53 protein-coding genes and 1 tRNA gene (1 of these 54 only partly in view) are annotated in these 57,276 nt (G+C 65.8%); 29 read left to right on the top strand and 25 right to left on the bottom strand.

What is annotated here, in order from left to right:
* The 3 genes from AB0J29_RS29525 to AB0J29_RS29515 all read right to left on the bottom strand — a co-directional run.
* Positions 1-983, bottom strand: the 5' end (the start) of a protein-coding gene (locus AB0J29_RS29525) for a hypothetical protein (RefSeq protein ID WP_364793371.1). The gene continues 1,015 nt to the left of window position 1, outside the view; the window shows 983 of its 1,998 coding nt (coding positions 1-983); the start codon lies at positions 981-983; its stop codon lies off the left edge, out of view.
* A gap of 157 nt (positions 984-1,140) precedes the next feature.
* On the bottom strand, positions 1,141-1,608 hold the full coding sequence (locus tag AB0J29_RS29520; RefSeq protein ID WP_364793346.1) for a MarR family transcriptional regulator: 468 nt from the start codon (positions 1,606-1,608) through the stop codon (positions 1,141-1,143).
* Positions 1,609-1,665: 57 nt separating this feature from the next.
* The gene (locus AB0J29_RS29515; RefSeq protein ID WP_364793344.1) at positions 1,666-2,433 is read right to left on the bottom strand and encodes an alpha/beta hydrolase; all 768 of its coding nucleotides are present in this window, start codon (positions 2,431-2,433) and stop codon (positions 1,666-1,668) included.
* A gap of 174 nt (positions 2,434-2,607) precedes the next feature.
* On the opposite strand from AB0J29_RS29515, the gene AB0J29_RS29510 reads away from it, so the two are divergent.
* Complete coding sequence (locus AB0J29_RS29510; RefSeq protein ID WP_364793370.1) at positions 2,608-3,831, top strand: polysaccharide biosynthesis protein; 1,224 nt, start codon at positions 2,608-2,610, stop codon at positions 3,829-3,831.
* Between the two features lie 87 nt (positions 3,832-3,918).
* Positions 3,919-4,284 carry a VOC family protein gene (locus AB0J29_RS29505; protein ID WP_364793342.1) on the top strand — a complete coding sequence of 122 codons (366 nt, stop codon included), beginning with the start codon at positions 3,919-3,921 and terminating at the stop codon, positions 4,282-4,284.
* A 90-nt stretch (positions 4,285-4,374) separates the two neighbouring features.
* On the opposite strand, the gene AB0J29_RS29500 is transcribed toward AB0J29_RS29505, so the two are convergent.
* Positions 4,375-5,490: a DUF3068 domain-containing protein gene (locus AB0J29_RS29500; protein ID WP_364793340.1), complete on the bottom strand. Its 1,116-nt coding sequence runs from the start codon at positions 5,488-5,490 to the stop codon at positions 4,375-4,377.
* Positions 5,491-5,727: 237 nt separating this feature from the next.
* Between AB0J29_RS29500 and AB0J29_RS29495 the strand changes: the two genes are divergently transcribed.
* Complete coding sequence (locus AB0J29_RS29495; protein ID WP_364793338.1) at positions 5,728-6,933, top strand: acyltransferase; 1,206 nt, start codon at positions 5,728-5,730, stop codon at positions 6,931-6,933.
* A gap of 224 nt (positions 6,934-7,157) precedes the next feature.
* Here the strand turns inward: AB0J29_RS29495 and AB0J29_RS29490 are convergent, their stop codons facing one another.
* The 5 genes from AB0J29_RS29490 to AB0J29_RS29470 all read right to left on the bottom strand — a co-directional run bounded on the left by AB0J29_RS29490 (position 7,158) and on the right by AB0J29_RS29470 (position 14,002).
* Positions 7,158-7,619: a DinB family protein gene (locus AB0J29_RS29490; RefSeq protein WP_364793369.1), complete on the bottom strand. Its 462-nt coding sequence runs from the start codon at positions 7,617-7,619 to the stop codon at positions 7,158-7,160.
* A 72-nt stretch (positions 7,620-7,691) separates the two neighbouring features.
* Complete coding sequence (locus AB0J29_RS29485; protein WP_364793368.1) at positions 7,692-11,957, bottom strand: DUF3367 domain-containing protein; 4,266 nt, start codon at positions 11,955-11,957, stop codon at positions 7,692-7,694.
* A gap of 133 nt (positions 11,958-12,090) precedes the next feature.
* Positions 12,091-12,258, bottom strand: coding sequence for a DUF2613 domain-containing protein (locus tag AB0J29_RS29480; RefSeq protein ID WP_364506637.1), 168 nt, complete (start codon positions 12,256-12,258; stop codon positions 12,091-12,093).
* Between the two features lie 115 nt (positions 12,259-12,373).
* Positions 12,374-13,465, bottom strand: coding sequence for an isochorismate synthase (locus AB0J29_RS29475; RefSeq protein WP_364793336.1), 1,092 nt, complete (start codon positions 13,463-13,465; stop codon positions 12,374-12,376).
* A 57-nt stretch (positions 13,466-13,522) separates the two neighbouring features.
* A complete protein-coding gene (locus tag AB0J29_RS29470; protein WP_364793366.1) occupies positions 13,523-14,002 on the bottom strand; it encodes a universal stress protein in 480 nt (159 codons plus the stop codon).
* 146 nt (positions 14,003-14,148) lie between these two features.
* Between AB0J29_RS29470 and AB0J29_RS29465 the strand changes: the two genes are divergently transcribed.
* The 4 genes from AB0J29_RS29465 (at position 14,149) to AB0J29_RS29450 (ending at position 18,965) form a co-directional block, all read left to right on the top strand.
* On the top strand, positions 14,149-15,477 hold the full coding sequence (locus tag AB0J29_RS29465) for an ADP-ribosylglycohydrolase family protein (RefSeq protein ID WP_364793334.1): 1,329 nt from the start codon (positions 14,149-14,151) through the stop codon (positions 15,475-15,477).
* Positions 15,478-15,516: 39 nt separating this feature from the next.
* On the top strand, positions 15,517-16,698 hold the full coding sequence (locus AB0J29_RS29460; protein WP_364793332.1) for a glycoside hydrolase family 3 N-terminal domain-containing protein: 1,182 nt from the start codon (positions 15,517-15,519) through the stop codon (positions 16,696-16,698).
* A gap of 251 nt (positions 16,699-16,949) precedes the next feature.
* The gene (locus AB0J29_RS29455) at positions 16,950-17,549 is read left to right on the top strand and encodes a TetR/AcrR family transcriptional regulator (RefSeq protein ID WP_364793330.1); all 600 of its coding nucleotides are present in this window, start codon (positions 16,950-16,952) and stop codon (positions 17,547-17,549) included.
* 141 nt (positions 17,550-17,690) lie between these two features.
* On the top strand, positions 17,691-18,965 hold the full coding sequence (locus AB0J29_RS29450; protein WP_364793328.1) for a DUF5685 family protein: 1,275 nt from the start codon (positions 17,691-17,693) through the stop codon (positions 18,963-18,965).
* A gap of 257 nt (positions 18,966-19,222) precedes the next feature.
* On the opposite strand, the gene AB0J29_RS29445 is transcribed toward AB0J29_RS29450, so the two are convergent.
* On the bottom strand, positions 19,223-20,092 hold the full coding sequence (locus tag AB0J29_RS29445) for a MaoC/PaaZ C-terminal domain-containing protein (protein WP_364793326.1): 870 nt from the start codon (positions 20,090-20,092) through the stop codon (positions 19,223-19,225).
* Positions 20,089-21,447, bottom strand: a complete 1,359-nt coding sequence (locus tag AB0J29_RS29440; RefSeq protein WP_364793324.1) for a 3-oxoacyl-ACP reductase — start codon at positions 21,445-21,447, stop codon at positions 20,089-20,091. Before AB0J29_RS29440 ends, AB0J29_RS29445 begins: the two co-directional genes overlap by 4 nt.
* A gap of 314 nt (positions 21,448-21,761) precedes the next feature.
* Here AB0J29_RS29440 and AB0J29_RS29435 point away from each other — a divergent pair, with 314 nt between their 5' ends.
* Positions 21,762-23,078 (top strand): acetyl-CoA C-acetyltransferase, encoded by a 1,317-nt coding sequence (locus tag AB0J29_RS29435; RefSeq protein WP_364793322.1) that lies wholly within the window; start codon positions 21,762-21,764, stop codon positions 23,076-23,078.
* A gap of 212 nt (positions 23,079-23,290) precedes the next feature.
* On the opposite strand, the gene prcB is transcribed toward AB0J29_RS29435, so the two are convergent.
* Both prcB and gnd read right to left on the bottom strand, forming a co-directional pair.
* Positions 23,291-24,091, bottom strand: coding sequence for a proteasome subunit beta (prcB, locus tag AB0J29_RS29430; RefSeq protein WP_364793320.1), 801 nt, complete (start codon positions 24,089-24,091; stop codon positions 23,291-23,293).
* 113 nt (positions 24,092-24,204) lie between these two features.
* Complete coding sequence (gene gnd / locus AB0J29_RS29425; RefSeq protein ID WP_364793319.1) at positions 24,205-25,236, bottom strand: phosphogluconate dehydrogenase (NAD(+)-dependent, decarboxylating); 1,032 nt, start codon at positions 25,234-25,236, stop codon at positions 24,205-24,207.
* Positions 25,237-25,662: 426 nt separating this feature from the next.
* On the opposite strand from gnd, the gene AB0J29_RS29420 reads away from it, so the two are divergent.
* The gene (locus AB0J29_RS29420; protein WP_364793317.1) at positions 25,663-27,540 is read left to right on the top strand and encodes a VanW family protein; all 1,878 of its coding nucleotides are present in this window, start codon (positions 25,663-25,665) and stop codon (positions 27,538-27,540) included.
* 7 nt (positions 27,541-27,547) lie between these two features.
* Here the strand turns inward: AB0J29_RS29420 and AB0J29_RS29415 are convergent, their stop codons facing one another.
* Complete coding sequence (locus AB0J29_RS29415; RefSeq protein ID WP_364793315.1) at positions 27,548-28,651, bottom strand: DUF4185 domain-containing protein; 1,104 nt, start codon at positions 28,649-28,651, stop codon at positions 27,548-27,550.
* A 276-nt stretch (positions 28,652-28,927) separates the two neighbouring features.
* Here AB0J29_RS29415 and AB0J29_RS29410 point away from each other — a divergent pair, with 276 nt between their 5' ends.
* The gene (locus tag AB0J29_RS29410; protein WP_364793313.1) at positions 28,928-30,046 is read left to right on the top strand and encodes a diguanylate cyclase; all 1,119 of its coding nucleotides are present in this window, start codon (positions 28,928-28,930) and stop codon (positions 30,044-30,046) included.
* Between the two features lie 49 nt (positions 30,047-30,095).
* On the opposite strand, the gene AB0J29_RS29405 is transcribed toward AB0J29_RS29410, so the two are convergent.
* Positions 30,096-31,931, bottom strand: a complete 1,836-nt coding sequence (locus AB0J29_RS29405) for an acyl-CoA dehydrogenase (protein WP_364793311.1) — start codon at positions 31,929-31,931, stop codon at positions 30,096-30,098.
* A 364-nt stretch (positions 31,932-32,295) separates the two neighbouring features.
* Between AB0J29_RS29405 and AB0J29_RS29400 the strand changes: the two genes are divergently transcribed.
* Positions 32,296-32,892, top strand: coding sequence for an alpha/beta family hydrolase (locus tag AB0J29_RS29400; RefSeq protein WP_364793309.1), 597 nt, complete (start codon positions 32,296-32,298; stop codon positions 32,890-32,892).
* A 216-nt stretch (positions 32,893-33,108) separates the two neighbouring features.
* On the opposite strand, the gene AB0J29_RS29395 is transcribed toward AB0J29_RS29400, so the two are convergent.
* The 4 genes from AB0J29_RS29395 to AB0J29_RS29380 form a co-directional block, all read right to left on the bottom strand.
* Positions 33,109-33,810, bottom strand: a complete 702-nt coding sequence (locus AB0J29_RS29395) for a class I SAM-dependent methyltransferase (protein WP_364793307.1) — start codon at positions 33,808-33,810, stop codon at positions 33,109-33,111.
* A gap of 98 nt (positions 33,811-33,908) precedes the next feature.
* Positions 33,909-35,156: an erythromycin esterase family protein gene (locus AB0J29_RS29390; protein ID WP_364793305.1), complete on the bottom strand. Its 1,248-nt coding sequence runs from the start codon at positions 35,154-35,156 to the stop codon at positions 33,909-33,911.
* A 119-nt stretch (positions 35,157-35,275) separates the two neighbouring features.
* Positions 35,276-36,385 carry a DUF4185 domain-containing protein gene (locus tag AB0J29_RS29385; RefSeq protein WP_364793303.1) on the bottom strand — a complete coding sequence of 370 codons (1,110 nt, stop codon included), beginning with the start codon at positions 36,383-36,385 and terminating at the stop codon, positions 35,276-35,278.
* Between the two features lie 179 nt (positions 36,386-36,564).
* Positions 36,565-37,314, bottom strand: a complete 750-nt coding sequence (locus AB0J29_RS29380; protein ID WP_364793301.1) for a crotonase/enoyl-CoA hydratase family protein — start codon at positions 37,312-37,314, stop codon at positions 36,565-36,567.
* A 15-nt stretch (positions 37,315-37,329) separates the two neighbouring features.
* Between AB0J29_RS29380 and AB0J29_RS29375 the strand changes: the two genes are divergently transcribed.
* Positions 37,330-37,467 (top strand): hypothetical protein, encoded by a 138-nt coding sequence (locus AB0J29_RS29375; protein WP_364793299.1) that lies wholly within the window; start codon positions 37,330-37,332, stop codon positions 37,465-37,467.
* Positions 37,468-37,608: 141 nt separating this feature from the next.
* Positions 37,609-38,118, top strand: coding sequence for a TetR/AcrR family transcriptional regulator (locus AB0J29_RS29370; protein ID WP_364793297.1), 510 nt, complete (start codon positions 37,609-37,611; stop codon positions 38,116-38,118).
* Here the strand turns inward: AB0J29_RS29370 and AB0J29_RS29365 are convergent.
* A complete protein-coding gene (locus AB0J29_RS29365; RefSeq protein WP_364793295.1) occupies positions 38,102-38,890 on the bottom strand; it encodes an alpha/beta fold hydrolase in 789 nt (262 codons plus the stop codon). The two genes, AB0J29_RS29370 and AB0J29_RS29365, sit on opposite strands and share 17 nt — an antisense overlap.
* 106 nt (positions 38,891-38,996) lie before the next feature.
* On the opposite strand from AB0J29_RS29365, the gene AB0J29_RS29360 reads away from it, so the two are divergent.
* The 3 genes from AB0J29_RS29360 to AB0J29_RS29350 all read left to right on the top strand — a co-directional run bounded on the left by AB0J29_RS29360 (position 38,997) and on the right by AB0J29_RS29350 (position 39,948).
* Positions 38,997-39,221 carry a hypothetical protein gene (locus AB0J29_RS29360; RefSeq protein ID WP_040695579.1) on the top strand — a complete coding sequence of 75 codons (225 nt, stop codon included), beginning with the start codon at positions 38,997-38,999 and terminating at the stop codon, positions 39,219-39,221.
* Positions 39,208-39,504: a hypothetical protein gene (locus AB0J29_RS29355; RefSeq protein WP_364793293.1), complete on the top strand. Its 297-nt coding sequence runs from the start codon at positions 39,208-39,210 to the stop codon at positions 39,502-39,504. Before AB0J29_RS29360 ends, AB0J29_RS29355 begins: the two co-directional genes overlap by 14 nt.
* Positions 39,505-39,618: 114 nt before the next feature.
* The gene (locus tag AB0J29_RS29350; RefSeq protein ID WP_364793291.1) at positions 39,619-39,948 is read left to right on the top strand and encodes a hypothetical protein; all 330 of its coding nucleotides are present in this window, start codon (positions 39,619-39,621) and stop codon (positions 39,946-39,948) included.
* A gap of 267 nt (positions 39,949-40,215) precedes the next feature.
* Here AB0J29_RS29350 and AB0J29_RS29345 read toward each other — a convergent pair.
* A tRNA-Gly gene (locus tag AB0J29_RS29345) sits at positions 40,216-40,289 on the bottom strand.
* A 328-nt stretch (positions 40,290-40,617) separates the two neighbouring features.
* Here AB0J29_RS29345 and AB0J29_RS29340 point away from each other — a divergent pair.
* On the top strand, positions 40,618-40,806 hold the full coding sequence (locus AB0J29_RS29340; RefSeq protein WP_364793289.1) for a hypothetical protein: 189 nt from the start codon (positions 40,618-40,620) through the stop codon (positions 40,804-40,806).
* Positions 40,807-41,096: 290 nt separating this feature from the next.
* On the opposite strand, the gene AB0J29_RS29335 is transcribed toward AB0J29_RS29340, so the two are convergent.
* Positions 41,097-41,324 carry a hypothetical protein gene (locus tag AB0J29_RS29335; protein ID WP_364793287.1) on the bottom strand — a complete coding sequence of 76 codons (228 nt, stop codon included), beginning with the start codon at positions 41,322-41,324 and terminating at the stop codon, positions 41,097-41,099.
* 224 nt (positions 41,325-41,548) lie between these two features.
* Here AB0J29_RS29335 and AB0J29_RS29330 point away from each other — a divergent pair, with 224 nt between their 5' ends.
* The 8 genes from AB0J29_RS29330 (at position 41,549) to AB0J29_RS29295 (ending at position 49,557) form a co-directional block, all read left to right on the top strand.
* The gene (locus AB0J29_RS29330) at positions 41,549-41,986 is read left to right on the top strand and encodes an AAA family ATPase (RefSeq protein ID WP_364793285.1); all 438 of its coding nucleotides are present in this window, start codon (positions 41,549-41,551) and stop codon (positions 41,984-41,986) included.
* Complete coding sequence (locus AB0J29_RS29325; protein ID WP_364793283.1) at positions 41,947-42,456, top strand: polynucleotide kinase; 510 nt, start codon at positions 41,947-41,949, stop codon at positions 42,454-42,456. Before AB0J29_RS29330 ends, AB0J29_RS29325 begins: the two co-directional genes overlap by 40 nt.
* Positions 42,457-42,605: 149 nt before the next feature.
* Positions 42,606-42,893 carry a hypothetical protein gene (locus tag AB0J29_RS29320; RefSeq protein WP_364793281.1) on the top strand — a complete coding sequence of 96 codons (288 nt, stop codon included), beginning with the start codon at positions 42,606-42,608 and terminating at the stop codon, positions 42,891-42,893.
* Positions 42,894-43,212: 319 nt separating this feature from the next.
* The gene (locus AB0J29_RS29315; RefSeq protein WP_364793279.1) at positions 43,213-43,872 is read left to right on the top strand and encodes a hypothetical protein; all 660 of its coding nucleotides are present in this window, start codon (positions 43,213-43,215) and stop codon (positions 43,870-43,872) included.
* A 67-nt stretch (positions 43,873-43,939) separates the two neighbouring features.
* A complete protein-coding gene (locus AB0J29_RS29310; RefSeq protein ID WP_364793277.1) occupies positions 43,940-46,645 on the top strand; it encodes an AAA family ATPase in 2,706 nt (901 codons plus the stop codon).
* 251 nt (positions 46,646-46,896) lie between these two features.
* The gene (locus AB0J29_RS29305) at positions 46,897-47,052 is read left to right on the top strand and encodes a hypothetical protein (protein WP_364793275.1); all 156 of its coding nucleotides are present in this window, start codon (positions 46,897-46,899) and stop codon (positions 47,050-47,052) included.
* 70 nt (positions 47,053-47,122) lie between these two features.
* The gene (locus AB0J29_RS29300) at positions 47,123-48,334 is read left to right on the top strand and encodes an FxsB family cyclophane-forming radical SAM/SPASM peptide maturase (protein WP_364793273.1); all 1,212 of its coding nucleotides are present in this window, start codon (positions 47,123-47,125) and stop codon (positions 48,332-48,334) included.
* Entirely contained in the window at positions 48,331-49,557 is a 1,227-nt protein-coding gene (locus AB0J29_RS29295; protein ID WP_364793271.1) for an MFS transporter, read from the top strand. Before AB0J29_RS29300 ends, AB0J29_RS29295 begins: the two co-directional genes overlap by 4 nt.
* Positions 49,558-49,665: 108 nt before the next feature.
* On the opposite strand, the gene AB0J29_RS29290 is transcribed toward AB0J29_RS29295, so the two are convergent.
* Positions 49,666-50,631, bottom strand: a complete 966-nt coding sequence (locus tag AB0J29_RS29290; protein WP_364793269.1) for a TIGR03564 family F420-dependent LLM class oxidoreductase — start codon at positions 50,629-50,631, stop codon at positions 49,666-49,668.
* 62 nt (positions 50,632-50,693) lie between these two features.
* Between AB0J29_RS29290 and AB0J29_RS29285 the strand changes: the two genes are divergently transcribed.
* The 3 genes from AB0J29_RS29285 to AB0J29_RS29275 all read left to right on the top strand — a co-directional run bounded on the left by AB0J29_RS29285 (position 50,694) and on the right by AB0J29_RS29275 (position 53,488).
* A complete protein-coding gene (locus AB0J29_RS29285) occupies positions 50,694-51,317 on the top strand; it encodes a TetR family transcriptional regulator (protein ID WP_364793267.1) in 624 nt (207 codons plus the stop codon).
* Positions 51,318-52,563: 1,246 nt separating this feature from the next.
* A complete protein-coding gene (dcd, locus tag AB0J29_RS29280; protein WP_364793265.1) occupies positions 52,564-53,136 on the top strand; it encodes a dCTP deaminase in 573 nt (190 codons plus the stop codon).
* 100 nt (positions 53,137-53,236) lie between these two features.
* Positions 53,237-53,488 (top strand): hypothetical protein, encoded by a 252-nt coding sequence (locus AB0J29_RS29275; RefSeq protein WP_364793364.1) that lies wholly within the window; start codon positions 53,237-53,239, stop codon positions 53,486-53,488.
* 19 nt (positions 53,489-53,507) lie between these two features.
* Here the strand turns inward: AB0J29_RS29275 and AB0J29_RS29270 are convergent, their stop codons facing one another.
* The gene (locus AB0J29_RS29270) at positions 53,508-54,329 is read right to left on the bottom strand and encodes an alpha/beta hydrolase (RefSeq protein ID WP_364793263.1); all 822 of its coding nucleotides are present in this window, start codon (positions 54,327-54,329) and stop codon (positions 53,508-53,510) included.
* Between the two features lie 394 nt (positions 54,330-54,723).
* Entirely contained in the window at positions 54,724-55,173 is a 450-nt protein-coding gene (locus tag AB0J29_RS29265) for a hypothetical protein (protein ID WP_364793261.1), read from the bottom strand.
* Between the two features lie 234 nt (positions 55,174-55,407).
* Here AB0J29_RS29265 and AB0J29_RS29260 point away from each other — a divergent pair, with 234 nt between their 5' ends.
* Positions 55,408-56,748: an XRE family transcriptional regulator gene (locus AB0J29_RS29260; protein WP_364793259.1), complete on the top strand. Its 1,341-nt coding sequence runs from the start codon at positions 55,408-55,410 to the stop codon at positions 56,746-56,748.
* Positions 56,749-57,276: the final 528 nt, after the last annotated feature.

Below are 57,276 nucleotides of genomic sequence, written 5' to 3'. Positions count from 1 at the left end.
GTAGCGCGCGTCTTGATCCCGGCGGTGGTGCGGATGCCGGTGGCCACCAGGGCGAGGAGTAGCGCGGTGGCGATCAGGGCGAGCGGGGTGGTGCGAGAGCCGGGGACGGCGTCGGCGTTCCAGATTCCGCCGAGTCCGGCCAGCGATCCGAGGGTGCCGAGGGCGGGTTCGGCGCGGGCGGCGAAGGCGGCGATTCCGGCCGGGTCGGAGGGTTCGGAGCCCGCGCCGGACAGTGCCGTCGCGGTCAGCCATGGCGCGGAGCTGGCCAGCAGCAACGCCAGCGTGCCGAGTAGGTTGCGGCGTCCGACCAGAACCAGAGCGGTGCTGCCCGCCAGCAGTGCCCCCGTCGGCGTCAGTCCCGCAGCCGCGAAGCATCCGGCCAGAGCCGCCCACGAACCCACCGCACCGCCATGGAAAGCGGACTTCTTTCCGTAGTCCGTGCCGATGATCGTGCCGTGGTCTCCCTCGGCCGCGCTGGGTGCACGCATCTTGTGCGCGGTATTCGTGGCGCGGCCCGTGGTCGCGGCGGCGGTCGGCGGTGTCCTTCGGAATGCGGCATCCGAGGTGCTCGCGCGACGGGCGCGGATTCGGTAGGCGGCCAGTGCGGTCCACGGCAGGGCCGCATATCCGGTCAGCAGACTCCAGTGACCTTGTAGCAGGCGTTCGGCGACATAGGGGTTCCACATGGCCACGGTGACGGCAACCAGTTGCGGACCGGTCGACACCCGGAGCAATTCCCGGGATAGCACTGCGGCGCCGAATCCGGCCGCCCACAGTGCGACGAGCAGGATCGCCTTGACGATCACCCCGCCGTCGACGAGTGGTGTGAGGGCGGCGAGCAGCGCGTCCTGCGGGACTGCGCGCGGAGCTGCATCGCCGAGACCCAGTGCCGAGTCCGTCATATAGGAGCGCGGTGTGCTGACCGCATCGCGCAGCAGGAGATAGCCCGGCCCCAACAGTGGCCCGGCGATCAACACCGCCATCGCTCCGCTGTAACCGGCGGGGACGAACCTCGTCCACCGGTCGCGTCGAGCCGGGTCGCTGCCACTCACGCCTGTGCACCTTACGTACCGACGAGCACACCGCCACCGTCCGGTGCTGGGCCCGGTTACCTGGGCGACCGGCAGCGCACGGGCCGACTCAGTGCCGCGCTTGCAGCGCCGCCCGGCGTTCGACCACCCGCACGGCGGGGAAGTCGGCGGCGAAGCCGCGCAACAGTCGCAGCGTCTCGTCGACGGGTTGATCCGTGGTCGCAGTGTCGATCGCGCCGTATAGGCGCTCCTCCACCCGCGCCACCTCCGCGGCGAGGCGGCGTCCCGCGGGGGTGAGGACAAGGGTGATCTGGCGTCGGTCGGTGGTGCCGGTCTGCTTATCGATCAGGTCCATGGCGACGAGCCGGTCGACGAGTCGGCTAGGACTGCCACCGGTCTCGCAAACCAGCAGGTCGCCGAGTCCGGCCAGCGTCAGCGGCTGATGGTCGGCCAGGACGCGCAGGACCTCGGCCTGGGATGGCGTCAGTCCGAACGGTCGTAACTCCGAGGAGAGTTTTCGGTTTCCCTCGCGCTGAATGGCGAGGATGAGATAGCGCAGTTCCTCAGCAGGCCGCACGGGTGTGCACCTGCCGAGCGCCGTCGAATGAGCGGATGGACGTCATAGTCGGCCATTTTAGATGTCGTGTAACGCGCTGAGGTCCGGCACGGACGGCTGGCTGCTGAGTCCCTCGGCACGGAGGAACTCGGCGATGGCGTTGCCGTAGGTGTGCGGGTGCGAGAAGCGGAACATGTGGCCGGTGCGTTCCAGGATGACTTCCCTGGCGTCGGGGATGCCCTCCCGCAGCACAGCTGCCGCGGCTTTGCCGATCAAGACGTCATGTGAGGGCGTGAGAATGAGCGTGGGCACCGCCACCTGCCCGAGTTGGCCGGTGTAGTCGGCACGCAGCGCCGCGATCGCTCGGGCGCCGAAGGATTCGGCGGGGGTGTTGTCCAGGAACAGTTTCCGGCTTTCGGCCCCGCTCCACGGAATCTGCCCTTCGTGATCATGCGGTGAGGCCAGATTGTGGGCGTGTGCGCGCAGGGCCACCTGACGGTAGAGAGATCCGCGCATCCGCCCCATGGCGCGCATCGCGGTTTTCCGAACCGGCGAGGAAATCGGATTGGCGGCGAATCCGCCCGAGAGCACCAGGGCTTTCAACCCGCGCGGGCGGCGGATGGCCAGCGCCAGCGCGATATTCGCGCCGAAGGAATCGCCGACCAGCACGAACTCCGGCAGCTCCGCGACCACTTCGGCCAGGGCATCGGCGTAGGTCTCCATATCGGCAACGGCTTCGGGGAGTCGCATTGTGCGCATGGGGTGGGCGGCCAGTGGTGAGAGTTGCTCGATATCCCACGGGGCGCCGGAGAAGCAGGGGACAAGGACGAGAGTTGGTTCGGTCATGCAATTAGATTACACGACATATGTGTCGTGTAATCTAATTGGTGACGCAGGTCACCACAATGTGGAGCGCGGTCGCGTGCGGGCCGCGGGGTGGTGAGGTGGGACGATTGCCGCGTGCCTGCTGTCCGTCGTCTCCCCGTCGTGGCGGATCTGACCCTGGTCACGGCTGGGGCGATGACGGCCAATGTGGCGGGATATCTGCTGCAGATGCTGGCCAGCCGGTGGTTGGGCGTCGCCGGGTACAGCGAATTCGCCAGCCTGCTCGCGGTGCAGCTACTGTGCGCGGTCCCCGCGCTGGCATTGCAGAACGTGGTGGCCAGGGAACTGGTGCGCGGTGCGAGTGTCGCGACGCTGCGCCGGTTGCAGTGGCAGTGCGCGGTGATCGTCGCGGTGGTCGCCGCGGTGCTGGTGCCGGTCGTGACGGCGGTACTGAACGTCGACGTACTCGCCTGCTCGGCCGCGCTCGGCGCGGCCCCCGCTCTGGTCCTGGTCTCCGGTGAACAGGGAATCCTGCAGGGCAGCCGGCGCTTCCGTGCCCTGGCCGTAGTCCTGGGCGCGGCCGGAGTAGCGCGTGTGGTCCCGGCATTGGTGGTTCTCGCGGCGGGGGGTGGCACGGCTCCGGCACTGTGGGCCGCCGCCGCGGGAATCGTCGCTGCCGCCGCGTTCGCCCGCGCCGCCGCGGGCTCGCCCCCAGCACGCATTCGACCCGTCCTCGGCCCGGCGATGGAACGGTTGTCCGACGAAGGGCCGTCGGTTGGCGGGGCCGCAGCGCAGGGAGTGCGTTCGGTCGGCGTGCTGCCGGTGCTGCGCGCGGCGCAGGTGCAGGCGGCGTTGATGGCATTGTCCTCGGCGGATCTGATCATCGCGCGAATAGTCTTGGATGAGGCGGATGCGAGCCGGTACGCGCTCGGGGCGATCGCGGCGAAGATCGCCTTCTGGCTGCCGCAGGCCGTGGGTGTGGTGCTGTATCCGCGAATGGCGCAGCCGACGCATTCGGCGCGGGCGATCCGGGACGCGCTGGCCGTGCTGTCCGGGGTCGGCATCGTGGCAGTAATGGGCGCGGCATTGCTGGCCCCGATCGCACCATTGTTCGCGGGACAGGATTACGCGCCGATCCAAGGCTTGCTGTGGTTGTTCGCACTGCAAGGAGCGATACTCGCGGTGCTGCAGGGTGCGCTGCTTTCGGCGATCGCGGTGGACCGCACCGCCCTCGCCGCGGTGACCTGGCTCGGTCTGGCGGTCGAGGTGGTCCTCATGATCGGCTTCGCCCGCTCGGTACCGACGCTGATCACCATCGCGGTCTCGGTCGCGGCGGCCACCACCACGCTTGTAGCAGTGATCGTAGTGCGTACCCCCGACCGCCCAAGCACTGCCGAATCGCCGAGCGCGGCTGGCTGAGCACGCATTATCGAGGCACAACCCGCGACCCGCCGGGGCCGGGCGGACATCTGTTGCAGCGCGGTCGGCTCACCTAGCATCACCAGCATGATCACCGCCGTGCACACGCTGGTCTACGCGGAGGATCCGGACGCGGCCCGCGCCTTCTTCCGTGACGTTCTCGGCTGGCCGAATGTCGACGCCCACGGCGGCTGGCTCATTTTCGGGACGGGGCCGAGTGAGCTCGGCGTGCATCCCGCTGACGGGCCGTCGCGCCACGAGATCTCGTTGAATTGTGATGACATCGAGCAGACGATGACGGAATTGGGCGGGCGTGGGGCGCAATTCGTGGGTGAGATCGCCGAGCGGAGTTTCGGGCGCTGCATCGATATGAGGATTCCGGGCGCGGGGGTGATGCTGCTGTATCAGCCGTCGCATCCCGTTGCCTACCCGCTGGGTTCGTCCGTGCCCTGAGCATCGCATGTGATCCGAACCAACCTGCGCCGAAAACGAACTCGGCTCCCCGGCGCAATGCCGGGGAGCCGAGTATCGGACCAACAACCGTCAGAGATTCTTCTGGATCCTGATCTGCTCGGTCGGAGCGTCATCCCCACCACGATCCGGCCCACCCGGCCCACGCCGACCCGCACCGGCCGGAGCGGCTCCGCCGCGGATCCCGAGGAACACACCGCCGACCACCGCGATGACACCGAGCACACCGAGCACGATCGGCATGATCCGGCCGTACAGCGACAGCTTGTCGATGTTCTCCTTGGCCACCGAGATCTGCGATTCGATGGTGTTCTCGTCGAAGACGAGGTGCGACTTCAGTGCGGTGACATCCGGGTGGTCGCCGCTGCGCGCGTAGTACAGGTTGAGCTGCTCGCCGCCCTTGATGATGGTGCCGGTCTGTGGCTCGACCCACAGGTCCCGGATGTTGGTGTAGAAGCGGCTCATGGTGACCGGCTCGTCGCCCTCCAGGCCCCACTTGGCGGCGGGCAGGCTCAGCTGGTTGGACGGCGCCTTGACCACGTCCCACAAGTTGGTCGGCGGGATGCTCATCTGGAAGTGGTAGACCTTCATGTTGTTGATCTCGGTCTCTTCCATGAAGTTGGCATCGTAGGACTTACGCGTATTGGTATCGAAGTACGGGTAGGTCTTCTTCTCGGTGCCGATCGGGAAGCGGTACTGCAGACCGGTGTGCTGGACCGGGTCGGCAATGCTCTGCAGGTCCTTGGTCACCGTGACGGCGATGGAGCCGTTGGGGTCCTTGGCCACCGGATCGCCGGACGTGCGGTCGATGGTGACCCGGTCCACCGTCGCGGTGAGTAGGCCGGTGTCGCCCTGCTTATCGATGCGACGCAGCGTCTGACCGGCCTGCACGGTCATTTGGGTGGCGTCGGAGGGCTCCTCGACGGTGAGGAACCGCTGCGAGATCATCGGTACATTGGTATCGACCTTGGCCGCGCCTTCCGGTGCGGTGAGCGACTTGGCGTCCAGGACCAGGCTGTCCGCGCCCGGCTGGTTCGTCGCGATGGTGGTGATCTCGAGGTCGAGTGGAGTTTTCGCCAGTTTGCTGACGGTGTAGGTCGGGATCATCACGGTGGCGACGATCAGCAGCGCGCCCAGACCCACGAGCAGGCAGGCCACCGTCCTTCTGGTTCCGGCACTCAGTGCCATACAACTCTCCTCGTCGTAGAACATGGGTCTGTACGGCGAGCACTGCGGGCGCGCCGCGGCACTCGTGAGCCCCGACACTAACAGCCTTATGTCGTACTATGCGGTGCCGAGGCCGGATTCGACGCAGAAATCGCCCGAGTCCAGCGCGAAATCTGAAACGTCGGGTTACCGGCTGGTAGGCGATATTCGTAGCGATTGCTTGCAGGTCGCTCGAAAAGGCTTGCAGACTGGAACTCGATGACCGCCACCCTGCCCGCGCCGACCACCGGCGCACCCCCGCGCACACGGGGTTTCGTGCCCGCCTTGGAAGGTATGCGTGGCATGGCCGCACTCGGTGTGCTGCTGACCCACGTCGCATTCCAGACCGGCGCCGCGAATACGCCGGTGCTGGGTCGGGTGTGGGAACGGTTCGATATGGCGGTCGCGGTGTTCTTCGCGCTGTCCGGATTCCTGCTGTGGCGTCCACACGCGGCGGTGGCGCGCGGACTGGGGACCGCACCGTCGGTCGGCCATTACTTCCGGCATCGGGCGGCGCGCATTCTGCCCGCGTATTGGGTCGTGGTCGCCGCGGTGCTGATCCTGGTGCCGAGCGCGGCCGATACCGCGGGCCTGCGGGTCTGGGTGTCGAATCTGGCGTTGACGCAGGTATTCGTGCCGCTCACGTTGACCGACGGGCTCACCCAGATGTGGAGTCTGTCCGTCGAGGTGGCCTTCTATATCGCGCTGCCGCTGCTGGCATTCGCCGCGGTGCGGCTGCGTGGCGATGCCGCGCGCTGGCGTATCCCTGCGATCCTCGCGCTCGCGGTGGTGAGCCTCGGCTGGAGCTTCGTTCCGGTGCCGACGCCGGACGCCATTCACGCCGACAATTGGTTGCCCGGATATCTGCCGTGGTTCGTGGGCGGCATGTTGCTCGCCGAACTAGTCGTCGATAGGGATCGGCTATCACCCCGCCTTCGGGTGCTCGCCAATCAGCCGGTGATGTGGAGCATTGCGCTGCTCGCCTTCCTGTTCTCCGCGACCGATCTGGCCGGCCCCGCCGGGCTGACCCGGGCCGAGCCATGGCAGTACGCGGCGAAGATGGGTTTCGGCGCGATCATCGGTTTCGCGCTGCTCGCTCCGCTGGTGCTGCGCCCGCCCGGTGCCCGTCCGCATCGCTGGTTGGAATCCGGGGTCGCCGCGATGATCGGCCGCTGGTCCTACGGCATCTTCCTCTGGCATCTCGCGGTGCTTTCGGTGGTGTTCCCGATTTTCGGAATCCTGCCGTTCGGTGGCAATTTCGGCAAGGTACTCATCCTGACCACCGCGATCACCCTTCCGATCGCGGCGGCCAGCTATGCCCTGATCGAGGAACCGGCGCGCCGGTTCGCGCGTGATCGGGATCGCGCCAAGGCCGCGCGCTCGGCTGTGATCGTGATGGAAGCGCGCGACGAGACGGTTGGCTGACCGGATTCGGGCCTGCGGCAAGTGAATTGCGCACGCCTGGTGACTGTGCGCGGGTGGCCGCAGGACTTGGCGTCTGGTCGAGCGTTCCGAACAGCCGGGCGAGATCGAAGGGGTAGGTGCTGGTCACAGTGGCGATCAAGCCCGATGTGCGAGGTCGCCGCGCGCTCGATGCGGACAGCGAGATCAGCGGCTCCCGCGCGATATCGGGCGGGTCGCGGCAGTAGTCAGCTGTCGAGCTGGCGGCGGATGTCGAGCAGATGGTGCCGGAGCTCATGCAGTGTGTGCAGGGCGAGCCAATGCAGGGGACGTTCCTGGTGCTGCGGGAAGTTATAGCTGACGGTGCGGTCCCAGTCCGGGCGTGCCAACCGATCGAGGACGTTGGCGAAGAGCAGGGCCGCATCGTCGAGTTGTCGGGCGACATCCGAGGGCCGCTGCTCGTTGTACCCGTCGTGTTCGACGCGTTCGTCGCGACCCATCGGCTCCAGCGCCGGTGCATCGACCCGGCGCGCGAGCAACACCCGTTCCCGTTGTGCGAGTAGGACATCCCGCACATGGCAGGCATACTCCAACGGCGACCACACCTCCGGCGCGGTGCGCTGCCGAAGTACTCGGTCGACACCGCCGGTGAGCAGTGCCGCGTACTCCGCCGCATGCACTCTGGTCAGCGCCGAAACCTCGGGAACCAGGGCCGGGTCGTACTCGAATCCGCACTCCGCGCAGTCCGTCACCTGTTCGAGGCTAGCAATCGGCGGAATGACTCAACGATGTCCGCGTCGGGCGGGTAGCGCCGCGATGCCGACGGCAATCACGGCGAGTAGTGCGGGCAGTTGGACCCAGAGCGAGCCACCCATATATCCGGTCGCCGCGCGCCACGGTCCGGTGGAGAGGGCAGCGGCGGCGATGGCGGTACCGAGACCGGCAACGGCCGCAAGGACTTTCGATGTCATGGGTGCGGCGAATCGGCTCGCGGCGAGAGCGACCACGGTAAGGGCTGTGCCGACCGGCCCGGCGATGACCGTTGCGACGGCAGCGATGCCGAGCGCACCGAGCATGCGATTGTCCCAGGTGGTCGGCGGCGACCCGGTTGTCGGGATCCGGCGGCGCGGGATGGCGAGCAGGACCAGCGGGATGAGCAGTAGCAGACCGCCGAAGATGCTGAGGCGATACCAGCGGTCGATGGGGAAGGAGACGGTGATGGGATTCGATCCGGCGGTGTAGTTGTCCGGGAGTAGCCAGCCTTGCTGCCAGCCGTTGACCACGACCGGCTGGAGTTCTTTACCGTCGGCGGTGTGCGCCCGCCAACCCGCATTGGTACTGAGTGGCAGGACGAGGAGCTGCCCCGATCTCGTCGTGGCTTGCGGCGCGGCGGCGGAATCGAAATCGGTACGGTTCAGGCGAAGTCGGTCGACGAAGAACAGATCCGTTGGTGCGACCGTCACATCCGCTCGCCCTGCGGCCACCGCGATCGCGTCGGTCGATTCGAAGCCGGTATCGGCCGGGGTGCGAGCTGCACTCGGGCCATTACCGGGGGCTGGGCCTATGGCGTCGGCCGAACCGGTGTGGCCCGCATACCCGGTGTCGGTCGACTCCGGCGGAAGTTCCGAATCGGCACATACGCGAGCGGGAACCGGTGCACCAGTGCGCAATTCATCGGCGGTCGCGGTGACAGACGTATGCACGAAACGGCCACCGAGCGCAATCTTCGGCCCCTGCGAACACGGGACGGTGATCAGCCGGTCCGGTGCGGCGGGCGCGGGGTAATCGGGGCCGAGCACCGACACTTCGGCGAGGCCGGGCGGTTGCGTCTGGGCGAAGCCGAGGGCGGTGCGGTCGAGTACCGGCTTCCAGGTGTGGATGCTCAGTTCGATGCGATCGGTCACGGTGGGCTGCAAGGAGATTCGGGTCGATTCGCCCGATTCGAGCTCGCGGACCTGTGGGCCGTTGCCGAGATTCACCGCCAGCGACAGGGGCGCGGCGGGCAGCTCGCCGAGCGACGGTGTCACGTCGAGACCCGTCACCAGCGCCGGTTCGGGCAATTCCAGTGTCAGTGTCGGTTTGCCGCCCGCCAGATTTCGTACCGAATCCTCCGGCGCGGTCCAACTCGTCCGCGGATCCCCGTCGGTCGCCGCGAAGGCAGAGCCGCGGAGGTCACCGACGTCTGCCTTACCTCGGGCGACGGGACGCCTATGGTCGGTGAGCAGCGCCTCGAGCGCCGGACCCTGCCGCGTCCGCACGGTCAACTGCGGTGTCACACTTACCGGTTCCGGCACCGACAGCGTGCGTTCGAATGTGCCGGGTTCCTCCGGTGCCAGGGCGATTCCCTTACTGCATCGGACTCGGTCCGGCGCATCGAAACACGCACTACGCCCGGGGAATTCCTGACCGAGATCCCAGGCCCGCACCTGCGCGCCCGCCGGCGTGGGCGGCAGTACTGCCCGATGCCGGATATCGACCCGCACCGGCGTGCTGCGGTCGGTGTAGTCGTCCAGGATCAGCTCGCTGATGCCGAATTGTCCACCGCGCGTACCGCCCTCGGTGCGAATGGCGGTAATGGTGAGCCAGTCCGTCTTGCCCGGCGGCAACGAAATCGATACCGGCGTACCAGGTTCGGGAATCCGTGCGGACACACTTCCGTTCACCGTTCGCACCTCGACCCATTTCACCGGATCGCCGATCGCGGCCGCGCTGGTGGTCAACTGCAGCAGCCCGGAGCCGATCGGATGGTCGAGATCGAGCCGAAGCCATTGTCCCAGTGCGTGTTCGGCGCCATTGCTGATCCACGCGGTCGACCGATCGCCGTCCACGACCGCGGCGGTCGAACTGCCGGGCGCGGATCCGCCCAACTGCGTGGCATCGGCTGCCGAACTCGATGCGGTGACCGTCGCCCCCGACCATTCCCCGCGCACCAGTTCCGCGCCGGGCGCCGGATAGTCGGGCACCAGATTGTGCGTGCGGCGCGCATCGTCGGGAGCACGCAGCGCCGAATTGTGATTGTCCACCCGACCGAAGTCGGCCTCCCGGTCCATCGGCGTATCCGTCACGGTCAACGGCCCGATCGGCAGTCCGGCCGCTGCCGCATCGGAGGCGAGCAGTATCGGCGTGGTTCTGGCATCGCGGCGCAGCCGTTCGAGCACCTCGGGCCCGCCCTGAACTGTCCCGACCGAGGCCATGGGCACCGTATAGGCACCGGGGAATGATGTCGGCGCACCGGTGCCGCTGTGAATTTCGATAGGGGTCCCGGCGGAGCTCGCCTCGACCCGGTAGATCTCGACCGCCGGATACGCGGGCCGCAGATCACCATCGACGACCAGATCATCGGATCTGACGGCCGTCCCGATCGGGTTGCCGAATTCGGCCACCTTGTGCAATCCCGGCGACCCGTTGATCGCCTGATGCGCCAGTATCGGCCGGGTCGAACGCGAGGTCTCCGGATCGAGATCGTTGCGCAACACCAGAATTCCGATGCCCTGTTCGGCCAGCGTCGCGGCGAGGCCGGTCGACGGTCTACCGTCGGCGATCAACCGCTGCACCGAATCCATGGCCCGGATGGTGCCCGGCGGATTCAGCGGCACGGCATCGCGAATCGCCCACGGCGTACTCGCCAGCGCCTGCAGCGGCTCGTCGCGGGTGAGCCCCCATACCTGACTGCCGAAGGGGGCGCCGGGCACCACGAGCGCTCGGGTGTCGGAGGCATTGTCGGACAACCACTGCGCCGTCTGCTTCCAGTATTCGGGCACCTCGTCGTAGGCGCCGCGCGGTGCGAGTTTCCCGGTCCAGGCCAGCGAGGTGGACAGCGCCAGCGCGGTGAGGATCAAGGCCGCGACGGCGACCGACTTATCGCGTTCGGGATGTGCGAAGGCCCTGCGCCATACCGGCATCGGGACGGACGCGGGCAGCGGCACTCTGCACAACAGATGAGCGAGGCCGAGTACCAGCGGAATTCGGATCAGCGGTTCCAGCTTGTGCACATTGCGCAGTGGCGCACCCCCGGCATCCAGGAACATCCGCACCGAATCCGCGAACGGTCCGCTCAGTTCACCGACGAATCCTGCACAGATCCCGACCAGCCCGACCAGCAGGATCAGCGCGAGTCGCCCGCGATACGGCATGGACCGCATCGCCAAACCGGCCATACCGGCCGCCGCGAGCAGTCCGGTGGCCAGCACCGCGGCGGGTTGGGTCACCAGCACCGCACCCGCGATCCGCTCCGGCGAGACGAACGGCGTCCAACTGCTGGTGCCGCGTAGTACTTCACCCAGCGACGCCCACTGGGTGGTCACCCCCGAGGATTCGATGTAGTCCAGGAACGGCGGACTCACCGTGCCGAGCAGCAGCAATGGCACCGCCCACCAGAAGGTGGCCAGCACCAGCAGCGGAATCCAGGCCCGGGTGAATCGCCACCAGCTGCGATTCGGCCGATATGACGCCCACCACAGCAGCGCGGGCAGAAATGCGGCGACCGTCGCCACCGCATTGACCGCACCCATCAGCGCCACTGCCAGCGCACTACCGGCGGGCGAGGCCGCGCCGCCGCGTCGATGGCGATAGACGGTGCCCAGCGCGGCGGGCGCGAGCAGCACCCACGGCGCGAGCATCATCGGCAGCGTCTCCGACGAGATCGAACCGAGGGTGGTCAGCACCCGCGGTGCCAGCGCGAAGGTGACCGCCGCGACGATCCTGGACCCGCGCGAGCCGATGCCGAGCGTTTCGCAGAGCCGGACGATGCCCCAGAACCCCGCGAGCAGCAGCAACGCCCACCAGATCCGCTGCGTGGCCCACGCGGGCAGACCGAGCAGATGTCCGACCGTGAAGAACGTGCCGTGCGGAAAGAAATACCCGTAGGCCTGGTTCTGCACCTGCCCCATCGGGGCCTGACTGCTCCACAGATGGGCGGCGCGTTCGAGGAAACCCAGCGGATTCTGCGCCAGGTCGTATTTGGTGTCGGCGACCGTCAGACCGGGCGCCTGGAGGAAGGTGAGCAGGAATGCCGCGATCACGGTCCCGAAGAACCAGCCGCGGCCCAGCCGGGCGCGGTCATGCCGTGCCGCGTCGGAGGAGGTGGGTGAAGCGGGCTGCGGTGGACGGGCGGTTCTCCCGGGCCGCTCCGTGGTCACGCTGGGCTACCGCCTCCGCGGCGGTCGCTCGCCCTGCGGCGGATCAGCGGCTGCCGTACTCAACGTTGTTGAGTAGCGAGGAGGAGGAGTCGCCGCGCTCGATATTCGGCCGCGTATTCTGCTGCACTGCCATCGTGATGACGAACACCGCGATCGCGCCCAACACGGAGCCGGCGACCGCACTCGCAACACCAGGGACAGCAAACTTCATCGCGGCACTCCAATACATCGATGCAGGCACATTCTGGGCCAACCTAGCAGGGCCGCGCGCGATCACCTACGTTCAGGCCACCGATTGCGGAACAGAATTTCGGGGCGTAGGTCGGTCAGCTCGGGATGGCGCACTGCAAACTGCCGAGCAGGGTGCGCAGCTTGGCGGTGGTCTCGTCCAACTCGGCCTGCGGATCCGAAGCGGCCACGATACCCCCGCCCGCGAAGGCGCGGATCGAGCGCCCGTCGGCGGCGATTTCCGCACTGCGAATCGCGACCACCCATTCGCCATCGCCGTCCGCATCGCACCAGCCGACAGCGCCGCCGTAGAAGCCGCGTTCCTCTTCGATACGCGCGATCGTGTCGAGCGCGAGGTCGGTCGGCGTGCCACAGACGGCCGGGGTGGGGTGCAGCCGAATCGCCAGGTCGAGCGCGGTAGTCGCTGGATCGCGCAGGCGGCCGGTGATCGGGGTGGCCAGATGCCAGACCTCATGGGTATTGATCAGCTGCGGGCTGTCCGGAACGGTGAGGTCCGCGCACACCGGCGTGAGCACCTCCCGGATCCAGTCGATGACGAATGCATGCTCATCGCGATTCTTGGCGCTGGCCAACAGTTCTCGCGCCTGCGCGGCATCGGCGTCCGGATCGGCAAGCCGCGGCAGCGTCCCCGCGAGCGGATGCAGCGTGACGATCGCGCCGTGCCGCGCGACCAGTACCTCCGGGGTGGCGCCGACCAGCGTCGCACCCGGCCGACCCGCGGCAGTCAGGTCGACCGCGAAAACATTCGCATGCGGATGTCTGGTCAGCAGATGTCCCGCGACCAGCTCCGGCTCCAGCGCGCTATCGGCTTCGGCCAGCACCGATCGAGCGGCCACGACCTTGCGCAACGGCTGCGCCGGATCGTTCAGCTGCTCGACCAACTTCGTCACCCGCGCGACATGCTCTGCCGGACTCGGTGATTCGGTAATCACCCGAACGGCGGGCAAATCCGGCAGCGCCGCCGGCCGCCACGGTCCGACCGTGCGTTCTGCCTGCTCGGGCACGCTCAGCGCGGCCGAATTCCGGGGATCGAACGGCAGGGCACCGACGATCAACTCGGCGGTCCCGTCCCGCAGCGCCGCGACCGCCCGCGCCGCCTCGTCGAAGGTGACCCGGGTCCCCGACGCACGGACTACCCCACCGGGCTGGGCGAGCAAGAAACCGTTCATGATCCCTCGACCCTAGCCCCGCAAGCCCGGAGCAGAGCCACCCGAGCGATCCACATCTCAGCGGCGCGGTTCCCTACCCGGCGGCACCATGAGCACCGGACGGTGGCAATGTTTGAGTACGGCGTCGGCGACGCTGCTGTGTATCAGCGCTCGAATACCGGTGGCGCCGCGCGTACCTGCCACGATGATGTCGACGTCCAGATCGTTGGCGGTTTCGACGATGGCATTCCAGATCGTCGTCGTGCATTCCGCGGTGCGCGCCTCGGCATTCAGACCGACGAGTTTGGCCAGGCGGACGCCCTCGATATTGATATTGCGGGCGTCGACATAGGCGACGTCCTCGATCTCTTCGTCGGGCACCCATTCCGGCTGCATCACCCCGGATAGTCCGGACAGCCGAGCGGCCTGGCGCACCATCGGTTCCCAGGCGGTGAGCACCACCGCCCTGTTCGCCGCGAGGAACCGGCCGGCGTATTCGATGGCCCGCTTGGCATTTTCAGAACCGTCATAGGCGATGAGCATGAGATCGCACGGCACGATGACCTCCAGTCGGGAGTCATTTGAGTATGCCATGAGATTACTCCGGACAACCCCGACCCGAGGTATTGCCGCGCGCGGATAATTTGCCGTGGGAAGGATTGAACAGCGGAAAACCGACATGGCGACACGGACCGGGAGCGGATATGCCCGATGTGAACGAACCGATGTTATTCGGCGGGCGCGAGATCGACCCGCGGACCCTGCTGTTCTATGAATGGCGACAGCGGCTCGAATCGGGCTATCCGGTAGCCGAGTTCGAGTCGCAGGTGCGCGCGTTGGTTGCCGCCGAACCTGGCGAACCGGCCGAATGCTGGGCGGTTTTCGATCGACTCGAAAGCGTCGAACGCGATCCCGACTGGGGTTATGACGAATCCGAAACCGTGGCACCGCCGTCGGTAATGCGGCCGGTCGCGCCGCTACCCGAGCTGTTCGAGCGTATCCATGGTGGTTGGCTCGGCCGCTGCGTCGGCTGCACGCTCGGTAAGCCCCTGGAAAACGGATTCGTCTGGGCGCCCGCGCGAATCCGTGCGTATCTCGAGCGGGCCAACGCCTATCCGCTGACCGACTATGTGCCCGCATTATTGCCGCCGTCACCGGAATATCCATTGAATCCGTCCTGGCCGGTGTCGGCGAAGGGCCGCATCGACGGTGTACCGCGCGATGACGATGTCGATTACACCGTACTAGGACTGCATCTATTGGAAACGTGCGGAACGAATTTCACGCAATCCGATGTCGCGGCCGCCTGGTTGCGGCATCTGCCATTTCTGCGGACTTACACGGCGGAGCGGGTCGCTTACCGCAATCTGATCGCCGGTCGGAAACCGCCGGAGGTCGCCAGGTATCGAAATCCGTATCGCGAGTGGATTGGCGCGATGATCCGCGCGGATATCTACGGTTACGTCAACCCGGGTAATCCGGTACGCGCCGCCGAACTCGCCGCCCGCGATGCCGGACTCTCACATATCGGCAACGGCATATATGCGGCGATGTGGGCTGCCGCGCTGATTGCCGCGGCCTTCACCGCCGACGGCATCTCGGATGCGCTTTCGGTTGCCCAACAATGCATTCCGGAACATTCGAGGTTGTATGCCGCGGTCGCCGAAGTGATCGCCGACCATAACAGCGGCATGCCGTGGGAGCGTGCCCTCGCGGCGATCCATCGCCGCCACGACCACTACAACTGGGTGCACGCCATTCCGAACGCCTGCCTCGTCACCGCCGGTTTACTCTGGGGCGCAGGCGATTTCACTCGTTCCATCGCGCTCACCGTACAGGGCGGTTGCGATACCGACTCCAATGGCGCGACCGCTGGTTCGGTCGCCGGAATCCGGGTCGGCGATAGCGGAATCCCGACCCACTGGACCGACCCGTTCCACGACAGACTGCACAGTGCGGTCTTCGGCCAGGACGGCAGCCGAATCTCCGATCTGGCCCGCCGGACGCAGCGACTGGCCGCTAGCCGGACCTGAGTCGAACCGGCCGGAGCGTGCCGATTACCCTGAAGTGTTATGCGGAAGACGCCTATCGTCCTGCTCGCAATCCTGGCCGCCGTCGCGACGGCGTGCTCGAACGGTGACTCCGGCTCCGCGCCGGCGCGCTCCGTGACGCACGACCCGACGACCGGTTCCTCGGCCCCCGCCACCACCCCCGCCAAGGCTCCCGCCACCACGGCCAAGGGCGACTGCGGTGCCGATTTTCTCGCGAAGCTCACCACCCGCGAGAAACTGGCCCAGCTGCTGACCGTCGGTGTCACCGGTGCCGACGACGCCACGAATGTGGTGCGCAATTCGCAGGTCGGCGGCATCTTCGTCGGCGGCTGGACCGATCGGTCGCTGCTGGCCGATGGCCTGATCACGCAGGTCAAGGCCGCGGCCAAGGTACCGCTGATGGTGACCATCGATGAGGAGGGCGGCCGGGTCTCCCGGGCCAAGGATCTGATCGGCGCGGCCCCGTCGGCCCGGGTGACCGCCCAGACCATGACGTCGCAGCAGTTCCACGACGCCACCGTGACCCGTGGCCGCGCGCTGAAGGATCTGGGCGTCACGGTGGACTTCGCCCCGGACGTCGATGTGAGCAGTCAGCCCGACGATTCCGTCATCGGCGACCGTTCCTTCTCCGACGATCCCGCGGTGGTCACCGAGTACGCCGACGCCTACATCCGCGCGATGAACGAGGTCGGTGTCGGCACGGTGATGAAGCACTTCCCGGGCCACGGCTCCGGAACGGGCGATTCGCACACCGGTGCCGTCCGCACCCCGCCGCTGTCGCAGTTGCAGACGGTGGACCTGGTGCCGTTCCGCAATCTGATCAACTCCGGTGCCGCGGTCATGGTCGGCCACCTCGACGTACCCGACCTGACCACCCCCAATGTGCCCGCCAGCATCAGCCCGCAGGCCATGTCGCTGCTGCGTGATGGGACCGGCTACGGCGCGGCCCCGTTCCAGGGTCCGATCTTCACCGACGACCTCGGTGGTATGGCCGCCATCACCAGCCGGATGAACATCGAGGACGCGGTCGAGGCCGCGCTGGTCGCCGGTGCCGACAATGCGCTGTGGATCACCACCGATGCCGTGCCGCAGGTGCTGGATCGCCTCGAGCAGGCGGTATCGAGTGGCCGGCTGCCCGCCGACCGGGTCGACACATCGGTGCTGCGGATGGCTCGATACAAGGGCGCGCTGGCGCCCTGCTGAATGCCGGCCTGGTCGAGCGACCTGCCAGCAGTAGCTACGGCGGTCGTATGGTGTGCAGCCGCGTAATCGCCGGGCCCGCGTAATATCGCTGCGCTGGACAGCTGAACAGCTGTGTCCGCGAATCCGAGGACATCGCGGGCCGAAGGATGCGAGCCGAGTGCCGATAGTTCGCCGAGCTTACGAATGCGCAATCCGACCCGCCGAACTTACCTTGGAGTAATATAAAAGCTTCACCATGCGGTAGGAGAGTGATGGCGGGCGGAACGAAGCGACTTCCTCGGGCGGTTCGTGAGCAGCAGATGCTCGATGCCGCGGTCGAGGTGTTCTCGCGTAAGGGGTTCCACGAGACCTCGATGGACGCGATCGCCGCCGAGGCGAAGATCTCCAAGCCGATGTTGTACCTCTACTACGGTTCCAAGGATGAACTTTTCCGTGCCTGCATCCAGCGTGAGGGACTGCGCTTCATCGAATCGGTAGCGCCCGCCGGCAACCCGCAACTTTCCCCGCATGAACAGGTCCGCACGGCCCTCGAGGGTTTCCTCGGATTCGTCGACCGCAACCGTACCTCCTGGCAGGTGCTCTACCGCCAGGCGATCGGCCAGCAAGCCTTCGCCTCGGAAATCGAGAACGCCCGCGAACGCGTGATCGAACTGACCGCCAAACTCCTCGAATCCAGCGCCAAACACGCCGAACCGGGTACCAACTTCGCTATTGTCGCCGTGGCTGTCATCGGCGCGGGCGAGGCCATTGCCGACAGCGTAGCCAGCGGCCGCATCGAAGTCGCCGAGGCCGTCGACCTCCTCGACGACCTCGCCTGGCGCGGTCTCGCGGGCCGCAAAAAGGCGGAGTAACCCCCGCGAGCTCGGTGTCGCGCATCAACTGTTCTCCCGCGCACGTGCTCGCACGCTAATTCGCGCGTGGCGCGCTAATTCGTGCGCCGGGCGGCCTGGCTTGCGGCCGTGGTGGCGGGCTGCGAGAGTGCGGGAGATCAATTGAGTGGACCGGCGGAGTGGTCGGGGAACGGGGTGGAGTTGTTCGGGATGTTGCGGCCGTGTTCGCATGGGGCCGCGAAATACGGGATCGATGCCGGGCAGTGGCGTACGCATATGTGTGGGCTGTGTTTGGGGTTGCGGGATGGGCATGGGCAGTTGGCGCGGGCGGCGACCAATACCGATGCGATCGTCCTGAGCGTGCTGACCGAGGCGCAGCTGCCCGGGGCGGCGGGGCGGACCACAGCGGGGCCGTGCGCACTGCGGGGGATGCGTCGCGCCGAGGTGGCGAGTGCGGATTCGCCGGGCGTAGTGCTGGCGGCCACCGCATCACTCTTGTTGGGAGCGGCCAAGATTCGTGATCACGTCGACGATGGTGACGGCTCGGTACTCACCCGGCGCCCGATGACGAAGGTGTCGACTCGCTGGGCCGACCGCGCGCGATCGCAGGCAGCCCTGATCGGCCTCGATGTGGAGCCGCTTGTCGCCGCGATCAATTCGCAGTCGCGCCTGGAAGCTCTTGCCGGTGCGGATCGCTCGGGCCCGGTCGAACCGAATGTGCGCGCATGGCTCAGCAGCAAGCCCGAAACCTCGGAAAATGCCTCTCGCACAATCTCTCTCGACGAGCTGACCGCACCGACCCAGCTCTGTGCGGCGGAATTCTTCGGGCACACTGCGGTTCTGGCCGACCGGCCGGACAACATCGCCGCTCTACGCGACGCGGGCAGGCATTTCGGACGGATCGCGCATCTCACCGATGCCGTCGAGGACTTCGACGACGACCGGACCCGCGGCCGCTTCAATCCGCTCGCCGCCACCGGAACCACTATGCCCGAGGCCTACGAACTACTGCGGCAATCGGATTCGCAGCTGCGCCGGGCGGTTGCGGAAGCCGAGCTGGACCAGGTCCCCACCGTCCGCTGGATGCTGCTCGACCCACTGCACTCCTTGGTGCGCGGAGTCGGCCGCGGCCTAGGCGTAACCGCCCACGCCTGCAGCACATCCCGGCACACCCCGGCAATGCAGTATCCGATGCCACCGGGAACCGGATTCGAGAAGCCGCCGCGCCGACCAGGGATCGGCCAGGCGCTGGCACTGGTCCTCGGCGTCTACTGCACCGGCTACGCCTGCTGCGCCGACCACACCAACCCATGCAGCGGCGAACGCAAGGACGCCTGGATCAAAAACTGCGACTGCAGAGATTGCTGCAACTGCTGCGACTGCAACTGCTGCGACTGCGACGGCTGCTGCTGCGACGGTTGCGGCTGCGACTGCTGACCCCGCTCTGCCACGCCGCGCACTGATTTGTCCCCCCATTCGCTGTGCGGGGAGAAGGATTCGTGCGCCGCAGATGGATCGGCCTGGTGCGCTGTGTTGGTTCTGCCCGCGCAGGTTTTGTCGCGCCGCGCACTGGTTTGCCCGGCTATTCGCTGCGCGGCGAGCGGATTCGTGCGCCGCAGCGGAATCGGCCTGCGCAAATGGGGCGGAAACGACGAAGCCGCACCCCGCTGCTCGAGGTGCGGCTTCGGGCTGGATCAGCGCAGAGTGGCCGTCAGGTGTGGGTAGCCCTTCTTCGGATGCAGCAGTGCTAGGTCCCAGCCGCCGCCGACCTGGTCGGCGTACACGTTCACGGTGGACGGAAGCAGGATCGGCTTGCCGAATTTGATCGCGTAGGTCGCGTTTTCGGGGATCCGGCCCTCGACATTCGAGAGGATATTCGCGGCCGACCACATACCGTGCGCGATTGCCTTCGGGAAGCCGAACGCCTTGGCGCCCAATGCCGAAGTGTGGATCGGGTTGTGGTCACCGGAGGCGGCCGCGTACCGGGTGATCGTTTTCTGATCCACCCGAACGGTCCGCATCGGCGGCGGCGGAACCTCCTCCGGCTTCGGCTCGGCCTTCGGTTCACCCGAGAGTGAGGTGCGCTGCTGGTGCAGGAAGGTGGTGACCTGACGCCACACCAGCTCCCGGCCGACATTCACCTCGGTGATCGCATCCACCAGCAGCCCCTTCGGGTGCTCGCGCAGATTCTCGATATGCGTGGTGAAGTCCAGCGGCTCGCTCACCGAGATCTCGCGACTGCGCTCGATCAGATTCTGCGCGTGCACCGCACCCACCGCGACGAACGGAAAGTCCCGTGCCACAACGAGTTGCATCGCCAGTGGGAAGCTGAGGATGAACGGATAGGTCAGCGGCAGCGAATCGCCGAACCGCAGCCCGGTCGCCCGGCAGTACGCGGCCAGGTGATCCGGATCGACGCGCAGGCCCGACAACCGGACGACGCGGTCGGGCAGCGTCGGTTTGCGCGCCGAGACCAGCGGCACCGGCACCGCACCGAGCGCGGCCTTGACGAACAGACTGCTGTTCTTGGGAGGTTCGGTGAGCGTGATCGTCTCGGTCATCATGCTCCGATCAGGCTCTGACCGCAGACCCGAACCACATTGCCGCTCACCGCATTCGACGCCGGGCTGGCGAAGTAGGCGATGGTCTCGGCGACGTCGATGGTCTGTCCGCCCTGCAGCAGCGAGCTCATCAGCCGACCCGCCTCGCGGGTGGCCAGCGGAATGGCCGCGGTCATGGCGGTTTCGATGAAACCGGGCGCGACGGCGTTGATGGTGATGCCCTTCTCGGCCAGCTTCGGTGCCTCGGCATTGACCATGCCGATGACACCGGCCTTGGACGCGCCGTAGTTGGTCTGGCCGCGGTTGCCGGCGATACCCGCGATGGAGGACACGTCGATAACGCGGCCGCCATCCTTCAGCGCGCCACGCGCCACCAGACCCTCGGTAATGCGGTGCGGCGCGGCGAGATTGACGTTGATGACCGAATTCCAGCGGCCCTTGTCCATGTTGGCGAGCAGCTTGTCGCGGGTGATACCGGCGTTGTGCACGATGATATCGATGCCGCCGAAGCGTTCGGTGGCGAATTCGGCCAGCTTCTCGGCGGCGTCCGGTGCGGTCACGTCCAGTGCGAGCGCGGTTCCGCCGACCTTGTTCGCGGTGGCCGAAAGGGCCTCGCCGGCGGCGGGGATATCGGCGACGATCACGGTCGCGCCATCGCGGGCGAACACTTCGGCGATCGTCGCGCCGATACCGCGCGCGGCGCCGGTGACCACGGCGACCTTGCCGTCGAGCGGCTTATCCCACGCGGCCGGGGCCACCGCGTCGGCCTTGCCGACCCGGATGACCTGACCGTCGACGAATGCCGACTTGGCCGAAAGCAGGAAGCGCAGTGTGGATTCCAGACCGGACGCGGTGGCGGCGGCCTCCGGGTGCAGGTAGACCAGCTGGGCGGTGGCTCCGCGCCGCAGCTCCTTGGCGACGCTGCGAGTGAAACCCTCGATCGCGCGCTGGGCGATCTGCTCGTCCACGCCCGCGGTCAGCTCGGGGGTGGTGCCGATGACGACGATGCGACCGGACGCCGCGATGCTGCGCATGGCCGGCTGGAAGAACTCGAACAGCTGCGACAGATCCTCGACCGTGCCGATACCGGTCGCGTCGAAGACCAGCGCGCCGTACTTCTGGCCGGAGGCGGGCGCGTCGGCGAAGGTGTAGTCCGAAAGCAGGGTGCGCACCGGTTCGGCGACCCGGCCCTTGCCGCCGACCAGCACCGGACCGGGCAGCGGCGGCTCACCGGCCTGGTAGCGGCGCAGGTGCTCCGGCTGCGGCAGGCCCAACTTGCTCGCCAGGAACTGGCCGGGAGCGGAGTGTACGAACGATCCGTAGAGGTTGGGTGCACTCTTGCTCTTGCTGGCTGCCACTGTTTCTCCCTTTTCTGTGTGTCGTGGTTCGCACCCGCCGGCGGCTGCGTTGCCGAATGGTCTGTGTGCTCATCATGACCGCACCTCGCTGGCGCTCGGCTCCGTCATGACCGAGCAATGCTCGGCTCTGTCCAGCTGTTCACTCGCTTACCTGCCCTGGCGCGAATTTACGCAGACTCGCGGGGTACGGTGTCGACAACAAACTTACTCCAGAGTAAGTTTAAAGTAAACCAATCGCGACGGGGTGTCGATCTGCGCGGACACGTCCACGCCGAACGGCCCACCGGGCACCCGACGAGACCTTGGAGACTCGAGTGACAACCAAAGCCCGTTCAGCGAAGAGCACGGCAAAGCAGGCCCCACGCCCGGTCGCCATCGTTGGCGGCAACCGGATTCCGTTCGCCCGCTCCGATAAGGCCTATGCCCACGCCTCCAACCAGGACATGTTCACCGCCGCGCTGGACGGTCTGGTCAGCCGGTTCGGTCTGCAGGGCGAGCGCCTCGGCATGGTGGTCGGCGGCGCGGTGCTCAAGCGCGTCGGCGAGCACGGATTGATCCGCGAGAGCGTGCTCGGCAGCAAGCTCAGCCCCTACACCCCGGCCCACGACCTGCAATTGGCCTGCGGCACCGGCCTGCAGGCGATCGTCACCGTCGGTGACGCGATCGCCGCCGGTCGCATCGATGCCGGTATCGGCGGCGGCACCGACACCACCAGCGATGCGCCGATCGGGGTCAGCGAGTCCATGCGCGAGTGGATGCTCGACGCCAACCGCGCCAAGAGCAATAAGGACCGTCTCAAGCTGGTCGGTCAGCTGCGCCCTGCCATGCTCGGCATCGAAATCCCGCGCAATGCCGAACCGCGCACCGGTCTGTCCATGGGTGAGCATGCCGCCATCACCGCCAAGGAATTCGGCATCGCGCGCGCGGCTCAGGACGAACTGGCCTATCTGTCGCACAAGAATATGGCCGCCGCCTACGACCGCGGTTTCTTCGACGATCTGATCACCCCGTTCCTCGGCCTGACCCGCGACGACAATCTGCGTCCCGGTTCGACCATCGAGAAGCTGGCCACCCTGAAGCCGGTCTTCGGCACCACATTGGGCGATGCCACCATGACCGCCGGTAACTCCACCCCGCTCACCGACGGCGCCTCCGCGGTGCTGCTGTCCAGCGAGGAATGGGCCGCCGAGCGCAAGCTGCCGGTGCTCGCGAATCTGATCGATTCCGAGGTCGCGGCCGTCGACTACATCCACGGCCCCGACGGTCTGCTGATGGCGCCCACCTACGCGGTGCCGCGCCTGCTGGCCCGAAACGGCCTGACCCTGCAGGACTTCGACTACTACGAGATCCACGAGGCCTTCGCCTCGGTGGTGCTGGCCACCCTGCAGGCGTGGGAGTCGGATCAGTACTGCAAGGAGCGGCTGGGCCTGGACGGCGCGCTCGGTTCGATCGATCGCAGCAAGCTCAATGTCAACGGTTCCTCGCTCGCCGCGGGCCACCCGTTCGCCGCGACCGGCGGGCGCATCGTCGCCTCCACCGCGAAGATGTTGGCGGAGAAGGGATCCGGCCGTGCGCTGATCTCCATCTGTGCCGCGGGCGGTCAGGGCGTCGTCGCGATCCTGGAGCGCTGAGGCTCCCCCGCCTCCCCGGATATTCCGGCGCCAGACTCGAGTGCCACGACTGTGGCGTCGGCGTCTGGCGGGCAGGCGGTGGCTGGGTTAGCCCGTACCCGATGAGTTACCCATGTGCTGGCGAGATCAGCTGTCGCCTTCGCGAAGGCCGATGTGAGCACAGGACATGGGTGGTATTCGGTCGTTTCCTCGACCGAATACCACCCGTGGCGTTAATCGCGTGCTGCCGCGGCTCGGTCCGCGACGAGTCCGCGAGTGATCTCGGCGAGCCGATCCGCTGGAACCTCCACGGCGCCTTCGGAATTGATGACGACTACGGTTGGATAGATGCCGCGGGTGAGGTCCGGTCCGCCGGTGGCGGTGTCGTCCTCGGCTGCGTCGAAGAGCGATTCGACGGTGATCCGAAGTGCCTGCTCCTCGTCGATGCCGCGGCTGTAGGTCTTCTTCAGCGACGACTTCGCGAACAGCGAACCGGAACCGACCGCGGCATAGCCGAAGCGCTCCTCGCTGCGACCGCCGACGACATCGAAGGAGAAGATCCGCCCGGCCTTTTCCGGATCGGTGGCGCTCAGGTCGTAGCCGACCAGCAGCGGGAGCACCGCCATATCCTGTAGCGCGGCAGGCAGATTGTCGCGCACCATCTTCGACAGTTTGTTCGCCTTACCCTCGAAGGTCAGTCCGACGCCCTCGATCTTCTCGTAGTACTCCAGCTCGACCGCGAACAATCGGATCATCTCGATGGCCATGCCCACCGTGCCCGCGAAACCCGCCGCCGAGTAGGTATCGGTGATGAACACCTTCTCCATATCCCGGCTGGCCAACAGGTTTCCCATGGTGCCGCGCCGGTCACCGGCGAGCAGCACGCCGCCCCGGTAGGCGACGGCCACGATCGTGGTGCCGTGCGGCGCGATGTCCTGCCCGCGCACCGTGACATTGCCGAAATTGTTGCCGGGCAGAAGTTCCGGGGCGTATCGGCGCAGGGTCTCGGAGAAGGAAGACGACGCGAACTCCATACCTCTCACCGTAACGACTTCCCACCCCGGGCGTCAGCGCATCAAACGTGCACGGGCGGTGGCGAATCCGGCCGGGCAGCAAGAGCTTCGGCCCGACCGGATCGCGGATAGTCCTACTTCGTGGGCAGTTCGTTGTGACCGCCGAACGCCTTGCGCATGGCCGAGAGCATTTTGTCCGCGTAGAGCGCCTCGCCGCGGGAGGAGAACCGCCCGAACAGTGCCGCCGCGAGCACCGGCGCGGGGACGCCGGTATCGATCGCGGCGTCCAGGGTCCAGCGGCCTTCACCGGAGTCCGATACCCGGCCGTCGAAGGATTCCAGGGTCGGATCGGCGTAGAGCTCGCTCGCGGTGAGATCCAGCAACCATGAGGCAACCACCGAACCGCGTCGCCACACCTCGGTCACCTCGGGCACGTCGATGTCGTATCGGTACCACTCCGGGTGTTCGAGCGGGGTTTCCTCGGCCGAGGCAACGGCATCGTGCGTCGCGCCGATATCGGCCTTGTGCAGTATGTTCAGCCCCTCGGCGTAGGCGGCCATCGCGCCGTATTCGATGCCGTTGTGCACCATCTTCACGAAATGGCCCGCACCGGCCGGTCCGCAGTGCAGATAGCCCTGTTCGGCGGGTGACGGCTCGCCGGTGCGGCCCGGCGTCCGCGCGGCCGCCTCGACCCCGGGTGCGATGGACCGCAACAGCGGATCCAGATGTGCCACCGGCTCGGCCTCGCCGCCGATCATCAGACAGAAGCCGCGGTCCAGTCCGAACACACCGCCCGAGGTACCGATGTCCACATAGTGGATGCCTTTGGGCTGCAGCGCAGCCGCCCGCGCGATGTCGTCGTGGTAGCGGCTGTTGCCGCCGTCGATAATGATGTCGCCGGGCTCGAGCAGCTCGGCCACCTGGCCGATCACCTGACCGGTCACCGCGGCCGGGATCATCACCCAGACCACGCGCGGGGTCTCCAGCCGGGACACGAAGTCCCGCAAATCGGTGGAGCCCTGAAAACCATCGCTGCCCAATTCCTCGGCGAGGGTAATGGTCATGTTGGGTCTGCGTTCGTAGCCGACGGCGGTATGGCCGTCCTTGACAATCCGGCGCACGATATTGGCGCCCATCCGACCTAGGCCGATCATGCCCAGCTGCATTCCATCCATCTCCCTCGTCGCGTATGGAGCCCTGGTAGGAAGGGTTCAGCTCGATTGTCCCGCGCATCTGTAACGCGCGGTGCGCCGCAGCGATAAACGGGGTGGCTCCGCGTAGTTACCAGACCCCCGACCCGGCAACTACGCGGGGCCTTTCCATATGTGACGCGGTCCGTGTGTGGGATTTGCTGCTGGACCGTACTGTGCTGGCGTTGTCGGTACCGACCGATATCGTTGGCGGTAGCTCGCACCGTGTGGGCTCCTTAGAATCGACGGGGAGGACGGTTCGTGACGAGCGAATCGAGTACCGGGCGGCATGGCCGACACGAAAGTGGTGAGGTCGGGCTACGACAGTTCCTCGATTCGGCTCGCTCCGCCACATCGCAACAGCCACCGCCGCCGCGCACGGTCGCGCAGCAGGCTTCGGGCATGGAGCAGCCGCGGTCGGCGCAGCAGCCAGGGGCGCACCAGGCGGCCGCGCAACATCAGTCCGGACCGCAGTCAGCGGCGTGGGCCGGGGATTCTGCGCCGACCCAGCCGCTGCGAACATCGCCGCGGCCCACAGTGCCCGACCCCACCGACAAGCGTCGGCAGGGGCGCAGTGCACCCGAGCAGCCGTCCGGACCGAGCGGGCTCAGATCACCTATCGCCCAACGCATCGGCGTCGGCGTCGGCGCACTGATCGTGGCATGCGGCCTGGCTTACGTTGCGGACCTGATCCTTTCGTCGGGTCAGGTGCCGCGCGGCGTCGTCGTGGCCGGTATCGATATCGGCGGCAAGGACACAGCGGCCGCGACTGCCGAACTGCGCGCCGCGGTGGATCCGCGCGTCGACCAGGAACTGCCACTGCAGATCGGCGACGTACAGACCAGGCTCACCCCCAAAACCGCTGGCCTGTCGGCGGATTGGGATGCCACCTTTGCCCGCGTCGGCGGTCAACCGCTCAATCCGATAACCCGACTGACTTCGCTGTTCATCACGCATACGGTGCCGGTCGTCAGCACCATCGATGAGCGCGCACTGGATGCCCAGCTCACCGCCTTGCGGGTGCACGACCGCGCGACGGTCGAGGGCACCATTGCCTTCGACGGCGCCCGCCCGGTCGCGGTGCCGCCGGTACCCGGGCGCATCCTCGATGGGCCGGCCGCGCGCACCGTGCTCATCGAAAACTGGTATCTCGGTGCGCTGCTCGATCTTCCGGAGACCGCCGCACCCATTGCCGTGCGCGCCGAGGCGGTCGAGCATGCCCTGCACACCATCGCCGAACCAGCGGTGAGTGCGCCGATTGTTTTCGCGGGCAAGAACAATGCCACGGGCCGGCTGGAGCCGGAGCAGATCGCGTCCATCATATTCTTCGCACCCGATGGCCAGGGCGGTCTCGCCGCGGCCTTCAAACATGAAGCCGCACTCGGGGTGCTCGGTCCGCAACTCGCGCCGTCCGAGGTCGAGGCCAAGGATGCGACCTTCGCCGTGACCGGATCGACCCCGACGGTGGTTCCGGCCGTGGTCGGCGACAAGATCAATTGGGCGAAGACATTGGAGCAGTTGCCGAATCTCATTGTCGCCGCGCAGGAGCGCACCGCGCAGGCCATCTACGAGAAGGTCGATCCCAAGCTCACCACCGAGGCCGCCAATGCACTCGGTGTCACCGAGGTGATGGGCCAATTCACCACCAGCGGCTTCAGCGGGCCGTCCGGTGTGAATATCCGGGTGGTCGCCAGGAAGGTGAACGGCGCCATCGTCAAGCCGGGAGAAACCTTCTCGCTCAACGACTTCACCGGGCCCCGCGGCACCGCCGAGGGGTACGTCGAATCCGGCATCATCGACCACGGCCGCCCGAGCACCGCGGTCGGCGGTGGCATCAGCCAGTTCGCCACCACCCTCTACAACGCCGCCTATTTCGCGGGTATGGAGGATGCCGGGCACACCGAGCACAGCTATTACATTTCCCGCTATCCGGCGGCACGCGAGGCCACCGTCTTCGACGGCGCCATCGACCTCAAATTCCGCAATAACAGCCAGTCCGGTGTCTACATCGAAACATCGACCACCGACTCGGAGGTCACGGTCCGCCTCTGGGGCACCAAGATCGTCAACGTCGAATCCATCACCGGCGAGAAGACCAAGCCCACCGAGCCCACCGAGATCAAACTCCCCAAGGGCAAGGAGTGCATCGCCACCGAAGGTGCACCGGGCTTCACCATCTCCGATACGCGAGTCATCACCGATCGCAAGACCAGTCGGGAAATCTCGCGCAGCACGCGGACGGTGAAGTACGACGCGGTACCCGTCGTGAAGTGCGAGTAGACAACTCCTACAACGGGGTTCGCATCAGCAGCACGTTGTACTGATTCCATACCGACAGCAAGAAGTACAGGTCACCACCGGTCTGATAGGGGAAGATCATCGGCGCGTAGGCGCTCGGCAGCGCGGGGCCGTCGACGAGCACCTCCGGCTCGCTCCACGGTCCCTCCGGCGCCGCCGCGGTGCGCAGCACCACCGCATTCCGGGAATCCGTGGTGAGCATGATGAATTTGCCGAGATGCTCGTTCCACATGACCGACAGCTCGCTGACATCCCCGACGATCGGTGTGGCGTCCTTGGCCTCGGGCTTCCACTCCTTGCCATCCCAGTACTCGTAGCGATCGAGATCGGCGATATCGGATTCCACTGCCCGCGAGACGAATCCGGGATTCAGCCGACCGGCCGGGGTGCCGTAGCGGTAGACGTAACCGGCATCCTTCAGGAAGGCGTTCTGCTGAAAGTTCTGATGTCCATCCACATTCGCGCGCCGGGTCGTGGTCAGCGGGGCCCAGGTCTGCCCGCCGTCACCGGAGGCGGCGAGGGTGGAGAAGTTGGTCGACCACTTGCCGTGCTCACCCCATTCGCGCACCGACATCAGGCTCATGTACTGCACCCCGCCGACCGAAATGCCCGCTGTCGGAATGAGACTGATCTCGATACCCGGAATCTTCGGGCTGGGCAGCGGATTGGTCACGGCGCCCTCGAAGGCGATCCCCTGCGCCGGATCCTTGGTCGAGCTGTGGAAAAGTACCTGGCTGCTCCAGGCGAAGGCGCTGCCGACGAGCAGGTTGGGGAAGCCGAGGCCCGCGCTGTCACCGAAGGCGGTGATCATCCGGCCGTTGCCGTCGTCCCACATGACGCCGAGGTCGGTGCCGAGCACATTGACCGTCTGGGTGCGATTGGGGCTGTCCATACCGGTCATCTGGAAGACCGCCTGGGTCCGTCCGGGTAAGTGCGGCAGGCCGCGTGGCTGTCCGTTGATGCCGGGGATGGGGTTGATGCCGGGAATGGGAATCAGGAGATTCGGATCGGCGGCGGCCGGGCCGGCCAGCGCGACCGCGAGTGCGGCGCCGAGTACACCGGCTCTGGTGAGTGCGGACAGCGATCGATTCATCCGGACGATCCCTTCTTGCGCGCGATCTGCCCGGTCATTGTGCCCGTTTTCGTGATCTCTGTCCGGCTCCTGCGCGGTAGAGGGTGACGTGTGATCATCGCTACACTGAGGGAAACCAGGAGAACGGGGACTTCGGCAGGGGCTGGCCTGTCCCCGCAGGCGAGGCGCATACCGGTCGTTCGATGCGACACCGTTGGCGATGGTTAATGGTCGCTCGAAATGGCAAAGCTGTTCGGTACATCGAGCAGGATTTCGTCAACGCTAGGGGGTGGCTCCATGGGTGACTGTCGCGCGATACTTCGTAGTTGGTGGCGCGATCCGGCGCACTATCGCTGGTTCGTGCGTACTCTCGAATCCCATTCCGGGCTGCGCCTGATCAAGGCGATCATCGGTGCGGGCAGTGCGTTGATGCTCGTGATCACTATCCTGATCTGGATGTCGCCGGCCGGTCCGAGCGGCACGGTGGGGCGCACCGTCTTCATGGCGGCCGGTGCGACGGCCGCGGTATGGACGATCCGCTGGTGGCTGTTCCCATGGCCCAGCGCCAGCACCTCGCTGGCCATGTTGACCTCTGCGGATCTTGCGATCACGGCATCGTGCCTGGTGGACAGCGATCGGGTGTACGGCGCACTGAGCGCGATGCTGCTCGTGGTCACCGGCGCCTACATCACGTTCTTCCACAGCCCGAAGGCGCTCGCCGCGCACGCCGGATGGTCGCTGCTCACGGTGAGTGTGCTGGCGGAATTGCTGGTGGTTGATGCGGAGAGCAACGATCTCGCCCTGGCGGGTGCGATCGTGTTGATCATGGTCGCGGCCATTGTCGTAGTGCTGCCCGCGCTGCAATTCTGCTATTGGGTATTGCGCATCGATGTGCTCTCCGACCCCTTGACCATGCTGCTGAATCGCCGCGGACTCGACTACTACCTGCACCGTTCCCGATACCAGCGCCAACTGTGCGTCATAACCCTCGACCTCGACCGTTTCAAGGCGGTCAACGACAGCTTCGGCCATATCATCGGTGACGAGGTGCTGGTCTCGACGGCCGAGGGGTTGCGCGCCGCGGTCGATCCCGATGCCGTGGTCGCCCGCACGGGTGGCGAGGAATTTGCGGTGGTGGACCAATTGGATCGCGCCGCCGCGCTGCGCCTGGGCGAGCGATTGCGTCGTGCCGTTGCCGAGACACCCGGCGTACCCGTTACGGCCAGTGTGGGTGTCGCGGTGTGTGACGGCGGCGCGGACCCCGGACGCCCGCAGCTGCTGCTGCGGTGTGCCGATGCCGCGATGTATCAGGCGAAACGGCTGGGCGGCAATACCGTTGTGCTGGCCGAAGATCCGGAACAACCGGTGATCCAGCTGGCCGAGCCCACCCGAGAGATGGTGCGGCGCACCAAATAAGAACAGCGGCCCCGGAAGTCCGGGGCCGCTGTGTGCGAAATCTATTGGATCAGAACGCCGCTTCGTCCAGTTCCATGATGTCGTTGTCCAGGTTGGACAGGATGGTGCGGGTCGCGGTCAGCTCCGGCAGCACATTGCGTGCGAAGAACTGTGCGACGCCGACCTTGCCCTGGTAGAAGGCCTCGTCGGCACCGACCGCGCCATTGTCGAGGGCCTTGATGGCGACCTCGGCCTGCCGCAGCAGTTGCCAGCCGATGAACAGGTCACCGACGGCGAGCAGGAAGCGCACCGAACCCAGACCGACCTTGTATAGCTCGGCCGGCTGCTCCTGGGCGCCCATCAGGTGCCCGGTCAGGGTGGCGGCCATGGCCTGCACATCCTCGAGCGCGGTGGCCAACAGCTTGCGCTCAGCCTTGAGGCGACCGTTGCCGGCCTCGGACTCGATGAACTTCCGCACCTGGCCGGCCACATGGGCCAGCGCGACGCCACGGTCACGAGCGATCTTGCGGAAGAAGAAGTCCTGCGCCTGGATCGCGGTGGTGCCCTCGTAGAGCGAGTCGATCTTCGCGTCGCGGATGTACTGCTCGATCGGGTAGTCCTGCAGGAAGCCGGAGCCACCGAAGGTCTGCAGCGATTCGGTCAGGTACTGGTAGGCCCGCTCGGAGCCGACGCCCTTGACGATCGGCAGCAGCAGATCGTTGACCCGGAAGGCCACATCCGCATCGGCGCCGGAGACCAGTTCGGCGATATCCGCGTTCTGGTGTGCGGCGGTGTACAGGTAGATGGCGCGCAGACCCTCGGCGTACGCCTTCTGCATGGCCAGGCTGCGGCGCACATCCGGGTGGTGGGTGATGGTGACGCGCGGGGCGGACTTGTCGGTCATCTGGGTCAGGTCCGCACCCTGGACACGCTGCTTGGCGTAGTCCAGTGCGTTCAGGTAACCGGTCGACAGGGTCGCGATGGCCTTGGTGCCGACCATCATGCGCGCGTTCTCGATGACGTCGAACATCTGCGCGATGCCGTTGTGCACCTCGCCGACCAGCCAGCCCTTGGCGGGCACACCGTGGCCGCCGAAGGTGACCTCACAGGTGGCCGAGACCTTGATGCCCATCTTGTGCTCGACATTGGTGACGAAGACACCGTTGCGGTCGCCCAGGGTCTGGGTCTCGAAGTCGAAGTGCCACTTCGGCACGTAGAACAGCGACAGGCCCTTGGTGCCCGGACCGGCGCCCTCGGGGCGGGCCAGCACCAGGTGCATGATGTTCTCGAACAGGTCGTCGGAGTCACCCGAGGTGATGAAGCGCTTGACGCCCTCGATGTGCCAGGAGCCGTCTTCCTGCTCGATCGCCTTGGTGCGGCCCGCGCCGACGTCGGAACCGGCATCCGGCTCGGTCAGCACCATGGTGGCGCCCCAGTTGCGGTCGGCGATGATCTGCGCCCACTTCTTCTGCTCATCGGTGCCGTTGTTGTAGAACACCTGCGTGAAACCTGCACCGGCGGCGTACATCTGAGCTGCGGGGTTGGCGCCGAGGATCATCTCGCCCAGCGCCCAGGCGACCGCGCTCGGGGCACCGAGGCCACCCAGTTCCTCGCGGACGGCGACCTTGGCCCAGCCCGCGTCCTCGAGTGCGCGGTAGGACTTCTTGAACGATTCGGGGAGAGTGACCGTGTGGGTCTCGGGATCGAAGGTCGGCGGGTTGCGGTCGCCGTCGACGAACGAATCGGCGAGCGGACCCTCGGCAAGGCGACGCACCTCGTTGAGCATCTCCTTGACGGTCTCGGTGTCGAGATCGCCGTAGGCGTCGCTGTCGAGGATGGCGCCGAGGCCGAGTACCTCGAAGAGGTTGAACTCCAGGTCGCGGACGTTGCTCTTGTAGTGGCCCATGTCTGTTACTCACTCTCCGTTGAGTTGGTGCGGTCGGTTGGTTGCCGTTCCCGCCCGTGTCCGTCCATCGGGTAGCCGTGCCGGCGTCCGTAGCGACTGCTTGCGGGTCGCTCGAAAGAATCCGACACATGCTACTCGCGGGTAACTTATCAATCATATTACCGGCAGGTAATGAGGTCGCAAAGGCCCCGGCCTGCAATGTGACGCGAAAAACACTCGAAGGCGTTGCTGTTTGTCTACGCCTCGCGTAATAGCCGAAGTGGCCGGGTTAGCCGACGCATATCTGGCGACCGACGCGTCGCAGGTGGCTTGGCATCTTCGGATAGCTGGGCGTCTTCGGATAGCGGGGGGCTACCGTGGAAATGTGCGAATCGAGACGAGCGCCGGGCCCGCGGAGATCGAGCTCGACAAGCCGCGCAAGGCGACGTTCCTGTTGCTGCTCACGCACGGATCCGGTGGCGGTGTGGACGCGAAAGACCTGCTCACCGTGCGCGACTGCGCCTACGAACTGGGCGGCGCGGTGGCGCGGGTGCTGCAGCCGTACCGGGTCGCCGGACGGCGCGCGCCCGGATCGGCGGTCAAACAGGACGAGGCGTGGCTGGAGATTGTCACAGCTCTGCGTAAGCGGGTGCGCAAGGTCCCGCTGATCCAAGGTGGGCGCAGCAATGGCGCCCGGGTCGCCTGCCGCACCGCTATCGCCGCCGAAGCGCGCGGCGTACTCGCGCTGTCCTTCCCGCTGCATCCGCCTGGTAAGCCGGAGAAAACGCGTCGCGAGGAACTGCTCGCCCCCGGCGATATCGAAGTCGTCGTGATCAACGGCGCGAACGACCCGTTCGGCATCCCGGACCCCGCCGACGCCGCCGAGGTGCGCGTAATCCCTGGTCAGCCCCACTCCTTCCGATCAGGATTCGACATCATCACCGACACGGTCACCCCCTGGTTGCAGCGCTGGTCCGAGTAGCGCGGGAGCGTGCCCGCACAAGCGGTGACAGTTCTGGTCCGCGTGCATGCGGAGGGCCTGCGGCGGGCCCCTTGATATTGCGCGGCTGCATTTGCGCGCCACGCATGAGGTTTCGGTCGAAACGCCCGCGCACGTGTGTGGGCGGGAACATTTCGTAGATCCGATGGCGGTTGGCCCACGTCCGGCGCGCGCACCGGGTCGGTGTGGCGATGACCGTCAGGCCGGTGGGGAGGGTTCGATGGCAGGCGGGGCGGCCGCGGGTTTGGTGGCGATGACCAGGGCATCGATGGCGTCGCGTGCCTCGGTGGGGCGGTAGACGCGGTCGGCGATGCGGACTCGGATGCGGTCGGTGTCCGGGCCTAGGTCGGCGACGATATCGTCGGGGGTGAACAGGACCGAGGGGTCCTGTGGGCCGCCGGAGCCTTCGGTGAGGTTGGTGGTGTCGTGGCCGAGGACCAGTAGGGTGCCGCCGGGGGCGAGGAGATCGGCGAGGCGGCGGACCAGCCGCCGGCGTTGTTCGGCGGGCAGGTGCAGGAAGACCATCAGCACGAGTTCGTACGGGCCGGTGATGCCCGCGGCGTCCAGATCGGTGACATCGGCACACTGCCAGCTGATCCGGCCGCGGACCGAACGGGACAGCCGGGTCGCTACGGTGCGGCCCTTATCGATGCCGACCTGTGAATAGTCGACGGCGCGCACCTGCCAGCCGTGCGTGGCCAACCACAATGCATTGCGTCCTTCGCCGCAGGCGAGATCGAGGGCGCGCGGCAGGGCGGGCGGATCGCCGTCGGGAGTGTCCGGCAGCAGCGGGGCGATCCGCTCCAGTCCGTAGACGTGTTCCACCACGGTGCTGTTCGGCGGTGCACCCCAGATCAGTTCACTCTGCGCATACCGCGTGTCCCAATCGGTCGCGTCCATACCGCGAGTCTATTTGCACCATGTGCCGTGCACCCGTCGTGCACCCGTCGATCCTCGTCGCCGCTACCGCTTGCGCCGGGATCGACACGGCGCGGGGCCTATGCGCTCGATTGCGGCAACCAGTGCACCGGCGTGGTCTCGCGGATATGGACGAGTACGTCGAAGGCGTCCACGAGGGAGCGCACGGTGGTGTGCGCGGTGGCGTCCTCGGCCGGATCGTAGACGCCGCTGATCGTGCGCAGCTTCGCCGGACCGTGCAGCCACTGCCGTATCGATTCCGATGCGTCGCTGTGTAGGTCGACATAAAAGGCGGACCGTTCCACCTCGCCGAGTGCCGCGTCGACCAAGTCCGACAGTGGCTCCGGCGCCACGGCCATACCAAGATTTCCGTGATGGAAGCCGATGGCCACCGAGATGTACTGCGCACCGAAATGTTCGCGCAAATAGCTACCGGTACCGCGGAATTCGGAGGTTTCCGCTGGACCGACACCGAGGGGGAGTGCCGCGGTGTGGGCGATGCCGTCCCAATACGCGATCTTCGCGCCGGTATCACGCTGCCATTCGATGACCCGGTCCGCGGCGGGTTGCTCGTCGCGCGCGAAACCACCCTGCCCGGCGACGCTATTCTCGTGGAATTCGACGATGAACCGCAGATGCGTCAGCGCATTGTCGAATTCAGTTGTCATCGGGAGCTTTTCGAATAGTGCCAGGGCGGCGCGTGCGTCGTCGATGAACGGGCGGCCGGGGTGAATTCCCTGATGGCGCTGGACATGTTCATCCACTTGATGCGCGGTGCGGATCGGGGTGAGGTGGGATTCCAAGGCGGCCAACCGATCCGGTGCCTGCCGCCGGACATAATCCAGCACCACTTCGTAATCCGATGATTCCGCGCGCGGCGGCTCGACGCCGAAAATCCGCACAGGATCGCTGGGGTGCTCGGTGTTGAATTCGCGAATCCACCGCAGTGCCGCCGCCATTTCGGCGGTTCGGGTCGGCCGCCACGCACCCGCGAGCACCGACTCGGGATCACCCGCGCCGGTGCGCACATAGTCATCGAGCCGCTCACCGGAACGGGCGCTGTCCTGTACCGCGAGCGCGCGGAAGCCGTATTCCACGACAAGCGATCGGAATATCCGCTCCCGCAGTCCGAAGGTCTGCCGGGAGAACCGGGTCGATTCCCCCAAGCCGACCACGGTCGCCGACCCGAGCTGCTTGGTCAATGCCGCGATATCCGATCCGGTGCTCTTCGAATGCGTATCGAAAATCGGCCGCGCCTGCGCGCGCAACCACTCGCGCAAATCCGAAGTGCCGGAATCTGATTCGCTAGGTGCGAAGGTGATGCCCATGGTCTCTCCTGAAGCTCGACGACGCGACACAGCTTTATACCTGAAGTGTCGTTGAGGTCAAGTTGGTGGAACATGAGCACATGCCCGCGCAATGCCGCGGCCATGCGCCGGTGGCGCGGCTAGAGGGTGGTATGCATCAGAATGACGTTGTACTGGGTGTGGACCGTGGTGAGAAAGTACAGGTCAGGTCCGGTTTGGTAGGGGAAGATCGACGGTGCGTACGCGGCCGGCAGTTCACGGCTGTCGATCAGCACCTCGGGATCGCTCCACGGACCCGTTGGCGAGCCGGCCCGTCGCAGGACCACCGAGTTGAACGGATCGGTGGTGAGCGAGATGAACTGGCCGAGATATTCGTTGTACATCACCGACAACTCGCCGACGCCCCACATGACCGGCGCTGCGGCGTCGACATCGCCCTTCTTGCTCCAACGCTCGCCCTCCCAGTATTCGTACTCGCCCAGATTCGCGATATCCCCTTCCCGGACCCGCGCGACATACGCCGCCTGATTGCGCCCGGACTTGGTGCCGTATTCGTAGACGTAACCGCCGTTCTTGACGAACGCGTTCATCTGGAAGTTGGCGTTACCGCCCTCATTCGGACGTCTGGTCCCGGGTAGCTCGCCCCAGGTCTCACCGTTATCCCCGGAGGCGGCGAGTCCGGAGAAATTCGTGGTCCACTGGCCGACATCGTCCCAGCTCTGCACCGACATCAGGCTCATGTACTGAACGCCGCCGGCCGAAATGCCCGCGGTGGGGATACGGCTGATCTCCACGAATGGAATCTTCGGGCTCGGAATCAGATCGCGTGCCTGACCGAAGATATCCCGCACGACGCTGTCGAAGTAGATGCCTTTGGACGGATCGTGGGTGTTGCTGCGCATGAGAATATTGCTGCGCCACGCCCAGGTGCTGCCCGCGAGCAGGTTGGGCAGGCCGAATCCGGCGGTATCGCCGAATGCGGTCAGCATCTCGCCGTCCCCGTTATCCCACATGATGCCCAGATCGGTGCCGAGCACGTTATAGGTCTGCGTGTTGTTGGGGCTGGCCATGCCGGTCACCTGGAATATCGCCTTGGTCCGGCCGACCAGATTGGGCAATCCATTGGAGCCGTTCAACACCGGGATCGGGTTGATCACATTCGGGTTTGCCGTGGCTGGCGTAGTCGCTACGAGGAGCAAGGCCGATGCTCCTGCCAGTGCCGAGAGCAAGGTGGACGCAGTCTTGTGCAAAGTCTCTAAGCCCTCCGGTTCTGGCCGAAGCGCCACGAAACGCAGGCCCCCACCCGTGTGTCGTGTCACATTTCGGCTGGCTGGCAAATCGTTCAAGATGCTAACAGCGAAACCGGGGAAATTGGTGGCATGCGTGATTCGTCTGGAAAATCGTAAGCGCCGCGCTACCTCAATTGTGATCAGTGCCGTCGAGATATGGCCTGTCGCAGGATCAATGGCAGCTGGGTGGCTCGCTCGATGGCGAAACTGCGGCGAGCCGAGGCATGCCAGGAACGATCGAAGAGTTGTTTCGCGCCCGCGACCGCGCGCGGGGAGCGTAGCGCGATGCGATCGGCGAGCCTTTCCGCCGCCGCGACCGGGTCCGCGGCCACCTCGGTGATCAGGCCGATCCGCTCGGCGTAGGCGGCGTCCACGATATCGGCGGTCATGGTCAGCAGCAGCGCCTTGTCGATGCCGATCAGCCTGGACAGCGTCGCGGCGCCGGTCATGTCCGGCACCAGACCGTGTCTGGCCTCCATGATCGAGAATTCGGCGTCGGGGCTGGCGAAGCGGACGTCGGCGGCCAGCGCGATCTGTAGTCCGCCGCCGTAGCAGTGGCCGTGGACCGCCGCGATCACCGGCACCGAGAGTCGACGCCAGGCCCAGCAGGCCTCCTGAAAGGCATTGGTGCCGCGCCAGGGCAGCGGGATGAAGCCGCGGATGACGGCGAGCGGATCGCGGCTCGCCCCCGAGATATCGAGGCCGCTGCTGAAGCTCGGACCGTTGCCGGACAGGATGACCGCCCGGACCGCCTGGTTGCCCGCGACGGTATGCGCCGTCGTGACGAGATCACGTAGCATCTCGATGGTCAGACCGTTGTGCTTATCCGGCCGGTCCAGCGTGACGTAGGCGCGGTCGTCGACAAACCGCAGCGCGATTTTCGAGGCCATATTTAAATCTTACCCGTGAGTCAGTTAGTGGGCTATTGCCTGGGCGTATGCGCTTTGTTCCAACAGGGTGAAATCGCGCTGTTCTCCAAGGATGCCGCCGAGGGTGCGGTCGCCTTCGCGCAGGAGCGCGAACCCCAGTGGCAGGGACGCTGATCCGGCGTCCGAACGCGCCCGGGAGACGCAGGGGCAGCGGCGTGCGCGTATGTGCACGCGACTCCTGGACGCCGCGGTGGAAAGTCTGGTCGAGGTCGGCTACGCGGGTACCACCACGCTCGAGGTGCAGAGCGGGCCGCGGTGCCGCGCGGCACACTGCAACACCACTTCCCGACCGAGGCCGACCTGCTCGCCGGTGCCGTCGAACATCTGGCCGAACGCCGATTCTCGCAGCTGACCAGGGAATTCGAGGCGACACCTGCCGATGCCGACCGCCTCGAAACGGCGGTCGAGCTGACCATGAGTATGTTCACCGGGCCGACCTTCTGGGCGGCGCTGGAAATGTGGGTCGCCGCGCGCACCGATCCCGAATTGCTCGCGGCCTCCCTGCCACTGGAGCACCAACTATTCGACCTGATGCACAACAGCATTCGCGACATCTTCCGGCGCGAATTCCCGGACGACCCACGCCTGCGGACCATTACCGAATTCACCATCGAGATGATGACCTGTCTTGCCATGCGCATACTGCTCACCGGCGATCTCGACCGTCACCGAATCCTGCGGCACCGCTGGGGAAATGCCATCCGGACCCTGCTCGGCGAGGCGGATCCGGCAACGCTGACGCGACCGGTCAGGGACGTGGGCTGATGGCGTCGAGCAGGACCCGCGCGCAGCCGGCCGGATCGTCGTAGAACGGGGTGTGGCCGCTGCCGTGCAGCGTGATGTGGCGGGCATTCGGCAGCGCGGTGCGCGCATGTGTGCTCTGGGTGGCGTAGGTCAGCAGGATGTCCCGGCTGCCCCAGGCGATGGTGACCGGAATGTCTGCCAGCGCACCGATTTCGTGCAGTTTCGCATCGGTGAAGGAGGCGAGCGCGGGCTCGAAAGCGAGGGCGTCGGCCGCGCCGTTGGCGGTATCCACGGCCACCTGTGGATCGATCGCCCACGGCTTGCCGAACACCAGGGTCAGGAATGCGGTGCGGCCCGCGGCGCTGCCGAGAATGACGGGCAGCCGCCGCCGCAGCGCCCGCGCGAGCTGGCGGGATTTGCCGAGCGACTGTTGGCACCACACCCGGCCTGGGGTGTCCCAGAATCCGATCGGGGAATAGGCCGTGACCGAGCGGGCCGAGCCGCGCGCGCCGAGGTTCAGGCTGATGAGTCCGCCCATCGAATTACCTGCCAGATGTGGCCGCTCGATGCCCTGTTCGGCAAGAAAGTCGCCGAGCGCGTCGGTGAGGGTGTCGACGGTGGTGTGCGCGAGTGGCGCGGACTTCCCGAAACCGGGCAGATCGACGGCGATGACCTCGAAGGATTCGGCGAGGGTGTCGATGATCGGTTCCCACACCTGCCAGCGGCTGCCGATGCCGTGCACCAGGACCAGTGGTTCCCCCATGCCGACTCGGTGGTGGTTCAACGTCGTCATGCTGTGACGGTAACAGCGATTCGCAGCCGTCAGACCGAGATTTCCGGTCCCGACGAGTGGCGGGTTTCCGCTGGCAGTCGGCCGAAACGTGGGTACGATAAATGGTATGGCAACGCGTAAGGTGACCCTCTCGCTGGACGAGGCGTCCTGGGCCTTCGCCGAACAGGCGGCGGCCCGCGCTGGGATGTCGCCCTCGGCGTGGATATCGAAGGCAGCGCGTCGCGAAGCCGTGCGGACCGGTGTCGGTCCGGTACCCGATGTGACGGCCCTGGCCGCGGCGGACGAGGCGGAGCTGACCGCCGCCGAGGAGGCGATGCGTGCGCAGGGGTGAACTGTGGACCTATCACCCACACGGTTCGCCGCGGCGCCGTACCGTCGTGCTCATCAGCAGTGATGGCATCAATGAATCGACGAGGCAGTGGCTGATCGCCGCCGAGGTCGTCGACGAGGATCCCCAGGACATTCTCGCTGTGCCCGTCGAACGGCACGGTTGGGTGCATGCGGGGAATATCGGCCGCATCTATCGGGGCTGGCTGGCCGAGCCCATCGATGAGATGGAAGCCGATGCGCTGGAGCGGTTGGACACCGCATTGCGTGCGGCCATGGACCTGTAACCCACCTCTCGACTGGGAAGCCGATCGTTCGGCTACCGCTCGGCGTCGTACGGCATTATCGTTGCGGCGCCACGCGGTGGCCCATTCACACACTGAATCGAGAAGAGGAATCAGGTGCGGACCTTCCTGATCGCCGCAGCGCTCGTCGCGCTGCCGGTACTGGCGGCCTGCGGTAACGACAAAGCCGCTGACCAGCCCGCGGTGACCCAAGCGGACCTCGCCAAGTCGCTACAGGACAAGGGGCTCAAGGATAAGAGCCTGGCCGAGTGCGCCGCCAAGGTCTATGTGGACCAAGGCATTTCGCAGGAGGGCCTGCGCAAGATGATCAGCGACGAATTCGACACCAAGGCCGCCGACCCCAATAACTTCGGCATGACCCAGTCCGATGCCGATAAGGCCCGCGAGGCCAACACCAAGATCTTCACCGAATGCCGCCCGAAATAACGGGTTGATCAGCCTTTACGTGCCCTGGAACCGTTAGGATCGTGGCGCGTGACCGACCGCCTTCGCCGGGCCCCTCAGCCTGGCGTTGGTGCCGCCCCGCACCCTCCTCGTTCCGGTCGGACGGCACGGTGACTGTTGCACAATAGAATTCAGCATTCTCCTGACAGGTCCGCCGCATGCGGAGGCCGCGCGAAATCTGTTGGTGGTCAACGCTTTCGGCGACAGGCGCCGCACAAAAAGGCCCCGGCAAGCTGCCGGGGCCTCGTGTGGAGCCGATGACGGGAATCGAACCCGCGCTGTCTGCTTGGGAAGCAGAAGTTCTACCATTGAACTACATCGGCAATCTGGTGTAACGCGCCAAACGATACCAGTAGGCACACCCCCGAATGCAAGTCTTCGCAGGCCACAGGGCCTGACCAGCGCAAACAGCACTCCGCTCGGCGGGTCAACGGGCAACATCCAGACATCGACGGATGAGGCGTTTGGTCGGTTTCGATCGGTTCTAGCCGGTAGATCTTTCCCAAATTTTCCCAAACTCGCGGGCCACGGACGCCGAAACCACCCCGTTTGGCGACCGGACAGCATCGGCACAACGGGTGGTTGCTGACGAGCGAGGAAGTTCACACCGGAACCGAATCCCTTTGCGTAGCAGCCGAAAGGCATGCGCCCGTGCTGGTTGTTGGTTTGGAGATGCCGGATCTCGAGATGGCGTCGCGCCTGGTGGCCTCGGGTGCCGCCGCGCACTATGGGCAGATCACCAAGCGTGACCTCGATGACCGTCAGTCCCGGCAAGTGCGCATGGTAGCCGGGAAAGAGTACCGGATATTCCTGTCCGACCTGATCAAACTCCTCGGCTAGAAATCGAAGCTGTCTGGAAATAGACACGCCGAGGCCAACTGACTTCGATCCGCCCCATTTCCTGGGAACGGGAAACCGCCATCGAGTAGCAGCGCCACCGGCAATCGAGCCGCGATCATGTGACTAATATCCCAATGATCAGAAGTAACGAATCTGCCTCCCAAAACGATTGCGTGCGAGCGCTCTCGCGCCAGTGCGGGCCGCGCTCGAATCGCGCAAATCGAAGCATGCCTCAAAAAAAACAAAGCGGCCCGGGGCGCCTCCGGACCGCTTCGTTCGAGCCTTATGCCTTACCCGGCGTTCCCACGCTGACTCGAGCCGGTGGTGAGGATCTTGGTCAGGTCCACAATCGCCTTGCTGGAACCGGTCCCGCCGCTCGGGTCGGGCTCACCGGGGGCAATGATGTCTTGGGCCTGCGGCGTATCCAGCGGAATAGCCGCCGCCGATGCCAGGCTCGATCCCGTGGCCACAATCCCGGCCGCCGCAATCGCCGCCGCGAACACTCGCAACTTGCTCATCTGACCTCTACTTCCTAAAACTCGCGCCGACCACAGTCGCATAGTCGGTCAAAGTTTTTCTACCACATAGAATCCCGATTTTCCCAATTCTGGGAGTCAATAACTTTGCCCATAGATCCTGGGTCTTGCCAGGGGCTGACGATTCGCTACCGAGAAGCGAACCCTGGTGTCCATCCGACATATTATCGCCAAGAAAGACCACAATTGAATAGGGAACGCGTCGCATGACTGAACTCGTGATCACTCGCGGCTACCCAGCAAGCGGAAAAACGACATGGGCACTTGCTCGAGCCCGCAGAGACGGGTGGACGAAAGCGTCGAGCCGGGATGGCCTCCGAATCGGCATGTTCGGCAAGGAGACGTGCACCGACGCCGAAGAGAAGACGATCACCGCCGTGCAGCTCGCGGCAGTCCGGCGTCGGCTCGACAACGGCGAGAACGTCATCGTGGACGATACGAACCTCCAGTACCGCACCGCGCAGGGATGGGCGAACCTCACCGAACGCTACGGCATCGACTTCCAATGCATTGACATCGTGATCTCCCGGCGGAGTGCAAGCGCTGTAACGAAAAGCGGAAGAGTGCAGGCGGACGTTACGTACCGCCTTCGGTCATTGATCGCATGGCGAAGCGGTATCCGATCAAGGACTGGAAGCGCGTAGAGCCGAAGTTCAGGCTCGATATCGAGCCTTATCGCCCTCCCGATATCGGGCCGTATGCGTACATCTGGGATATTGACGGCACCGTAGCCCACATGACCGGCTGTAGTCCCTATGACTACAGCCGGGTAAGCGAAGACGAACCGGATCCTTACGTCCGGGCGCTGTTCTGGGATATCCAAGAGGCTCAGCCTATGATTCGAAGGTTGTTCGTATCGGGCCGTTCCGATGACTGCCGAAACGTCACTGCGAAGTGGTTGCCCTCTAAAGGATTCAACTCCGATGAGCTGTTTATGTGCAAGGCTGGAGACGACCGAGACGACGCGGTTGTGAAGCTCGAAATCTTTAACGAACATATTCGGGATAACTACAACGTTCTCGGTGTCTTTGACGACAGAGACCGAGTTGTGAGTATGTGGCGACGCTTGGGCTTGAAGTGTTTCCAAAAAGCATCCGGGGGATTTCTGATCTAGAGCTAGGGAATCTGGCTCCCATTCACTTTAGAAGGCGGTAGCATATGGGTTTGTTCAGTAGTGGCAGAATGTAGTCTACGCAGTCATTGACGGATGAATTCGCGTCCGCCCCTAGAGTGATTGCCCTGAAGGAGAGTTCTGGTCCCGCTGTGGACCGTGAGACTGTACTCGGTTCCAGCGGAATCGACCTGAACAAGAAATTCGATAAGGCCGGTATCGCCGTGTTCGTCAAAGTCTTGACGCTGGTTAAAGCCCCATTCTGGGACAGCATGGACGACCTGGAAGTTCCGGGACTGATCGACAATCTGGACGCTAAACGCATCGCCGACCCGGCGGGAATGTCGGATCTCGATTTCGCGGACGCGATGGTCTGCGAGTGGAATTCGTGGGTTAATCTCGCAATCCGTGCTGGAATTCTTCGGGAGATGACGCACTGAGTTCACCTATGCCATTCCTTCCGGCAACGTGCTGATGGACAAACTGGCCGAAGCCATCTATGAACAGCTGGGATATCGGATCCCGGCATCCAGCAGCTACCGGGATACCGCTCAGCAGATAGCGGACCATCTCCGGTCTAAGGGTTTCGAAGCGTGACATGGGAGCGGGTTCGGGAACTCGAACGCGAACTTGCGTCAGCGCAATTGACGGAACGCGCTATCCGCGCCCAATATCAAGCATTCCGAGCCCGGCAGGCTCGGCGCTGAAAGACAGATAGGCGCAGACAATTGAATATCGGTAAGCCTCGCGACAAGAATTATGTTTTTCCCCGCGGAAACGCAGCTGACCGAAGGCTATGCGGCGGCGAACAACATGCACAAGCATGCCGACAAGAACGCCGACCCGACAGAGGTCGGCTACCTCGAAGACAATCGGCGCATCAAGGCAATCAAGCTCGGTGGGCATCGCTCCGACGCGATCTTCATGCCGTTGAAGTCTCTGGCCTACACCGGGATTGACGTTACGCGGCTGCGAGAAGGCGACACCTTCGACTACCTCGGCGAGCATGAGATCTGCCGCAAGTACGAGATCGTGCAGCCGAAGCAGGCCAGCACCGAGGGCAATCAGGCTCCGAAGCCGCGCCGCGTGATGGAGCCTCACTTCCCGCTGCAAGTCGACACCTCGAACTATTGGCGCAAAGCACACCCGCGGGGGAAACTCGCGCGTCGGGTTCGACGGGGGAGCCTGCGCAGCCGCTGTCCCGAGGGATCCTTCGGGGTCGTCATGGATTCCAGGGCAAGTACAGGTCGATCGGCACGCCGTCAGGCAGGCTACGATTCCGGGTGGGCCGACCCAGTTGGCTCAGCCAGACCCACTTGCAGCTCGGTGGTTGCCGCCGAAAATATCGACCCGTCCCAGTCGCCGATTGTCGGCTTCTGGCCACTGCGCAACCGGGTCGATCGCGTTCGCGGCGGGTAGCCGATCACCGCTGGTGGGAATCGCACGCAACGGCGGAACACGCTATGCGACAGCTACCTTGAACGTCGTGCTGTACGGGCGGGGCGAGGAAGTGGCGAAGATCCGCGCGCTATTGGACGGCGCGGCGGCAGGACACGGGGGTGCATTGGTCATCGTCGGCGAGCCCGGTGCGGGGAAAACAGCACTGCTCGATGCGGCGGTCGATATTGCCGACGCGTCGTGGCAGGTGTTGCGCTGCGCCGCGATCCGGGACGAGGCGGAACTGCCGCTGGTCGGGTTGGAGCTGCTGCTCTCATCGACAACGAACGGCATCGCCGCACTGCCGAAGCGCGAAACACTCCGCGCGGCGTTCGACTTATCTTCCCCATCGCTGACCGACGACCGTCTCCTACTCGGGGCGGGCACACTGTCGCTGCTGACCGAGCTTTCCGCGACCGGACCGGTGCTGTGTCTGATCGATGACGCGCAGTGGCTGGACCAAATATCTGCGGACGCATTGTCATTCGCGGCACGAAGACTGGGGGCACGGCAGATTATGATCCTGCTCGCCGGGCGCACCGAATTCTCGACACCCGTCCCGGACCAGCTGCGGCTGGCGCCGCTCGATTCCGCCGCCGCGCGGGCGCTATTGGCCGAACGAATGCCCGAACTGTCGCCGCAGACGCGCGATCGAGCGCTCGCCATAGCGGCAGGCAACCCGTTGGCGCTGATGGAACTGCCGCGAATCATGGACGACGCACTGCCGGTCGGACTACTCGCCCTGCCGGATCGGTTACAGCGCGGGTACCAGGGACGAATCGGCGAGCAGCCGGACTCCGTCCGGCTCGCCTTGCTGGTGGCAGCTGCCGACGACAGCGGCGACCTGGCGCTGGTGTTACGGGTGATCGCCGATCTCGGCGTGACGGCCGAAGCGCTCGACGGCGCCGAGCGATCGGGCATAGTGACCATCTCGGGTCAGACGATCGTTTTCCGGCACCCGCTCGAGCGCGCGGCAGCGTATCGGATCGCATCATTCACCCAGCGACTCGCTGTACACGCAGCGATAGCGGCGGCCAGCCGCACAGATTCATACGGCCGGGCCTGGCATCTCGCGGCCGCTTCGACCGGACCGGATGAAACGGCGGCAGCGGCGCTCGAGACAGCAGCAACACGGGCGAACAACCGCGCCAGCCGCACAACGGCTGTGATGGCATTGGAACAAGCCGCCCGGCTGTCACCGGAGCCGACCGACCGCGGTCGACGGCTGCTGCTCGCCACCGAAGCGGCAGCCGATATCGGTCAGTGGAAGCGCGCGCTCGAGCTGGCCGCGAAGACCGAGGGGGCAACGCCGACCGGGCCGGAGGAACGTGCACGATTGGCCAGTGTGCAGGCACGTATCGAATTCGAACGCGGCGCGCTGCCGGTCGCGCACGGGCTATTCCTCGATGCGGCAGCCCATGCCGCGGTCGCACAACCCGATCGTGCGGCGGCGATGCTGCTCGATGCGGCGGTCACCGCGTGGATCGCGGCGGATCCGTCCGGGGTCGACGTGGCACGTACCAGGCTGACCGAGCTGTCCACGAGCCCCCAGCACACCACCTTGCGTGCCGCGGTGGACTATGTGTTTGCCATGCCTTACGGCAACCACCTCGGGCGCAGGCAAAGCACCCGGACAAGTGGACGCCGCGACGGCTCGCGCTTCAGCGACGCTCCGTCGGTGCGACTGGCACTGGCGATCCAGGCGATCGGCGCGGGGGATGTCGACCGCGCCCGTGACATCCTGATAGAGGTGGGCCTCCGATGCCGGGATCGGGGAATGGTCGGCTGGCTTCCCGCGATATACAGCACATTCGGGACGGTCGAAATGCTCCTCGGTCACCTCCCCAAGGCACAGCTCATGCTGACCACCGGTCTGCGGATCGCACATGAGATCGATCAACCGAACCGGGCCAGCCACGCCGAATCCCGGCTGGCCGTGCTAGCGGCGATCCATGGCGACGACGCGAGATGTCGCCGGTTCGCGCAGAGCTCCCTACGCCGATCCAGTATCGATTCGAACGCCGTCAATATCGCGCATGCGCAGTGGGCGCTCGGACTGCTCGACCTCGGTCACGGCCGCTACGACGAAGCCACCGACCGGTTCGAGGCACTGGATCGCAGCTCAAATCGCGTGCTGGGTCGATGGACTCATATGATGAGCGACGCAGTGGAGGCTGCGGTGCGACTGCGCGATCCGCAACGCGCGACCGAACCGATGGCCGCGCTGGAACGGTGGTTCGCGGCCACCCGTGCACCGTGGATCGAGGCGCATCTGTTGCGCTGCCGTGGGCTACTCGATGGTGACGGCAAATGCTTCGCGCGCGCCCTCGCCCTGCATGCCGCCGCGCACCGCCCGCTCGACCAGGCCCGTACCGGTCTGCTCTATGGCGAATGGTTGCGTCGCGAACGCTGCAAGACCGAGGCCCGCGCGATGCTACGTGATGCGCTGCGCACCTTCGAGTGGCTCGACGCCCGGCCGTGGGCAGAACGAGCCCGCGCCGAACTGCGGGCGGCCGGCGCCACGGTAGCGCCGGCGGCCAGGTCGAGTGCGGCCACGCAGCTCACGCCCCAGGAGTTCGAGGTGGTTCGACTGGCGGCCAAAGGCGCAACCAACAAGGAGATCGCCGCCCGGATGCTGCTGAGCCCCAAAACCGTTGCCCACCACCTCTATCGGGCCTTCCCCAAACTGGGCGTCACCAATCGGCATGCGCTGACCCAGCTCGACCTGGACCACGACGCGACTGCTGGCCCTTGAGGATTGTCGAACCAGCATTCCGTACAACGCGACCGACGGTCAGACCAGAAACCTGTCCGATACCGCTGGGCGTTCACCTCGCATAGCGTGGTCAACGGGGATAAGCAGCAACAGCTGCCGCACCGGAAGCAGTGACAACCCCTGCGTCACCCGGTCGTCCACCCCGAATCCGCCACCCGAAATCCGGAATCGGCGGGCCGCTGTGCCGGTGCCTTTCACGACGCCCGGTCGAACGAAAAGAGGAATCTGCCATGACAATTCACACCACTTCGAACGGCGTCAACCTTGCCGACCTGGCCGGGCGTGTGCCGACCGACCGGGCCGTTCCCGCCGCGCTGCGCAGCCACCTGACCGCCAGCGTCCGCGGCCGGAACAACTTCAACTCCTTCATCGGCACGAACCGATAGCAGTGCTGCCGGGCGCGTCCGCCATGGGCGCGCCCGGCTTCCGGTAACGATCCACCAGGAGGCGCAGTACATGAATCAGCTCGGGCACTGGCCGACAACCGGATTGGATGTCGAGAAGCTGCGCCGAATCGGCTGGCAGCCACAGCCTTTCGCAGAGTTCATCCTCAAGATCCACAGCCGCTGCAATCTCGCCTGCGACTACTGCTACGTCTACGAGATGGCCGACCAGAGTTGGCGCGATCAGCCGAAAACCATGGCGGAGCGGATCTTCGAGAACTCCTGCCAAACCATTCGGGAACACGCCGCCCGTTTCTCGGTGCCGGCGGTGAGTCTCGTCTTTCACGGCGGAGAGCCCCTGCTCGTCGGGCCGAAGACCTTCGAGCGCTTCGCCCGATACGCGCGCGAGACACTGGAGCCGGTGACCGAGGTGAGTCTGGGCATCCAGACCAACGGTGTCCTGCTCGACGAACAGTTCCTCCGAATATTCGACGGCTCGCGAATCCAGGTCGGCGTCAGCATCGACGGCGACAAGCGCGGCCAGGACCGGCACCGTAAGTATCGCAGGGGCGCCGGAAGTTACGACGATGTCGCCAAGGGACTGCGACTGCTCACCAGCAGCGAACACCGCCATCTGTATGCGGGCCTGCTGTGCACGATCGACATCGCGAACGACCCGATCGACACTTACGAAGCCCTGGTCGGATTCGAACCCCCCGCAATCGATTTCCTACTGCCGCACGGCAACTGGACCAGCCCACCGCCGTCCAAGGATCCCGCGACCGCGGAAACGCCGTACGCCGACTGGCTGATCGCGATATTCAACCGCTGGTATGACGCGCCCGCACTGGAGACCCGCATCCGGCTCTTCGACGATGTCATCGAGCTGTTGCTCGGCCGTCAGGGATCGTCGGAATCCGTTGGGCTGTCGCCGATTCGGCTCGCCGTGTTCGAGACAGACGGAACACTGGAACAGGTCGACGCGCTGAAATCGGCGTTCGCCGGCGCGGCCGAAATCCAGACCCGGGCCGACGGCGGCAATCCGCTCGACCGGGCGCGGTGGGATCCCTCGGTGATTGCCAGACAGATCGGCGTCGAAGCGCTGAGCGACACCTGCCGCGCGTGCCCGATCCACACCGTCTGCGGCGCCGGGCATTACGCCCACCGGTATCGAGAGGGCGCCGGCTTCCGCAACCCATCGGTCTACTGCGCCGATCTGATGAAATTGATCCGACACATCGAATCGCGAGTACGGTCGGACATCACCACGGCGACCACCGGATGAGCAGACCGGCGATCTACACCCACCGGGACTTCATGCTGCTGTGGTCCGGCAACGCGACCTCGGTGGCCGGCTTCCACTGCGTTCGCATCGCCTATCCACTGCTGGCGCTGTCGATCACCGAGTCCGCCGCGCTCGCCGGCTGGGTCGGGTTCGCGATATCCGCACCGAGTCTGATCTTCCAGCTCCCGGCAGGGATCGCCGCGGACTACTCGGACCGGCGCAGAATCCTGCTCGGCTGTCAGCTGATCGGATTGGTGGCGGCGTGCGCGGCCGCGCTCGTCGTCGTGTTCCGGCTGCCGAACCCGGGGCCGGTGTTGGTGGCCACCGCCTTCGTCGAAGGCACGATCTTCGTCTTCTTCAACGTCGTCGAACTGGCCGCGATCCGCGATATCGTCGACGTCGAGCAGCGCCCGGCCGCGTTCTCGTTCTTCGAAGCCGAGCAGCCCATCGGACTGGTGGTCGGCCGCGCCGTCGGCGCGGCCATCTACGCGGTGGCCCGATGGCTGCCTTTCGTCGTCAACGCGGTGTCATATGTGTGCTGCCTGGCCACGCTGTGGGCGATCCGCGGCAGATTCGCGCAGCGAAGCGCGCCCCGGCAACAAACCAACGACGCGAGCCGATGGCGGGTGCGCGACGGCGCGCGCATCGTGTGGACTGAACCGTTGCTGCGTGCCTCGACAATGATCAGCGGGGCATCCAACGTGGTCATCCAGGTGGCCATCTTGCTGACGATCCTGCGGATCGAGCGCTCCGGCAGGCCGGTGTGGACGGTCGGCATTGTGCTCGGCGCGGCGGGAGTGGGCGGAGTACTCGGTTCGTTCGCGGCGTCGTGGCTGACCGCACGGTTCGGGTCACTGCGTATCTACCGCGGTACCCTGTGGGCCTGGACAGTACTGTTGCTCCCGATCGCGGCGAGTTCGAATCCGCTGGTCCTCGGTATCGCCTGGTTCGGCGTCGGCGGGGTCGGGACCGTCGTCAATGTCGCGATGACGATCTACAAGGTGAACGTCGTACCCGAAGACACCCTCGGCCGAACGTTCGGCACCGTCGCGATGGCGAACGGCGGCGCCGTCGCACTCGGCTCGCTGCTCGCGGGATACCTGCTGAGTGTCTTCGGGACGACAACCACCGGATGGGCGCTGGTCGGCGTCATGCTGATCGCGGCGGTCGTCGGGAGCTGCGTCGGCAATCCGGCGCAGCGGCTCACCGCGCCACTGCACTGAGTAGCTCGCACTAGCTGCGTGCACTGGTCGACCTGCTCACGGGCCCCGCAGCGGGTACGGTCCGGTGGCGGGGCCTGCTGGTGTGCGCGATCGACGGCACCTGGATGCTCACCCCGGACAGTCGGGAGAGTCGCTTCTGGTTTTACTCAGCTCGCCGAGCAACGCCCAGGTTCGCTCCTCGTCGCGTGCCGATCCCAGGGCAGTGAGCGCGAAGATCAGCTCGTCCGCGCCGGCCTCGGCGTAGCGGGCCACGGCGTCGGCCATGGTTTGCTCATCGCCGATCACGGCCAGTTCCACCGGGTCGGATATGTTCTCCCGGTCCAGCAGCGCTCGATATGCCGGCATCTCGCCGTATCTGTCCATCTGTTGCGCCGCGCGGTCGCGTGCGCCTGCCACGTCGGCAGTGACTACGCCACCCACCATGCCGATTACCCGGGGCGTCGGTCGACCCGCGGCGGCGGCGTGTCGGGCTAGTGTGGGAATCGCGAAGTCCGCCAGCGTGTTCGGGCCGGTGAGTAGAGGGAGGGCGCCGTCGGCGAGTTCGGCGGCGACCCGCAGGGTCAGCGAGCCGGAGGTGGCCAACAGTATGGGCACCGGCGAGTGGAGTGTCGGCATCATGCTGGGTGTCGGTGACTTGGCCAGCAGTGTCTCGCCGGTGTAGTCGACCGCTCCGGTGTGGAGCAGTTCGCGCAGGGCGGTGAGGTATTCGCGTAGGTAGCGGATGCGTGGGTGGGTGTTGCCGTAGCCGGCGGCGATCTCCGGCAGGGACAAGCCGAGGCCGAGTTCGAATCGACCTCCGCTGGCCGCCTGTGCTGTTTGCGCCTGCATGGCCAGTGCGTTGGGGTGGCGCGGGTGGATGGGCACGATTGCGGTGCCAACTGTGATGTCGGGCAGTTCGCGTCCGATCAGCGCGGCGACTGCCAGCGCGTCGTAGTCGAACCGTTGAGTCAGCCAGACCGCGGGAACGCCGAGTTCGGCCAGCTTGCGGGCCTGGTCGAGCAGGTAGTCGACGGGATTCACGTCGGGGGTGAGCTGTTTGTAGTAGTCGGTGGGCAGGGCAACGCCGATTCGCATGGGACAAATGTATACCAAGTTTACTTATCTACTGGGTTTATCTTTCGGCTATACTGCTCGACATGACCCCCGAGTTGGGCCTGCGTGAGCGCAAAAAGCGGCATACCCGCGCAGCCATCTCCGATGCCGCCATCCGGTTGTTCCTGGCCGACGGGTTCGACGCGGTGTCGGTTGTGGACATCGCAGCTGCCGCGGAGGTGTCCAAGCGCACCCTGTTCAAATACTTCCCAACCAAGGAGGACCTGGTCGTGCACCGGTTCGCCGACCACGTCGACGAGGCGGCCCGCGTGGTGCGGGACCGGATGCGCGGACAGACACCGTTGGACGCGCTGCGCGCCGCGTTCCGCGCCGGTCTCGACAATCACGAACCGAGCACCGGCCTATGCGACATGCCCGAGGTGCTGGCCTGCTATCGGTTGGTGCTGGATACCCCGACACTGACCGCGCGGCTGGCCCAGTTCCTCACCAGCGGCGAGATGACACTGGCCGAGGCGCTCGGCCCGCCGGGGGAGCTGGATGCACGGTTGGCGGCCAGCGCGATCATCGCGGTACGGCGCAACCTTTGCGAGGCCAATTGGCGCGAGCTGGCAGCCGGGCACAGCGCGGCGCAGCGGCACCCGGTCGCGGTCGCCGAAGCCGAGCGCGCCTTCGACCTACTTTCCGGTGGTTTCGGCGGCCGGTACTGAATCGCGGATTACTCCGGATTTTCAGCTGAGGTCGGCGAAGTCATCGAGGTGTAGTCCAACGAAACCAGGCGTTCCAGCGACTACTTCGCCGTTGTGGTGACCGCCGTCTCGGGAGCTGGCGAAGTGGTCACAATGGACGTTGGCGCCGCCGATGTGGTCTCGGTCGTCTGCGGCGCGGTCGGTGCCGTGGTCGTGGGCGGAATCGGGTCGGGGCACTTGCCATCCCGCTCACCGATGGTGTTGATCTCGGCATTCGAGCGTGGATCGCCCGCATAGTTGATCCGGTCCGTGCACTTCGGGGTCTCGCCGCATTGGACTGTTCGGTCGCAGCCGTCGGTGCCACCGACCGGGGGAACGCCGCATTGGACTGTTCGGTCGCAGCCATCCGTGCCGGGTGCGGCTTCCGGCTGCGATCCGTCGGCGCCTTGCGTTCCGCCCGTGCCTTGCGTTCCGCCCGTGCCTTGCGTTCCGCCGGCGCCTTGCGATCCGCCCGTGCCTGGCGATCCGCCCGGATTTCCCTGCGCCGCACCGGCACCCGTACTCGTCGGCGTTACCGGTTTCGCTCCAGTGGTCGACGTTTTGGCCACCGTACTCGACGCCGGCGCACCGGAGTCGGACTCTTTGGTCGTACACGCTGACAGCGTCAGGACCAGCGCTACCAGGCCGAGCAATAAACCCACGGCCGCACGCGGCCGACTACCCATCCGCACCATTTACCGTCCTTCTCCTCCGGCTGCCACCGCAGCGCATCACTATCCGGTTCGAATCTAAGCGGGCACGGCGACCGGAGGTATTACTTACGGTGGGTATTCGGCCGGAGTTCGTCATGACAGTACGGTCCCGACCCACCCGAATCGCGGTCCGCGCGCATCGACGGCCCCTCAATCGCCCTCCGCCACTGCGCAGTCGCCTGCTTCCCCGCCAATTCAGTTGTGTTCCAAACAAATACGGCCCGATCAATCGGAAGCCGTCCGGCTGTCGGATGCAGAGGTCGTCTGATCCTGTTGCGTCCCCGAGTACCAGGCATGTGCGCGGCAATCCGGCCAGTGACTCGTTCTCATCGAGAACACGCGCCTGGGATCTCGGAGTATGCCTGCATCCGTCATGGCTGGATGGCGTCGCGGTACATCTGCCGGGCCTGCTCGCGCGTATCGCTCCGATTCCGAACGGTTGAGTGGATGCCGGTTCGGCTTGTCTGCATGCGGCGGCTGAGGAGCGGTATCGAGCAGGCGCTACGCTCGTCGGCGTGCTGCTTTCCGATCGTGACATCCGTGCGGAGATCGCCGCTGGGCGTCTCGGCGTCGAGCCGCTCTTGGAAAACCTGATCCAGCCGTCGAGTATCGATGTGCGGCTGGATCGGCTGTTCCGGGTTTTCGACAACACCCGCTACACCCATATCGATCCCGCACAACGCCAGGATGAGCTGACCAGCCTGGTCGAGCCCGCTGAGGGTGAACCGTTTGTGCTGCATCCGGGCGAATTCGTGCTCGGCTCCACGCTCGAGGTGTGCACGCTGCCAAACGATCTGGCCGGTCGGTTGGAGGGCAAGTCCAGTCTCGGGCGGCTCGGTTTGCTGACTCATTCGACGGCGGGGTTCATCGATCCGGGCTTCAGCGGGCACATCACACTGGAACTGTCGAATGTGGCGAATCTGCCCATCACCCTGTGGCCGGGTATGAAGATCGGTCAGCTGTGTCTGTTGCGCCTGACCAGTCCGGCCGAGAACCCCTACGGCAGCGCATCCGCGGGCTCGAAATACCAGGGCCAGCGTGGCCCGACCCCCTCCAGGGCTTACCTCAACTTCCCGCTGCCCACCTAGACCGCGGTCCTATCGGGCCACAGTCAGGGCCCTCCGAAAAACAAGGGAACCTCAATCGCAGGCCTTCCGGCCGCCTGGATGACCGGCTGCCACGACGTCGATCCGTTCGGCGGCAGGCACCCGGGCACGGCACCCGGTCGCCGGTTTCATGACGCTCACCCAGCAGGCATTCGACGTCGCCCGCACATCCGAACAAACACTGATCGCAATGACCGCGCCGCCCGGCTCGTCGTCTCACCACGCCCTCGAGCTACTTCGAATGTCCGATGTCGAAACCGGTGACGCGCCGCAAGACCCCGGCAGCGGGCAGGTGGGACTTTCGAGCTACGCAGCGGTGGATGACACTCAGTAGTCGACGATATCGTCCCCAGTCACCGATTCGTCCTTGGATCGTTGTCGAGTTCGCCGAGGAAATCGGCAACCGCTCGGGCCATGCCGTCTGGGTCGTCGTCGTGGATCCAATGCCCCGCGCCCGAAAACTGCACCAATCGACTGGCGGGACGGCGGGCGACCATGTCGGAAGCCAGTAACTCGGGCAGGAGCGTGCTGTGTTCGCCTCGCAATACCAGTGCGGGGCAGGTCGAGCCCAGCCAATCGGTCCACCAGTCACCCACACCACCGGCTTGGACAGCCATCATCTCGTCCCAGTCGAACAGTAGCCGCCAGCGACCATCCGTGGTTGGTACAGCACTGTGCATGAAATAGCCGGGATCGGGAACTCCCCGCGCTCGAATCGCTTCGGTCAGCTCACCTTTCGTGGCTGCCATACTGGGCCAGCCGCGCACGTCCAGCACCGGGTGTTCGATCTCTGGCGTGCGCATCAACGGCCCGACATCCTCGATTACCAGTGCCGTCACCAGTTCTGGGTGGCGTGCGGCCAGCTGGTAGGCGGTGATACCGCCACGCGAATGCCCCAAGACCACAACCGGTCCGAGATCGACATGCCGTACCAGCCCCGCGATATCAGCGACGAAGTCGTCATTGGTGTAGCTATCGGTATGGCTGCTGTGGCCATGACCACGTTGATCGGGTGCGATCACCCGCGCGCAGCCGATGAGGTCGCGGGCGAGGCGACTGAAAATTGTGCCCCGACCGAAACTGCCGTGCAGGGCGACAACCGGCCGGCCGGTGCCGGCAAAGTCCACATACGTCATCTCGATGCCGTTGACCGCTGCTGATTTCAGTTCTGCCACTTTATCTATGCTGCCGGTCGGCTGTATCCGCCCCTGCGCCGGCGGCACCGCCGTTACGGACGCCGATTCTCGATCACCCCGCGGTTACCGCAACCCAAGCCGAGCATCACAACCGAACTCCGCCAACCTCATTCGACGAATACCGCCACCAGCGTGCTCGACGACCTGATACCGCCTTCCGCGACAAAATCGCGGCCGATCTCAGTAGAACCCCCGACAACCGCCGCGCCGCCAATGGCATCTGCACGCTGTGCATTCGGCCGTCTCGGCTCGTCGTTCAATCGCGCTGAACCGGCTCGAGAACACCCGGCCGAGTCCGCATCTGTCGACCTGTCGATAGCGGGGCGGACTCAGTCGGCCCGGCGCCGAGCGGCGCCGGGGACCGATGACGCATTCAGTCCCCGCCACCCGCCCCCACCGCGAGTGCCGTCGTGAGGATGACGGATAACGGTGGGAGCGTGTCGCCGTGACTCGGTGGGGCGACCCAGTAGCACCCTTCCCGGGTCCACCGCCCGAGCCCGGTCGGCAACATCACGGCACTACCGATGGCCGGTATGCCGATATCGAGCCGGTTCAGCACCTCCAATACCTGCGCGCCCGGCCGGCTGTCCGGCTCGGCGAGGAAGCTCCAGCGGATCTGCCTGGCCAGCATGGGACCCCTCGTCCCGTGCTGTTCCAGTGCCGCCCTGACCTTTTCGGTCCGAGTCGTCGGCAGGTGGATAACGCAGACCCGGCCGGTGATGGGCAGCATCACGAACCCGCCGCGTTCGGTGACCGGTAATCCGAACTCGTGCCGGTAATAAGCCACCCAATCGTCGACTGTTCTGAGTTTCTCCACATTCACGGCCGCCTCCTTGCCTCCTCGCATCCAAGGGTCCTGTGCCGGATGGCGATTCGGGAATTGCCCACCTGCTCGCCTTACACTGCCATTCCGCTGCCTCTGATAGCGGAATGCTTTTGCTTATGGCCGCCTTCACATTCCACTCGTACTCTGGGAACAAGTTCGTACGGAAGGGAGGGCAACGTGGTCCGGCAGTGGTCAGGTAGGGAGGCCCGTGCCCTTCGCGATGCCAGGCGGATGAGCATCCGGGAGTTCGCGGCACATCTGGGAGTACACGAGCGCCTGGTATCGAAGTGGGAGGCCGGCGGCGCGCGGGTCCATCCACGTCCGGTCAATCAAGCCGCCCTCGATACCTCCCTGGCCAGGTCCGACGATGTTGTGCGGGCGCGGTTCGCGGCCATGATCGATCAGCCCATAGTCGATCGACCGGCAGCGCCCGCATTCGACAGGCGGGCCGATGCCTCGGCCCGCGCCAATTATTCGAGTGACGCGGACCTTTTGGCTCTCATAGACGCCGGTGCGATGAGAGGTGATGCGTTAGCGGCGATTTCGGAGAGGGATCTGATCATGGCGGCTGCCCACGAGGCGAGCGAGCACGCCGGCCGGGCCGAGAGCACCAATGTGGGTGCCAGCACCCTGGAACAGCTCGATGCCGATGTCACGCGCATCGCGAACGAATATGTGCACGTCCCGCCGGTACCGATGATGGTGGAGATGCTGCGAGTGCGACGCCGGGTGTACCGGCTGTTGGAGGGGCATCAGCGCCCCGCCGATACCAGCCACCTGTATCTGCTCGCCGGCACGTTGTCGGGATTGCTCGCCAATGCGAGCACCGACCTCGGCTATCTCGATGCCGCGGGCGAGCAGATCAGAGCGGCCTGGGCCTATTCGGAATTGTGTGGTCACAACGGGTTGCGCGCCTGGACCCGCGGCATGCACGCGCTGATCGAATACTGGTCCGACCGGCCGCGCCGCGGGGTGCTGCTGGCCCAGAGCGGGCAGGAGTTCGCCGAATCGGCCACGGCCAAGGTTCGGCTATTGAATATCGAGGCCAGAATCTGGTCCCGATTGGGCAGTGACGCCGATGCCGACCGCTGCATTCGGGCCGCCAACGATGCCCGCGAGGCGGCCGATACCGACTCGCTGCACGACGAGGTCGGCGGCGTCTTCGGCTTCAACGAGGCCAAGGCCCATTACTACGCGGGCGCGACCTATATCCATCTCGGTCAGGCCGAACCCGCCTTGACCGCGACGCAACAGGCCATCGAGTTGTACGCGAACGGCCCGTCCGAGCGGCGTTCCTATGGCACCGAGGCAATGGCCCGGGTGGACAGCGCCGCGGCGCATCTGATCAACGGCAGTCTGGACGGTGCGACCGCCTCGCTGGTTCCGGTGCTCGGCCTCGCCGAGGACAAGCGCATCGCCCAACTGGAGGAACGGCTCATCGGGCTGCGGCGGCGGATCGCCGGACCGGAGTTCCGCGATGCCGTCGAGGCGCGGTTCCTCGATGAGAAAATCGAAGAGTTCTGCGGATCCACCGCAGCCAAAGGCATCCCGCCGGGCAACTCGTCGTCTTGATTCGGCGAAGCGCACTGGATCGAACCGCGGCAACAAGCACTGTCGACTACCAGGAGCGAGGTTTACAAGCGAGGAGTTCGCGGCCCGTCTCGCGTCCGCGCGGATGCGCGGCCATCGACTCCGCCGGTGGCCAAAGCGCATGCGACGCACGTCTCACCCCGGCGTACCCAGGTGCCGACACCCCTCCATCAGCGGAGTCTTACCAGCAACCCATTCGCGGCCCGTCTCGCGTCCGAGTCGCGAGGTGCGTGCGCGTCGTGCGAATCTCAATGCGCGCCTCAGGTGCCGAACGATCCGCCATCGCCGACCACAACGGAGCGAGTCTTACCAGTGATCCGTTCGTGGCTCGTCTCGCGTCCGAGTCGCGAGGCACGCACGCCGTACGTGCGAATCTCAATGCGCGCATGAGGTGCCGAACCATCCGCACATCGCTGACCACAACGGAGCGAGTCTTACGAGCGACCCGTTCGCGGCCCGTCTCGCGTCCGAGTCGTCGAAGCGCATGCGACGAAGTCGCGAGTCTCGACG

It is taken from the genome of Nocardia sp. NPDC049707 (assembly GCF_040674855.1).
Classification (GTDB): Bacteria; Actinomycetota; Actinomycetes; order Mycobacteriales; family Mycobacteriaceae; genus Nocardia.
This window is presented reverse-complemented; position numbering and strand designations above follow the sequence as displayed.

Excerpts from the sequence above, each read along its gene's own strand:
- AB0J29_RS29515 (WP_364793344.1), bottom strand. The coding sequence starts at position 2,433 with ATGACCGAACCAACTCTCGTCCTTGTCCCCTGCTTCTCCGGCGCCCCG.
- AB0J29_RS29510 (WP_364793370.1), top strand. The coding sequence starts at position 2,608 with ATGACGGCCAATGTGGCGGGATATCTGCTGCAGATGCTGGCCAGCCGG.
- AB0J29_RS29505 (WP_364793342.1), top strand. The coding sequence starts at position 3,919 with ATGATCACCGCCGTGCACACGCTGGTCTACGCGGAGGATCCGGACGCG.
- AB0J29_RS29500 (WP_364793340.1), bottom strand. The coding sequence starts at position 5,490 with ATGGCACTGAGTGCCGGAACCAGAAGGACGGTGGCCTGCCTGCTCGTG.
- AB0J29_RS29495 (WP_364793338.1), top strand. The coding sequence starts at position 5,728 with ATGACCGCCACCCTGCCCGCGCCGACCACCGGCGCACCCCCGCGCACA.
- AB0J29_RS29480 (WP_364506637.1), bottom strand. The coding sequence starts at position 12,258 with ATGAAGTTTGCTGTCCCTGGTGTTGCGAGTGCGGTCGCCGGCTCCGTG.
- AB0J29_RS29475 (WP_364793336.1), bottom strand. The coding sequence starts at position 13,465 with ATGAACGGTTTCTTGCTCGCCCAGCCCGGTGGGGTAGTCCGTGCGTCG.
- AB0J29_RS29465 (WP_364793334.1), top strand. The coding sequence starts at position 14,149 with ATGCCCGATGTGAACGAACCGATGTTATTCGGCGGGCGCGAGATCGAC.
- AB0J29_RS29460 (WP_364793332.1), top strand. The coding sequence starts at position 15,517 with ATGCGGAAGACGCCTATCGTCCTGCTCGCAATCCTGGCCGCCGTCGCG.
- AB0J29_RS29455 (WP_364793330.1), top strand. The coding sequence starts at position 16,950 with ATGGCGGGCGGAACGAAGCGACTTCCTCGGGCGGTTCGTGAGCAGCAG.
- AB0J29_RS29445 (WP_364793326.1), bottom strand. The coding sequence starts at position 20,092 with ATGATGACCGAGACGATCACGCTCACCGAACCTCCCAAGAACAGCAGT.
- prcB (WP_364793320.1), bottom strand. The coding sequence starts at position 24,091 with ATGGAGTTCGCGTCGTCTTCCTTCTCCGAGACCCTGCGCCGATACGCC.
- gnd (WP_364793319.1), bottom strand. The coding sequence starts at position 25,236 with ATGCAGCTGGGCATGATCGGCCTAGGTCGGATGGGCGCCAATATCGTG.
- AB0J29_RS29420 (WP_364793317.1), top strand. The coding sequence starts at position 25,663 with ATGGAGCAGCCGCGGTCGGCGCAGCAGCCAGGGGCGCACCAGGCGGCC.
- AB0J29_RS29415 (WP_364793315.1), bottom strand. The coding sequence starts at position 28,651 with ATGAATCGATCGCTGTCCGCACTCACCAGAGCCGGTGTACTCGGCGCC.
- AB0J29_RS29410 (WP_364793313.1), top strand. The coding sequence starts at position 28,928 with ATGGGTGACTGTCGCGCGATACTTCGTAGTTGGTGGCGCGATCCGGCG.
- AB0J29_RS29405 (WP_364793311.1), bottom strand. The coding sequence starts at position 31,931 with ATGGGCCACTACAAGAGCAACGTCCGCGACCTGGAGTTCAACCTCTTC.
- AB0J29_RS29395 (WP_364793307.1), bottom strand. The coding sequence starts at position 33,810 with ATGGACGCGACCGATTGGGACACGCGGTATGCGCAGAGTGAACTGATC.
- AB0J29_RS29390 (WP_364793305.1), bottom strand. The coding sequence starts at position 35,156 with ATGGGCATCACCTTCGCACCTAGCGAATCAGATTCCGGCACTTCGGAT.
- AB0J29_RS29380 (WP_364793301.1), bottom strand. The coding sequence starts at position 37,314 with ATGGCCTCGAAAATCGCGCTGCGGTTTGTCGACGACCGCGCCTACGTC.
- AB0J29_RS29365 (WP_364793295.1), bottom strand. The coding sequence starts at position 38,890 with ATGACGACGTTGAACCACCACCGAGTCGGCATGGGGGAACCACTGGTC.
- AB0J29_RS29360 (WP_040695579.1), top strand. The coding sequence starts at position 38,997 with ATGGCAACGCGTAAGGTGACCCTCTCGCTGGACGAGGCGTCCTGGGCC.
- AB0J29_RS29335 (WP_364793287.1), bottom strand. The coding sequence starts at position 41,324 with ATGAGCAAGTTGCGAGTGTTCGCGGCGGCGATTGCGGCGGCCGGGATT.
- AB0J29_RS29330 (WP_364793285.1), top strand. The coding sequence starts at position 41,549 with ATGACTGAACTCGTGATCACTCGCGGCTACCCAGCAAGCGGAAAAACG.
- AB0J29_RS29325 (WP_364793283.1), top strand. The coding sequence starts at position 41,947 with ATGGCGAAGCGGTATCCGATCAAGGACTGGAAGCGCGTAGAGCCGAAG.
- AB0J29_RS29315 (WP_364793279.1), top strand. The coding sequence starts at position 43,213 with ATGTTTTTCCCCGCGGAAACGCAGCTGACCGAAGGCTATGCGGCGGCG.
- AB0J29_RS29305 (WP_364793275.1), top strand. The coding sequence starts at position 46,897 with ATGACAATTCACACCACTTCGAACGGCGTCAACCTTGCCGACCTGGCC.
- AB0J29_RS29300 (WP_364793273.1), top strand. The coding sequence starts at position 47,123 with ATGAATCAGCTCGGGCACTGGCCGACAACCGGATTGGATGTCGAGAAG.
- AB0J29_RS29295 (WP_364793271.1), top strand. The coding sequence starts at position 48,331 with ATGAGCAGACCGGCGATCTACACCCACCGGGACTTCATGCTGCTGTGG.
- AB0J29_RS29290 (WP_364793269.1), bottom strand. The coding sequence starts at position 50,631 with ATGCGAATCGGCGTTGCCCTGCCCACCGACTACTACAAACAGCTCACC.
- AB0J29_RS29285 (WP_364793267.1), top strand. The coding sequence starts at position 50,694 with ATGACCCCCGAGTTGGGCCTGCGTGAGCGCAAAAAGCGGCATACCCGC.
- AB0J29_RS29260 (WP_364793259.1), top strand. The coding sequence starts at position 55,408 with ATGAGCATCCGGGAGTTCGCGGCACATCTGGGAGTACACGAGCGCCTG.